This is a genomic window from Paenibacillus sp. FSL P4-0113 (genome assembly GCF_038009305.1).
GTDB lineage: Bacteria > Bacillota > Bacilli > Paenibacillales > Paenibacillaceae > Paenibacillus > Paenibacillus polymyxa_D.
Genome location: NZ_JBBPAZ010000001.1, coordinates 2,693,419 through 2,751,089, shown reverse-complemented (window position 1 = coordinate 2,751,089; position 57,671 = coordinate 2,693,419). Strand labels below are relative to the sequence as shown.

General features: G+C 44.6%; 53 protein-coding genes (2 of these 53 only partly in view). 40 read left to right on the top strand and 13 right to left on the bottom strand.

Annotated features, from left to right (window positions below; genetic code table 11):
* Nucleotides 1-635 carry the 3' portion of a D-isomer specific 2-hydroxyacid dehydrogenase family protein gene (locus tag MKX46_RS11765; RefSeq protein WP_340933259.1) on the top strand. It extends 355 nt beyond the left edge of the window, so only the last 635 of its 990 coding nucleotides appear in the window; its start codon lies off the left edge, out of view; it ends in the stop codon at nucleotides 633-635.
* A gap of 525 nt (nucleotides 636-1,160) precedes the next feature.
* Here the strand turns inward: MKX46_RS11765 and bglS are convergent.
* The gene (bglS, locus tag MKX46_RS11760) at nucleotides 1,161-1,874 is read right to left on the bottom strand and encodes a beta-glucanase (protein ID WP_029519363.1); all 714 of its coding nucleotides are present in this window, start codon (nucleotides 1,872-1,874) and stop codon (nucleotides 1,161-1,163) included.
* Nucleotides 1,875-2,259: 385 nt separating this feature from the next.
* Here bglS and MKX46_RS11755 point away from each other — a divergent pair, with 385 nt between their 5' ends.
* From MKX46_RS11755 to MKX46_RS11730, 6 genes are all read left to right on the top strand, one after another.
* The gene (locus MKX46_RS11755) at nucleotides 2,260-3,606 is read left to right on the top strand and encodes a cellulase family glycosylhydrolase (protein ID WP_069011603.1); all 1,347 of its coding nucleotides are present in this window, start codon (nucleotides 2,260-2,262) and stop codon (nucleotides 3,604-3,606) included.
* Between the two features lie 178 nt (nucleotides 3,607-3,784).
* Nucleotides 3,785-4,762, top strand: coding sequence for a LacI family DNA-binding transcriptional regulator (locus MKX46_RS11750; RefSeq protein ID WP_069011602.1), 978 nt, complete (start codon nucleotides 3,785-3,787; stop codon nucleotides 4,760-4,762).
* A gap of 164 nt (nucleotides 4,763-4,926) precedes the next feature.
* Nucleotides 4,927-6,252 (top strand): ABC transporter substrate-binding protein, encoded by a 1,326-nt coding sequence (locus tag MKX46_RS11745; protein ID WP_029519359.1) that lies wholly within the window; start codon nucleotides 4,927-4,929, stop codon nucleotides 6,250-6,252.
* 59 nt (nucleotides 6,253-6,311) lie between these two features.
* Nucleotides 6,312-7,196 carry a carbohydrate ABC transporter permease gene (locus MKX46_RS11740; protein WP_029519358.1) on the top strand — a complete coding sequence of 295 codons (885 nt, stop codon included), beginning with the start codon at nucleotides 6,312-6,314 and terminating at the stop codon, nucleotides 7,194-7,196.
* Nucleotides 7,196-8,023 (top strand): carbohydrate ABC transporter permease, encoded by an 828-nt coding sequence (locus MKX46_RS11735; protein WP_029519357.1) that lies wholly within the window; start codon nucleotides 7,196-7,198, stop codon nucleotides 8,021-8,023. Before MKX46_RS11740 ends, MKX46_RS11735 begins: the two co-directional genes overlap by 1 nt.
* An 83-nt stretch (nucleotides 8,024-8,106) precedes the next feature.
* On the top strand, nucleotides 8,107-9,522 hold the full coding sequence (locus tag MKX46_RS11730) for a glycoside hydrolase family 32 protein (RefSeq protein ID WP_029519355.1): 1,416 nt from the start codon (nucleotides 8,107-8,109) through the stop codon (nucleotides 9,520-9,522).
* 75 nt (nucleotides 9,523-9,597) lie between these two features.
* Here the strand turns inward: MKX46_RS11730 and MKX46_RS11725 are convergent, their stop codons facing one another.
* Entirely contained in the window at nucleotides 9,598-10,785 is a 1,188-nt protein-coding gene (locus MKX46_RS11725; RefSeq protein ID WP_029519354.1) for a macrolide family glycosyltransferase, read from the bottom strand.
* Nucleotides 10,786-10,984: 199 nt separating this feature from the next.
* Here MKX46_RS11725 and MKX46_RS11720 point away from each other — a divergent pair, with 199 nt between their 5' ends.
* From MKX46_RS11720 to MKX46_RS11685, 8 genes are all read left to right on the top strand, one after another.
* Nucleotides 10,985-11,179 (top strand): H-type small acid-soluble spore protein, encoded by a 195-nt coding sequence (locus tag MKX46_RS11720; RefSeq protein ID WP_016820419.1) that lies wholly within the window; start codon nucleotides 10,985-10,987, stop codon nucleotides 11,177-11,179.
* An 18-nt stretch (nucleotides 11,180-11,197) separates the two neighbouring features.
* Complete coding sequence (locus MKX46_RS11715) at nucleotides 11,198-11,368, top strand: hypothetical protein (RefSeq protein WP_013373210.1); 171 nt, start codon at nucleotides 11,198-11,200, stop codon at nucleotides 11,366-11,368.
* 252 nt (nucleotides 11,369-11,620) lie between these two features.
* Nucleotides 11,621-12,859 carry a sensor histidine kinase gene (locus tag MKX46_RS11710; protein WP_029519353.1) on the top strand — a complete coding sequence of 413 codons (1,239 nt, stop codon included), beginning with the start codon at nucleotides 11,621-11,623 and terminating at the stop codon, nucleotides 12,857-12,859.
* Nucleotides 12,856-13,506, top strand: coding sequence for a response regulator (locus MKX46_RS11705; protein WP_069011601.1), 651 nt, complete (start codon nucleotides 12,856-12,858; stop codon nucleotides 13,504-13,506). The genes MKX46_RS11710 and MKX46_RS11705 overlap by 4 nt, the downstream gene beginning before the upstream one ends.
* Before the next feature lie 172 nt (nucleotides 13,507-13,678).
* The gene (locus tag MKX46_RS11700) at nucleotides 13,679-15,100 is read left to right on the top strand and encodes an efflux RND transporter periplasmic adaptor subunit (protein ID WP_069011600.1); all 1,422 of its coding nucleotides are present in this window, start codon (nucleotides 13,679-13,681) and stop codon (nucleotides 15,098-15,100) included.
* Nucleotides 15,097-18,207 carry an efflux RND transporter permease subunit gene (locus tag MKX46_RS11695; RefSeq protein WP_069011599.1) on the top strand — a complete coding sequence of 1,037 codons (3,111 nt, stop codon included), beginning with the start codon at nucleotides 15,097-15,099 and terminating at the stop codon, nucleotides 18,205-18,207. Before MKX46_RS11700 ends, MKX46_RS11695 begins: the two co-directional genes overlap by 4 nt.
* Nucleotides 18,208-18,333: 126 nt before the next feature.
* Nucleotides 18,334-18,795: a MarR family winged helix-turn-helix transcriptional regulator gene (locus tag MKX46_RS11690; RefSeq protein WP_029519349.1), complete on the top strand. Its 462-nt coding sequence runs from the start codon at nucleotides 18,334-18,336 to the stop codon at nucleotides 18,793-18,795.
* Complete coding sequence (locus MKX46_RS11685) at nucleotides 18,782-19,819, top strand: threonine aldolase family protein (RefSeq protein WP_029519348.1); 1,038 nt, start codon at nucleotides 18,782-18,784, stop codon at nucleotides 19,817-19,819. The genes MKX46_RS11690 and MKX46_RS11685 overlap by 14 nt, the downstream gene beginning before the upstream one ends.
* A 222-nt stretch (nucleotides 19,820-20,041) precedes the next feature.
* On the opposite strand, the gene MKX46_RS11680 is transcribed toward MKX46_RS11685, so the two are convergent.
* Entirely contained in the window at nucleotides 20,042-20,881 is an 840-nt protein-coding gene (locus MKX46_RS11680; RefSeq protein WP_029519347.1) for a helix-turn-helix transcriptional regulator, read from the bottom strand.
* 188 nt (nucleotides 20,882-21,069) lie between these two features.
* On the opposite strand from MKX46_RS11680, the gene MKX46_RS11675 reads away from it, so the two are divergent.
* Nucleotides 21,070-24,378, top strand: a complete 3,309-nt coding sequence (locus tag MKX46_RS11675; RefSeq protein WP_341071258.1) for a pectinesterase family protein — start codon at nucleotides 21,070-21,072, stop codon at nucleotides 24,376-24,378.
* A 191-nt stretch (nucleotides 24,379-24,569) separates the two neighbouring features.
* Nucleotides 24,570-25,787 (top strand): macrolide family glycosyltransferase, encoded by a 1,218-nt coding sequence (locus MKX46_RS11670; protein ID WP_341071257.1) that lies wholly within the window; start codon nucleotides 24,570-24,572, stop codon nucleotides 25,785-25,787.
* Between the two features lie 8 nt (nucleotides 25,788-25,795).
* Here MKX46_RS11670 and MKX46_RS11665 read toward each other — a convergent pair whose 3' ends face one another.
* Nucleotides 25,796-27,022 (bottom strand): sugar efflux transporter, encoded by a 1,227-nt coding sequence (locus MKX46_RS11665; RefSeq protein ID WP_340956942.1) that lies wholly within the window; start codon nucleotides 27,020-27,022, stop codon nucleotides 25,796-25,798.
* A 222-nt stretch (nucleotides 27,023-27,244) separates the two neighbouring features.
* On the bottom strand, nucleotides 27,245-28,018 hold the full coding sequence (locus MKX46_RS11660; protein WP_341071256.1) for an alpha/beta fold hydrolase: 774 nt from the start codon (nucleotides 28,016-28,018) through the stop codon (nucleotides 27,245-27,247).
* Between the two features lie 185 nt (nucleotides 28,019-28,203).
* Here MKX46_RS11660 and MKX46_RS11655 point away from each other — a divergent pair, with 185 nt between their 5' ends.
* The 4 genes from MKX46_RS11655 (at nucleotide 28,204) to arsC (ending at nucleotide 32,049) form a co-directional block, all read left to right on the top strand.
* Nucleotides 28,204-29,796 (top strand): alkaline phosphatase family protein, encoded by a 1,593-nt coding sequence (locus MKX46_RS11655; RefSeq protein WP_341071255.1) that lies wholly within the window; start codon nucleotides 28,204-28,206, stop codon nucleotides 29,794-29,796.
* Nucleotides 29,797-29,877: 81 nt separating this feature from the next.
* Nucleotides 29,878-30,228, top strand: a complete 351-nt coding sequence (locus tag MKX46_RS11650) for an ArsR/SmtB family transcription factor (RefSeq protein WP_318628112.1) — start codon at nucleotides 29,878-29,880, stop codon at nucleotides 30,226-30,228.
* A gap of 86 nt (nucleotides 30,229-30,314) precedes the next feature.
* Nucleotides 30,315-31,604, top strand: coding sequence for an arsenical efflux pump membrane protein ArsB (locus tag MKX46_RS11645; protein ID WP_029519340.1), 1,290 nt, complete (start codon nucleotides 30,315-30,317; stop codon nucleotides 31,602-31,604).
* A 25-nt stretch (nucleotides 31,605-31,629) separates the two neighbouring features.
* Complete coding sequence (gene arsC, locus MKX46_RS11640) at nucleotides 31,630-32,049, top strand: arsenate reductase (thioredoxin) (protein WP_029519339.1); 420 nt, start codon at nucleotides 31,630-31,632, stop codon at nucleotides 32,047-32,049.
* A gap of 45 nt (nucleotides 32,050-32,094) precedes the next feature.
* On the opposite strand, the gene MKX46_RS11635 is transcribed toward arsC, so the two are convergent.
* A complete protein-coding gene (locus tag MKX46_RS11635) occupies nucleotides 32,095-32,490 on the bottom strand; it encodes a winged helix-turn-helix transcriptional regulator (protein ID WP_013373192.1) in 396 nt (131 codons plus the stop codon).
* Between the two features lie 162 nt (nucleotides 32,491-32,652).
* Between MKX46_RS11635 and MKX46_RS11630 the strand changes: the two genes are divergently transcribed.
* Nucleotides 32,653-33,213, top strand: a complete 561-nt coding sequence (locus MKX46_RS11630) for an NAD(P)H oxidoreductase (protein WP_341040049.1) — start codon at nucleotides 32,653-32,655, stop codon at nucleotides 33,211-33,213.
* A gap of 122 nt (nucleotides 33,214-33,335) precedes the next feature.
* Here MKX46_RS11630 and MKX46_RS11625 read toward each other — a convergent pair whose 3' ends face one another.
* The 3 genes from MKX46_RS11625 to MKX46_RS11615 form a co-directional block, all read right to left on the bottom strand.
* Nucleotides 33,336-34,586 carry an ABC transporter permease gene (locus MKX46_RS11625; RefSeq protein WP_209949882.1) on the bottom strand — a complete coding sequence of 417 codons (1,251 nt, stop codon included), beginning with the start codon at nucleotides 34,584-34,586 and terminating at the stop codon, nucleotides 33,336-33,338.
* Nucleotides 34,570-35,889: an HlyD family secretion protein gene (locus tag MKX46_RS11620; RefSeq protein ID WP_209949883.1), complete on the bottom strand. Its 1,320-nt coding sequence runs from the start codon at nucleotides 35,887-35,889 to the stop codon at nucleotides 34,570-34,572. Before MKX46_RS11620 ends, MKX46_RS11625 begins: the two co-directional genes overlap by 17 nt.
* A 134-nt stretch (nucleotides 35,890-36,023) precedes the next feature.
* The gene (locus MKX46_RS11615; protein WP_029519335.1) at nucleotides 36,024-36,557 is read right to left on the bottom strand and encodes a MarR family winged helix-turn-helix transcriptional regulator; all 534 of its coding nucleotides are present in this window, start codon (nucleotides 36,555-36,557) and stop codon (nucleotides 36,024-36,026) included.
* A gap of 238 nt (nucleotides 36,558-36,795) precedes the next feature.
* On the opposite strand from MKX46_RS11615, the gene MKX46_RS11610 reads away from it, so the two are divergent.
* A complete protein-coding gene (locus tag MKX46_RS11610; RefSeq protein WP_341071254.1) occupies nucleotides 36,796-37,971 on the top strand; it encodes an alanyl-tRNA editing protein in 1,176 nt (391 codons plus the stop codon).
* Nucleotides 37,972-37,983: 12 nt separating this feature from the next.
* On the opposite strand, the gene MKX46_RS11605 is transcribed toward MKX46_RS11610, so the two are convergent.
* Together MKX46_RS11605 and MKX46_RS11600 are read right to left on the bottom strand one after the other, a co-directional pair.
* Complete coding sequence (locus MKX46_RS11605; RefSeq protein WP_029519333.1) at nucleotides 37,984-38,685, bottom strand: YoaK family protein; 702 nt, start codon at nucleotides 38,683-38,685, stop codon at nucleotides 37,984-37,986.
* A gap of 193 nt (nucleotides 38,686-38,878) precedes the next feature.
* Nucleotides 38,879-39,397 (bottom strand): DJ-1/PfpI family protein, encoded by a 519-nt coding sequence (locus MKX46_RS11600; RefSeq protein ID WP_069011589.1) that lies wholly within the window; start codon nucleotides 39,395-39,397, stop codon nucleotides 38,879-38,881.
* A gap of 148 nt (nucleotides 39,398-39,545) precedes the next feature.
* On the opposite strand from MKX46_RS11600, the gene MKX46_RS11595 reads away from it, so the two are divergent.
* Complete coding sequence (locus MKX46_RS11595; RefSeq protein WP_013312050.1) at nucleotides 39,546-39,938, top strand: winged helix-turn-helix transcriptional regulator; 393 nt, start codon at nucleotides 39,546-39,548, stop codon at nucleotides 39,936-39,938.
* Between the two features lie 148 nt (nucleotides 39,939-40,086).
* On the opposite strand, the gene MKX46_RS11590 is transcribed toward MKX46_RS11595, so the two are convergent.
* A complete protein-coding gene (locus tag MKX46_RS11590; protein WP_013312049.1) occupies nucleotides 40,087-40,422 on the bottom strand; it encodes a winged helix-turn-helix transcriptional regulator in 336 nt (111 codons plus the stop codon).
* Nucleotides 40,423-40,688: 266 nt separating this feature from the next.
* Between MKX46_RS11590 and MKX46_RS11585 the strand changes: the two genes are divergently transcribed.
* The 5 genes from MKX46_RS11585 to MKX46_RS11565 all read left to right on the top strand — a co-directional run bounded on the left by MKX46_RS11585 (nucleotide 40,689) and on the right by MKX46_RS11565 (nucleotide 46,967).
* Nucleotides 40,689-41,786: an FAD-dependent monooxygenase gene (locus MKX46_RS11585; RefSeq protein ID WP_340886471.1), complete on the top strand. Its 1,098-nt coding sequence runs from the start codon at nucleotides 40,689-40,691 to the stop codon at nucleotides 41,784-41,786.
* Nucleotides 41,787-41,869: 83 nt separating this feature from the next.
* Nucleotides 41,870-42,634, top strand: a complete 765-nt coding sequence (locus MKX46_RS11580) for a GTP cyclohydrolase II (protein WP_029519329.1) — start codon at nucleotides 41,870-41,872, stop codon at nucleotides 42,632-42,634.
* Entirely contained in the window at nucleotides 42,631-43,731 is a 1,101-nt protein-coding gene (ribD, locus tag MKX46_RS11575) for a bifunctional diaminohydroxyphosphoribosylaminopyrimidine deaminase/5-amino-6-(5-phosphoribosylamino)uracil reductase RibD (protein ID WP_029519328.1), read from the top strand. Before MKX46_RS11580 ends, ribD begins: the two co-directional genes overlap by 4 nt.
* A gap of 430 nt (nucleotides 43,732-44,161) precedes the next feature.
* Entirely contained in the window at nucleotides 44,162-45,013 is an 852-nt protein-coding gene (locus MKX46_RS11570; RefSeq protein WP_445671741.1) for a fibronectin type III domain-containing protein, read from the top strand.
* A gap of 835 nt (nucleotides 45,014-45,848) precedes the next feature.
* On the top strand, nucleotides 45,849-46,967 hold the full coding sequence (locus MKX46_RS11565; protein WP_341071253.1) for a slipin family protein: 1,119 nt from the start codon (nucleotides 45,849-45,851) through the stop codon (nucleotides 46,965-46,967).
* Between the two features lie 60 nt (nucleotides 46,968-47,027).
* On the opposite strand, the gene MKX46_RS11560 is transcribed toward MKX46_RS11565, so the two are convergent.
* Nucleotides 47,028-47,441, bottom strand: coding sequence for a chemotaxis protein CheW (locus MKX46_RS11560; protein ID WP_029519325.1), 414 nt, complete (start codon nucleotides 47,439-47,441; stop codon nucleotides 47,028-47,030).
* A gap of 275 nt (nucleotides 47,442-47,716) precedes the next feature.
* Between MKX46_RS11560 and MKX46_RS11555 the strand changes: the two genes are divergently transcribed.
* The 11 genes from MKX46_RS11555 to MKX46_RS11505 form a co-directional block, all read left to right on the top strand.
* On the top strand, nucleotides 47,717-48,652 hold the full coding sequence (locus tag MKX46_RS11555; protein WP_029519324.1) for a sugar-binding transcriptional regulator: 936 nt from the start codon (nucleotides 47,717-47,719) through the stop codon (nucleotides 48,650-48,652).
* 208 nt (nucleotides 48,653-48,860) lie between these two features.
* Nucleotides 48,861-49,523 carry a deoxyribose-phosphate aldolase gene (gene deoC / locus MKX46_RS11550; protein ID WP_029519323.1) on the top strand — a complete coding sequence of 221 codons (663 nt, stop codon included), beginning with the start codon at nucleotides 48,861-48,863 and terminating at the stop codon, nucleotides 49,521-49,523.
* A gap of 30 nt (nucleotides 49,524-49,553) precedes the next feature.
* Entirely contained in the window at nucleotides 49,554-49,949 is a 396-nt protein-coding gene (locus MKX46_RS11545) for a cytidine deaminase (protein ID WP_029519322.1), read from the top strand.
* A gap of 75 nt (nucleotides 49,950-50,024) precedes the next feature.
* Nucleotides 50,025-51,203: a NupC/NupG family nucleoside CNT transporter gene (locus MKX46_RS11540; RefSeq protein ID WP_029519321.1), complete on the top strand. Its 1,179-nt coding sequence runs from the start codon at nucleotides 50,025-50,027 to the stop codon at nucleotides 51,201-51,203.
* A 33-nt stretch (nucleotides 51,204-51,236) separates the two neighbouring features.
* Complete coding sequence (gene deoB, locus MKX46_RS11535) at nucleotides 51,237-52,418, top strand: phosphopentomutase (RefSeq protein ID WP_029519320.1); 1,182 nt, start codon at nucleotides 51,237-51,239, stop codon at nucleotides 52,416-52,418.
* Between the two features lie 96 nt (nucleotides 52,419-52,514).
* Entirely contained in the window at nucleotides 52,515-53,222 is a 708-nt protein-coding gene (deoD, locus tag MKX46_RS11530) for a purine-nucleoside phosphorylase (RefSeq protein WP_013312036.1), read from the top strand.
* A gap of 32 nt (nucleotides 53,223-53,254) precedes the next feature.
* Nucleotides 53,255-54,556: a pyrimidine-nucleoside phosphorylase gene (locus tag MKX46_RS11525; RefSeq protein WP_029519318.1), complete on the top strand. Its 1,302-nt coding sequence runs from the start codon at nucleotides 53,255-53,257 to the stop codon at nucleotides 54,554-54,556.
* A 205-nt stretch (nucleotides 54,557-54,761) separates the two neighbouring features.
* Nucleotides 54,762-55,334 (top strand): TetR/AcrR family transcriptional regulator, encoded by a 573-nt coding sequence (locus MKX46_RS11520; protein WP_029519317.1) that lies wholly within the window; start codon nucleotides 54,762-54,764, stop codon nucleotides 55,332-55,334.
* Nucleotides 55,335-55,382: 48 nt separating this feature from the next.
* Nucleotides 55,383-56,573, top strand: a complete 1,191-nt coding sequence (locus MKX46_RS11515) for an MFS transporter (RefSeq protein ID WP_029519316.1) — start codon at nucleotides 55,383-55,385, stop codon at nucleotides 56,571-56,573.
* A gap of 131 nt (nucleotides 56,574-56,704) precedes the next feature.
* The gene (locus tag MKX46_RS11510) at nucleotides 56,705-57,199 is read left to right on the top strand and encodes a hypothetical protein (protein ID WP_029519310.1); all 495 of its coding nucleotides are present in this window, start codon (nucleotides 56,705-56,707) and stop codon (nucleotides 57,197-57,199) included.
* A gap of 116 nt (nucleotides 57,200-57,315) precedes the next feature.
* Nucleotides 57,316-57,671, top strand: the 5' portion of a protein-coding gene (locus tag MKX46_RS11505) for a hypothetical protein (RefSeq protein ID WP_029519308.1). It continues 328 nt past the right edge of the window; only the first 356 of its 684 coding nucleotides appear in the window; the start codon lies at nucleotides 57,316-57,318; the stop codon falls past the right edge of the window.

Below are 57,671 nucleotides of genomic sequence, written 5' to 3'. Positions count from 1 at the left end.
AAGCACAACAGATTTTAGCACGAGGCACCGTACAGGATTACACTTTGGCAGGTATTCAAGGAAGAGAAATCAGAAACTTAACTGTGGGGATTATAGGTACCGGTCAAATTGGAGCTACTGTTGCCAGAAATCTTTCCGGATTCGGATGTAACCTTATAGGTTACGATATTTACGAAAATGATAATCTAAGAAATTTGATAGAGTATGTTTCGCTGGAAAAGCTATTCTCCACTAGTGATGTGATTACCCTGCATGCACCATTATTCGATAGCAACACCCATATGATCAATCGGGAAAGCATCGCTAAAATGAAGGATGGCGTCTGCATCGTGAATTGTGGGCGGGGACCATTAATCGATACCGAAGCGCTGATTTATGGGATTGAGACGGGAAAAGTAGGGGCTGCAGGACTAGATGTGATTGAAGATGAACTGGGCATCTTTCATGAGGATCACCGTTTGAATGTCCTGAATAATCACCAACTGGCCATCTTAAAGGCATTGCCCAATGTCATTATAACGCCACATACCGCATTTTATACGGATCAAGCAGTGAGTGATATGGTAGAAATTGCGCTAAAATCGCTCATATCTTTTATGAATAATGGAACTAGTCGGTGGGAAATACAATCATAGATCAAAAAATATCCTTTGTGATAATTGAATCGCAAGGAGAATGTATAGATAGAACAACAGTTCAACGGCAACAACATCATTAATGTTCCTGTTTTATTTGAGATTTTCCTTAGTTACTAACTATAATGTAACTGAAAAATGACTGTAAATCCCTTTGAAACATTGTTATTACTGGATTTTGCAGGAACCAACTTAACATTAAAGTTGGTTCCTGAGTTATAAACCGATTGGTGTTTGTGTTCAAAGACATTAATGATGGTAACACACTAAATATTATAGTTAGCAACCGTAATTATTTTCTAGTAAGTATTTAACAAAGGCCCGATGAGCAAGTATCATCGGGCTTTTTTATTAAATTCAAGAGGCGACAGCTTTGGCTCAATCAGAGTGAGTATAGTTACATGAACCCTTTCCTGTATTGGTATCTTTAAAGTAATTGAAGCAGGAAAATGCTAACCACCCGTAAACATATGGGTTAAACTGGGGATTTATTAAATACCTGAAGGGCTGCTTTTGTACTACGGCCTAATTGCTCGTGTATTTTACCCAATCATATTCAGCGTATAGCGGATTCGCTCCATTATACGAACCTAGCCAGTCGTCAACACCAGTGCCATTCCATAAATTCATCATAATCTTGCCTGGCGTGCTTGGTATGTTCGTAGTTGCCGTATGCTTTAGAACCCCGTCAACATACCACTTAATGTATCCTGGTTGCCAATCGAATGCATAGGTGTGAAAGCCTCTTGATGCATCAAAGCCCAGATCAACAACCTTCTCGTGACCACCGACACCGTTTGTATAATAGTTGAATTGCACTTTTGTCGTGTCTTTGCCTAAAAATTCAATATCTATTTCATCCCATTGCGTGCCATCAGTAGGCCCCGTATACGTAAAAAAGGAAGATACGATCCCTGTATTTTTAGCAGGCTTCATACTGACCTCGTATAAGCCGTATCTGTAAGTGTTCGTCGATCGATACTCTCCGCAGTCAAACTTATTGTACGCAGAACTCGTTAAGCCAAGCTTCATTTTGCCATCGTTCGTAAAATTAACATTATTGGCACGCCAAGTGCAATTAAACATGTTCCCATTGGAATATCCGTCTGCCTTTTGCCATGCCCCCGAATTGAAACCATTAAGTGGTTCCCAAAAAACATTCCCCGCATAAACGCTTACCGAAAAAAACAGAGAGACAATGCCCGTGACCATTAAAGTGAACCAAGATTTCTTCTTCATTTTACACCTCCATAAAAGATTGACCAAACATGAAAGAAATGGATGACGATGATACATTATTTCAAGTATTGACCATCTTACCGAAAAAATAAAGCGCTTTCAAATTTGGTATCTTCATTGTAGTTTGAAATGGAGTCGTCCACAATAGCAAACTTAACACTTGAGGCATAATTTAAAAAAAACTAAATTTTATCAAGTTGTGGTTTAAAAATGTAAGTACTACAATTATATACAAGAAATGAAAATCAGGATTAAAATATTCTATTAAGGGGGGAAATGACGATTTTGAAATGGGATAGACTCAGGAAGCGGAGCCACTACATGTTTATACCATTTTATTCTCTTGGTATAATAGTCAATTAATTTTTGAAGAGGAGGCCTTTCTTTGAAAAAATTAGGTATGGTATGTAAAATAGCTCTGATACTTGTATTCTTATTGCCTTTAACACCGGTCTTTGGCCAACATATAGATGCATGGTCAGGTATGCCTATGGGAAAGCTCCATGTCAGGGGCAATCAATTGGTGAACAGCAGCGGAAAACCTGTTGTTTTAAGTGGCTGGCATCAGCCGTCGGGGGCATACTGGACCTATCAAAATAGTAATTATTATCTCAATTTAAATGGTAACAATCGTCATGCAGCAATTTTGGCTTATTTGAAGGATATCACTGACACCTTTGCAGACACCAGACCGAAGTATGGAAGCAACCACGGCTGGTATATGAATCAGGTCCGATTGTTTATTGACCGCCAGGATATGGGAGATGTGGCCGCAGGGTCATACAATTTCTCAGGTTTACAAGCAGCTACACAAAATGTGATTATTCCATACATCAATTATGCGAAAACAAAGGGCATTTATGTTACCCTTGGTCTTGATTTCACTTTGGCTAACGACCAGGCTACAACACAATCCAATCTGGACAAATTCAATCAAATATGGGGGTATCTTGCCTCGCAGCCGGCTATTAATAGCGCGGATAACGTCATGTTTGAACTGATCAACGAGCCTATTAAGTCATATGCGAATGGGCATTGGGGAGGCTATCCTGGCGAAAATGATTTTGTTGACCATTGGAATGATCTGAGAAGATTCCAAAACTCTATCATTTCCACGATTCGAAGTAAAGGAGCGGATAATGTCATCTGGGCTGCAGGACTTGGATACAACCAATTTTACAGCCCGGCGGCAAAACACCCGCTGATAGATCCATTGAACAACTACGGCTATGCTGTCCACTGGTATCCGGGCTACGGAGCGCATGATAACAAGGACAAGCTAAAATCACAATGGGATTCCAACATTAAGGCGGCAGCTCAAGCCTATCCAATAAATATCACAGAATTTACCTGGTTCAAAACACAGCCCGGCGATTCGGAGTACTGGAATTTGTTTAACGGCTCTAATAATGGATTTGGGCAAAACACGAAGTCCATTTTTACAGCAGCCGGTAATGTCAGCATGACCGCACACATGAATGGCTTTCTGCTGGAAGCTGGAGCAAGGAGTTCATTTGCGGACCCAACAGCCGGGTTAAAGTGGGATGGCGATAACCGACGTCAGGCGATGGCCCGCTTCTTGTTTGACTGGTACTATGAGCGTGCACGGACCTATCCGAGAGCACTACTCCAGAACAGTGAATCAGCAACGGATAATCTGCCTGCGGATGCACCGACTGATGTGCTTACAGATACATACATTAATGCACCGACGGACGCACAATCAGAATGATGTTAATACTTTCAGCTACCGACAGCCTTTCCAATTGGATAGGCTGTCGTATTATCTTATAGAAATGACTAGTGTAAGATTGACGGCCATTATGAGGCCTTCCGTTATGTAAAGTTGTTGAAATGATGGGGAGAGAGTATAGTTTGTATGTATTTATTTTGTACGGGAAGAGGTTCATATGGCGACAATTCATGATGTAGCATTAAAAGCGGGCGTGTCGGTCACTACCGTATCCCGTGTAATGAATAACCGGGGATATATCAGCGAAACTACACGCAAAAAAGTGTTCGACGCAATGGAGGAACTTAATTATCAACCAAATGAAATAGCACGATCTCTGCTACGTAAGCAGTCCAATATTATTGGCCTTATTATTCCCAATGTCTCGCATCCTTTCTTCAGTGAGCTTGCCAATCAGGTTGAGTATTACGCCTATCAGCATGGCTGCAAGGTCCTGCTGTGCAATTCACATATGGATCCCGTGAAAGAGAAAGTGTATATTGATATGTTGAAGCGGAACCGGGTGGATGGCATCATTATGGGTAGCCATACATTAGAAGTAGAAGAGTACCGACATTTGAATTCACCGATCGTGACGTTTGATAGGCAGATTGACCCGTATATTCCTTACATATCCTCGGATAATTATCGCGGAGGCGAGCTGGCTACGGAGCTGCTCATTCGCAAAGGCTGCCGGAAAATTGCCCATATCTGCGGAAATCTGGAGCTGAACATGCTGTCCAATGAGCGGACCAAAGCATTCCGGGATGTGGTGGGTAAGCATAATGTCCAGCATGTGATTGTTCAAACGGACTTGAATGTGTTCGACCAGAAGGAGTACGAGCGGATCATTTCAAAACTCGTTTATGAACATCCAGATGTGGATGGGGTGTTCGCAACAAGTGATATTATTGCTGCTTTTGCGCTGAAAGAATATATTCGCGCTGGAAGGCATGTGCCAGAGAATGTGCGTATTGTAGGCTTCGATGATGTAAGCGTTGCTTCCTGGCTGACGCCAGAACTTACATCGGTAAGACAGCCGATTGCAGAGATCGGCAGGCTGGCGGTCGAGCTGATCCGCAGGCAGGCGGAGGGGGAGCAGGTACAACCTGTCAATCTGTTGCCTGTTGAACTAATTGAGCGTGCAACGACCTGAATGAAAATCTGTTCCTCTAACAAGGGGAACAGATTTTTTTTAGTACAAGTTAAAAATTCAACATGTCAAACGATTGACACAAGTTAAACCTTTGACATATAATCCGTTTGTAAGCGTTTTATTTAAGTGTTCAGAGCCATTATATAAATAAGGGGATGACAACAGTGAGTAAATTCAAAAGAGTTCAATGGATGGTAATGCTGCTTCTTTTAGTTATGGTGGTGTCTGCATGTGGTGGCTCCGGTGGAGAAGGTAATTCGGCTTCTGGAGGGGGATCAGGGGATTCGAAAAATGTGAAGATTACGCTTTTGAACTCCAAAGGCGAAATCCTTCCACAGCTGGAGGAAGCCGCTAAGGCCTTCCAGAAAGACAATCCGGGTATTACTGTTGAAATCCAGCCGGTTCCGACTGGTGGGTCGCCTTTTGAGCGTGCCTCCGCTTTGTACGCATCCGGAAACCCGCCGACCATGATCATGCTAGATACAGGTGATGTGGAGAAGTTCAAGGACCGTATCCTCGATCTGAGCGGAGAAAAGTGGAATAAGGACACAGTTGAAAACGCTACCACAGCTACGACGGTTGACGGCAAAAATTATGCGTTTCCGCTGGCTGTTGAAGGCTACGGATTCATTTACAACAAAGCCGTTGTAGATAAAGCGGTAGGCGGAAGCTTTGATCCTACCACAATTAAAACCCGAAATGACCTTGAAAAACTGTTTCAGCAAATTGAGGCATCTGGTAAGAAAGCATTGGTGATTTCACCAATGGACTGGTCTCTGGGCGCTCATTATTTGCCTCTTGCTTATGCAGGCCAGAACAAAGACATGGCTGAAGTGGACAAATTCATGGCGTCACTAAAAACGGGCCAGGCTAGCTTGGCTAATAATCCTGTATTTAACGGACTTATGGATACATTCGACCTCATGATGAAATACAACATCGATCAGGCTTCTCCGCTAGCAGGAGCTTATGAACGCGGACCGGAGCTGCTCGGCAAAGGTGAAGTTGGCATTTGGTTCATGGGCAACTGGGCATGGCCGCAAATCAACAGTTTTGATACGGCTAACAAAGAATATGGTTTCTTGCCTGTACCCATCAGTAACAATGCCGATGACTACGGCAATCAGGAGATTTCGTCCGCTGTATCCAAGCGCATTGTTATTGACAAGGAGAAGACTACTCCGGAACAGCAAGATGCGGCGAAGAAGTTCCTGAACTGGATCGTATATGATGAGAAAGGCCAGGATTTCCTCGTGAACCAAGCGAACATTATCCCGGCGTTCAAAAATATTACACTGCCTGCGGCCGACCCGCTTGGCAAGTCCATCCAGGATTATATTGCAAAAGGCAAGTCAGAGCAGTCGATGAGCATGCTGCCTGCGGACCACTGGTCTAAGACAGGATCTTCCATGCAAAAGTATCTGGCGAAACAGGGAGATCGTGCAACACTGGTTAAAGAAATCGAAAACTACTGGAAAACCGTTAAATAAGGTTGTTTTCAAATTACCTGGAATAGAGAGAGAAACCCGAAACAAAGGAAGGGATCATCATGATTACGGAAAAAGGAGTATGGAACCGGCTGCGGACGCGGCTACTGTTTACGGGCCCAACCTTGTTTGCCTTCATAACGGTAATGATTATTCCATTTTTGTATGGCATCTATCTGACGTTCACAAACTGGGATGGTATTTCCACCACACTATCGCTGGTAGGCATCCAAAACTATCTGGCTGTTTTTAGAGATATCGAGTTTTGGAAGTCATTCGGCTTGACGCTCAAGTATGTGTTTTATACCGTTGTTCTTATCAATGTGATCGCTTTTATGCTGGCTTATGTGCTGACTAAAGGGTTAAAAGGGCAGAGTATTTTCCGGGCAGGATTTTTCCTGCCCAACCTTGTCGGGGGCATTGTACTCGGTTTTATCTGGCAGTTTATATTCAACAACGTGCTTGTCTATTTGGGACAACATGCCAGTATACAGTCGCTCAGCACGACTTGGCTGGCTGATCCCGACAAAGCGTTCTGGGCACTCGTGATTGTAACGGTGTGGCAGAACGCGGGTTACATGATGGTCATTTACATCGCGGGATTGACGGGTGTGCCGAATGATATTATGGAGGCCGCAAGCATTGATGGGGCAAACAGCTGGACCAGACTGCGGAAAATGGTATTGCCCTTGATGGTTCCTTCTTTCATCGTATGTATATTTTTGTCCCTGCAACGCGGATTTATGGTCTATGACGTGAACCTTGCGCTCACGAAAGGTGGGCCGTTCAGCAGTACTCAAATGGTGTCGATGCATGTGTATGAAAAGGCATTCCTTTCCCGTGATTATGGTGTGGGGCAAGCAGAAGCATTCGTGTTGTTCCTGATGGTTGCTCTCATCACTCTGCTTCAGGTTTATTTTAGTAAGAAGTTGGAGGTGGAGGCGTAATGACAAGAAAAAGAGTTGCTTCCTCCGTAATCAAATTCATTGTGCTGACAGTCATACTCATATTGTTCATCGTACCGTTCGTCTTTCTGCTGATCAATTCGTTCAAAGAAAACATGGCCATCACCTCAAATCCGTTATCGCTTCCAGAGAGCTTCAGTATGGTCAATTATATGAATGCATTTGATAAAATGAATTACATCGCTGCCTTCACCAACTCATTGGTCATAACGGTGTTAAGCGTTCTGTTTATATCGCTGTTTGCGGCGATGACGGCTCATTATTTTGTCAGAAACAACACCAAGTTCAACCAATATACATTTATGCTGATGGTTGCATCCATGATCATTCCATTCCAGGCTATCATGATTCCATTGGTGAAAATCTACGGGTCACTTGATCTGCTGAACAGTAAGTGGTCGCTGATTTATATGTATATCGGTTTTGGTAGCTCGCTGGCCGTCTTCATTTATCATGGTTTCGTAAAGAGTATTCCAAAAGAACTGGAGGAAGCGGCGCTAATTGACGGCTGCACGCGGGTTCAAACATTCTTCCGGATCGTGTTTCCGGTACTGATGCCCACGACTGCCACCATTTCCATTCTCAATGTGCTGTGGATCTGGAATGATTTTCTGCTGCCTTCCCTCATTCTGGTCGATCCGGAGCAAAGGACACTTCCGTTGTCCACGTATAACTTTTATGGAACCTATACAGTGGATTATGGTCCATTGATGGCAAGTTTGGTACTGACGATATTTCCGATCATTATCATCTATCTGTTCGCCCAGAAGTATATTATTCAGGGTGTTATGCAAGGTTCGATTAAATAATTGTAGGAGTAGGATGCCTTATCAAACAGACTAGAACGTATACGAGAGAGCGTGCAGATCAATTTATTTCCCAATCGAAGCATATGCTTCGGCCGGATTATCGGCTGAACTACCATTTAATGGCTGAATTCGGCTGGATGAATGATCCGAACGGCTTCATTCAATATAACGGGCAGTATCACTTGTTCTATCAACATTACCCGTATAAATCAGTATGGGGACCGATGCACTGGGGACATGCAGTCAGCCGCGATCTTATGAAGTGGGATTATCTACCGGTCGCTTTGGCACCGGACGGCGAGTTCGACCAGGATGGCTGCTTCTCTGGCAGTGCGATAGAGCAGGACGGGAAGCTTGTCCTGATGTATACCGGACATGTTGTAACCGGGCCTGACAAGGATCAGGATTACAAGCAGTCACAAGGGATTGCAGTATCGGAGGACGGGGTGACATTCGAAAAGTGGGAGGGCAATCCGGTCATCGGTTATGACGCCGTACCGGACACGATCAGCCGTAAAGACTTCCGTGACCCTAAGGTGTTCAGGCACGAAGATCAATATTACGCCGTTCTTGGTTCTAATGATGCCCAAGGGAACGGACTTGTACTGCTTTATCGTTCTGAAGACCTGAAAAGCTGGACGTATGTCAATGTACTAGCCGTGAGTGACGGACGTTTCGGCGATAATTGGGAGTGTCCGGATTTGTTCCCGCTTGGCGGTCGGCACGTATTTATGCTGTCTCCACAGCGCATGCCCCCTCAGGGAGAAGCATACCGCAATCTGCATTCCACCATGTACGGTATAGGTGATTTCAATGCGGAGGCTGGAACATTTACGGCAGAGCGGTATGCTCAGGTAGATCACGGATTCGATTTCTATGCCCCGCAGTCAACCTTGGATGATAAAGGGCGGCGAATCGTCATCGGATGGATGGATATGTGGGAGTCGGAGATGCCGACCCAGCAAGGGCACCATTGGGCGGGTGCAATGAGTCTTCCGCGGGAAGCGGTTATCGACCACGACAGATTGCTGTTCCGTCCGCTTGAAGAGGTGGAAAATTACCGATCCAATCTGTTCGAACAGCGGGATATCTTGCTGACAGGCGAGCAGATCATGGAAACGTTCGGAGATAGCTACGAACTGAAGGCGGTATTTGAGTTCGAAGCCAGTAACACCAATGAATTCGGCTTGAAGCTGCGAGTGGGCGACGAAGAGGAGACTGTACTCTCGTATCGTCCCGATGACGGTCTGTTCCGTTTTAACCGTGAGCGTGCAGGTATAGGCCCGGGCGGAGAGAGAAGAGTGCCTTTAAACTTAAACGAGGGCCGTCTGGAGCTTCGGATTTTTGTCGATAAAAGCTCGGTGGAAATATTCATCGGCGACGGTGAATACGTCCTCACAGGAAGAGTGTATCCGGGAGCAGAATCTACAGGCATTCGAGCGTTCACGAGCGGAAAGTGTACGATGGCTTCGTTTCAGAAGTGGGATATCTCCACATAGAAATGCATGATAAACAGGAACCCGACCCTTGATGGTCAGGGCTCCTGTTTTTTTGTAGAATTGTAATCGTGTGATTTACACAAGCTTATTTTGAAGATAGGCATCAATTTTTGCGAGGGCTTCTTCTGTACCGCCAGATTGCTGGAAGCTATCATTTATTTTTTGTACGCCCTCTTTATACGTTGCGTTCGACAGTACCTCATGTACGGCATCTCTTAACGATTGTACATTGATGTGGTCTTTGGTTATGCGATAGCCAGCTTGAAGTTCTGTTAACCGCTGCGCGACCATGGGCTGATCCTTGTCCTGCGGCAGTACAACCAAGGGTACGTTAAAGTGAATTCCTTCATTTACACTATTCATTCCACCATGAGTAATAAACACATCTGAATGACGTAATACCTCCAATTGGGGAACATAGGGCGAGATGATAAAGTGCTCTGGCGCCGGATTGATTTTCGTAAAGTCAGCTTTCTCGCCAGCTGCAATCACGACGATACCTTCAAAATCGGAAAAAGCTTCAATACAGGTGTTAAAAAAGTCTTCAGTATGGTCCAGAACAGTTCCCATCGAAATATACAAAACCTTTTTATCCTCTAGTCTGTCCAGTGGAAATGAATTTTCCCCTTTACGTTCTGGAAAGCTGGGACCAATAAAGAGATTCTCGTCACCATACTGTTCACCGTCTGGTTGGAAATATCGACTGGTATATACAACATTCAAAGCCCCTGTATTGCTCATAAATTGAACCATATTTTCGGGAGCAACACCGAACCTTTCTTTCATGAGCTGCAGTGAGGTCGTGGCATGTTCATCAAGTTGAAACGGCTCTTTTTCATTAAAGCGAAAGAGATTGGTAGCCATCCGATTCTGTGAAATCAGAAAAGATGGGGAGGAAGCAATACCAGGGATTTTCAAATAGTCTCTAACTAACTCGCCAGCTCCGAATCTATCATAGAATACAAAGTCAAAATCAATGCTTTTAGACAGTTGCTGAGTAATTGCTAATATGTCCAGCGAAGTCTGAATATGAATTTTCATAAATGCACTCAACCCATCCGGAGTATTGGAATCAATAGAAGCGGTCCTGACCAGATCAGAATGCAGGTGAACCTTCGCTCCAACTGCTTCGAGTCTGTCCTTGTATTTCTCAGTTGTAATGTAATGTACTTGGTCCCCTCGTGCTGCAAAGGCTTGCGTCATCCCAATCGTAGGGTTCACATGTCCTTCTGCCGGAAAGTTAACCATTAATATGTTTAACATTCATCATTACTCCTTTTCTCTACAATTAAGATTGCAGTTTTCACTGAATCTCTCAATCCATAATAACAATAATATTTATTTTTTCAAATGATATCCTTTCAAGATCGTGAAACACATGTTGGCATGAAATATGTATAACAAATATTTACCTCGTGCATAGTAAGGGGGAACTCTACTTAGCAAGGGAGGTTTTTTCTAAGTGAATGTTCAAAGAGCGCAAGAAATAGCGTCTTCTTCCATAATGGCGAATGTGTTGTGTGATGGGCTACCCATTTATATTCAGCATGTGAATGAACAGCGTGAGACGGCACGGATCTATGCGCTGAACAACCCGGAAGAAGAACGGGAAGTACCTTTGTACGCGTTAACAGAACGAGATCAGACCCTTGAATAGAAAGGAGCGACGTGAAAAATGAAACCGAACCAACAGAAAGAGATTGAGGCAGATCGTTTGAACTTTCGTGATCAGACGGATGATGTGGTCAGAGAAGTACCGGCCACAACGGATGCCAGCGAAGCTGTTGCAGCAATGACTTCACATATCAATAAATACGATGTACCAGATGAGTTGGAAGAAGAATAGTAAGTGGTCAAGCGCGCACAGGATAACCTGCTGCGTGCTTTTTATATGACGCATAACTTGGATGGTATCAAACAAAAAGTATTCAATGCCCAAACGTACAAGTGAAGCTGCCCATGTGTACGTTTTTTTCTTTTCGTTTTTTTGTAAAATAATATATAAATGATTTCTGTTCAAACTAAATGGACTAGGCCGTCATAGTGCCATTATCTCTATTAAGTCGAAAAGCCGAATTTAGAATTGTAGGAGGGAATTATGAACGATGAATTCAATGTACAGGTCCAGAATGTAGATCCGGAAATAAGTGAAAGTGAAGGTGAATTTGAGAAGAAAGATATTTCAAAAGTATTAACTATAATATGGATTTTTATAATTTATAGTGAGTCTGTCATTCTTCAACATTTGTCTAGTGGTCTAAATCTGCTGCAAAGTGTCTTATTTACTGTAATCGTCATATTACACATCCTCTTGTACTTGCATGCTCAAAGAGTTGCAAAATATTTTTCATGGGCTTATTTTGTTGTGCAAGGGGGATTGATCTTTTCAAGTGCATTTCTTCTACCTGACAGTTTCTCCATTGTGCTGGTTGGGTTAATGCCAATTTTGGTGGGTCAGAGTATAGGTATTTATTACAAGCCGCTTAAGGTCATTCTTGTATTTTTGATCTCTTATGTACTTTTTTGTGTGGCTGTGGTCTGGCATAATGATGGCAGGCAATTTGTATTGTTCATCCCGCTATTTTTTCTAATTGCAGTTGTTATAGTAGCTTATGCCATTCTTTTTCTCAAACAAGTTCAAGCACGAATCCGAACGCAAAACGTTCTTAAAGAACTTGAAATCGCACATCAAAAGGTCGAAGAACTTACAATTGCTAACGAAAGACAACGTATGGCCCGTGATCTTCATGACACGCTGGCGCAGGGGCTTGCTGGGCTAATCATGCAACTTGAAGCCATTGATGCCCATCTGACAAAGGGAAGTACGCAAAGAGCTCAGGAGATCGTCCAACAATCGATGTCACAAGTGCGAAGAACATTGTCTGATTCAAGGCGAGCTATAGACAATCTGCGTTCGAAAACCATCTCGGAAGTTGATTTTGCAGAAGCCGTTGAGGAAGAAATACAGCGATTTACAATGGCTACGAGCATTCGTGTAATCCGCAACATCAAAATTAAAGCTTCGGTTCCCAGACTGGTGTTCGAACATGGATTGTTTATTATAAGCGAGTGTTTAACCAACGTAGCGAAGCATTCACATGCGAATACTGTATGGATAAGTATTTTGGATAACGAAGGCAAGATTGAAATCGAGATTCGTGATGATGGAAAAGGATTTGATACGGATATTATTGCCAAGCAAACAGGGCATTACGGAATAATAGGTATACATGAACGTGTACGGATGCTGGGTGGAAAAATCAATATCAGCAGTATATTTCAAGAAGGTACGGCTATAAAAATAGAGGCGCCTCTTACTAAAGGAGACCTATTATGAAATACAAGATTTTAATCGTCGATGATCATTGGGTAGTTAGAGAAGGATTAAAGCTGGTGCTGGAGACCCATGACAGCTATGAAGTGATTGGTGAGGCTGGAGAAGGTGTAACGGCTCTTAAATTGATCGAAGAACTTCAGCCGGATGTCATCCTGTTGGATTTATATATGCCACAAATGAGTGGTTTGGAAACCATGAAGGCCCTCAGAGAAAAACAAAATGAAACGCCAGTCATTATCCTGACGACCTATAACGAAGATGATTTAATGATTAAAGGACTCTCTTTGGGAGCAAAAGGATATTTGTTGAAAGATACCAGTCGGGAAAACCTATTTCGCACGATTGAGTCTGCGCTAAGGGGTGAAACGCTGCTTCAGCCAGAAATAACAGCAAGGGTATTTGCTGCCACGAATAAGAGAGAAGCTGAGGCAAAGTCACATGAAAGAAACTTAGTTCTGACTGATAAGGAAAGACATATATTAAAGTCTGTTGCACATGGTTTTAAAAGTAAGGAAATTGCGTTTGATATGGGAATTTCCGAGCGTACCGTAAAGGCACATTTAACGAATATTTATAACAAGCTTGGTGTTGATTCCAGATCTGAAGCCGTTGCTGTTTCGTTGGAACGTGGTATTTTACAGCTTTAGAAATAATAACTGAAAATATGTTATTTATTTGCCCAGTCGTACATAAGGTGCTTGCCCCTTTGTACGATTTTTTTGTTTGTTCATTGTTATAACATGAAAAAAGGATGAAAAAGTTTACTTGACCCACGGGTTGCTGATAGCACCTTTAGAAGAGAGAATCAGGGAGGATGACATGAAGTTGAAGAAAAAAGGAATTAGGATAATGATTGCAGGGATTGCATTAGCTATCGTAGCTTCCGGTTGCTCCAGTGCAACGGAGAACTCTGTAACAGAAGCCAGTCACCCGGTAAAAGTGGAGAAACTTGCAATGAAACCTTTGGCCAATGATTTTAATTTGGCGGGTACATTGCAGGCAAGTAATGAGGCCAATGTTTCCTTTGAAGCGGATGGACGTATATTGAGCACTATGGTTGAGGTTGGGGATTCAGTAGAAAAAGGGAGTGTCCTTGCGAAGCTAGATACATCCAATTACCAGTTGCAGCTGGATCGGGCAAAGGCAACCATGGAAAAGGCAAAGGCTGGTGTTAGCCAAGCGGAGGCTTCTGTCCAATCGGCACAAGCGGGCATCCATAGTTCGCAATCCCAGGTCAATGCGGCCCAATCGAAATTGCAGGAATTGAACAATGGCGCCAAAAAGCAGGAGATAGCACAGTCTCAAAATGCGGTTACTGTAGCAACTAATAATTATAACAAGAAGAAAGCGGATGCCGCACGCTCCCAAAGTCTATTCCAGGCAGGTGCGGTATCTTTAACGGAAAATGAGAATGCGCAGCTGGAATTAGCAAACGCACAAAAAAGCTTAAGTGATGCGCAAGAGAAATTGTCTCTTTTGCTTGCAGGGGCATCCCAGGAACAGCGTGCACAAGCTTCGGCCGGCGTAGATCAGGCCAGAGCAGGGCTGGAATCGGCTAGGGCTACTATACAACAAGGGCTAGCCAGTAAAGCTCAGGCACAGGCTACCTATGAGGATGCATTGGCTGCTTATGAACAGTCATCCTTGTCACTGAAAAAAGCGACTTTAACCTCCCCGATCACTGGTGTTGTGATTGAAAAAAAGATATCTGATGGTCAACTGGGCTCCAGTGGAAGTGAGGCATTTGTTGTCGGAAATATCAAGACTTTAAAAGTACTCCTCCCCGTACCAGACAGTGAAATCTTATCGTGGAAGAAAAACCAAAAAGTTAATATCTCTCTCTACGATGAAATGAGAACAGGAACCGTCACCCAGATCTATCCATCGACGAACTCCAAAACGGGAAGCATCAATGTGGAAGTTAGCATTCCCAATCCCGAACTGAATTGGAAACCTGGTCAAGTCATCAGCGCATCTAAAAGCATAAATCAAAACGAAGCGCTTTTAGTGCCCGTAGAGGCCGTAATTAGTACGGGAAATGATCCTTATGTCTTTAAAGCTGTAAATGGAAAAGCTGTCAAAACACCGATTAAACTGGGGAAAGTGACTAATAATCAGCTCGAAGTGGTCTCTGGGCTACAGGCAGGCGATCAAATCGTTACGCAAGGAGCAGGAACCTTATTTAATGGTGATTTACTTGGGAATGGTGTACCTGGGAAATCGGAGGAGTCGTCCGAATGATTAAATATATCGTTAAAAAGCAAAAAATTACACTCATTTTCTTCGCCATGTGCATTGTGCTAGGGCTCTACAATTTTACATCGTTACCTAAACAGGAGCAGCCTGATGTTATTCCCTTGTCAGCCAGTGTTACAACCATCTATCCAGGCGCTTCACCCGAAAGAATCGAGCAAACCATTACTAAGGTCATGGAACAGAAAATTAAAGCCGTACAAGGTGTCAAAACGATTTCTTCCACTTCATCTAAAGGACAATCTAGTATAATGATAGATGCTTTTGAAGATGCGGACCCGACAAAGGTGTGGGCTGATCTTCGTACAAAGGTACAGGATGCACAGTCTGAGCTTCCAGCAGATGCGATGCAGCCCATTATTAATGATAGCATGACAAGCTCTTTCATTGGTTCATACGCGATTACTTCTGATAAAAGTGAGAATTTATACGCGTTAAATGAATTGATGAACAAATGGAAAGATCAATTAAAAACGGTCTCGGGTGTTTCGCAAGTTAATATTCAAGGAATACCAGATCAAGAAGTACGAATTAGTTTAGACACACAAAAGATGCAACAATATAACATCTCCTGGGAGCAGGTTGTTCAAGCAATCAAAAATGAGAATGAAAGAGTTCCTACAGGAAGTATGGATTTCAATGAGCGTACTTATCAGCTGACGGTAAATGCCTCTACCGATCCATCCATTCTAAATAACGTCCAGATTTCAAGCAATGACGATGGATTCCCGATATCTCTGAAGGATGTAGGGACAGCCTCACTTGTTTTTAAAAAAGCGACTAGTTATACGTATGTGAATAACAAGCCTGCTATTTCGATCAGTGTGAGCGGAGATACAGGCACAGACGTGCCAACGGTATCTAAGGCGACTACAGCCAAAATCAATGAACTTGTGAGCGGTTTGCCGAAGAATGTACATTTTGAGCTACTTTTTGCGCAAAATGATCGAGTCGATGAAATGTTTGGAAACCTGACCAAAGAGATGATCATCGCTATTATATCGGTCATTGTTATATGTACATTAGGTTTAAATTTGCTGACTTCTGCATTTGTGGCCTTGGCCATTCCTGTTTCCATCGCCATCGGCTTTATTTTCTTACCCACAACAGGAATCACGCTGAATCAAATTTCAGTCATCGGATTAATTATCGTATTAGGGATATTGGTTGATGATGCCGTCGTGGTCAATGACAACATTGAACGCCGACGCTCTGAATTTGGGGAAGATGCTACGGAGGCGGCCATTAAAGGGACGAAAGAGGTATCCTTATCGATCATTACAGCTACGCTAGCTACGGTTGCGGCATTTGCCCCGCTTTTATTCCTGCCGGGCACTATTGGTGACTTTATTAAACCGATACCTACCGTTATTTCGTTAACGATGCTGGCTTCCATGATTATGTCGTTAACAATTATTCCTATTTTCCGTCAATGGTACGATCAACGTCGTAAAGGAAAAGAGAGTAGTAAAACAGTTAAGCCACCTGGACTTCTGGGGAATCAAATACAATCTCTATCCAATGTGTATTCTAAAAACTGGATGCCTAGAATACTGCGACGTCCACTGTTAACAGCGCTTATTGGTCTTATGATGGGTACAGCAGCTTATGGACTACTTGCTGTTGTTCCCATTGAATTATTTCCGGATTCCGATCAAGCGGATGCCACGATTAGCGTAACGATGCCAGAAGGAACGTCGTTGCAGGCAACCAATCAAGTTGTAAACGAGATTGGGAGCTGGGTCAAAAAACAGCCAGAAACAGAGCGGCTGGCGGCAACGGCAGGTGGAGGAGCGCCTCAGCTGTATAGTGATGTTGCAGGCGGTCATGGTTCTGGGGGAGCGGTCAACGGCCAAATTGCTGTCGTTGGAAAAGAGGGGCTATTTGATCTCAAAAAAACAGTAGATAACTGGACCCATACGCTACAAGCTAAATATCCATCTGCATTAATCAGCATTCGTGTTCCCCAATTAGGTATTCCGGTCGGCAGTGCGGTGTCTATCCGTATTAAAGGAGAAGACATTGATAAGCTGCAAAACATGACAACTAAAGTCAAAGAAATGGTTGCGGGGACACCCGGAGCTGTAGATGTGACCGATAATATGGGTATGCAAAGCTATAATCTGAATTTCCAAATCAATCAGCAAGCCTTGGATAAATATCAGGTTAGCTATTCCGATTTAACGCGTACTTTGCTATTAATGGGTGACGGGGTGAATGTAACGGATTTTGATACGGGTAAGGAATTGCTTGATGTCAATATATACATGAACAAACCAAACCAAGATCCTGAGGTATTATTCCAACAATTAAGTGTGAACAATGCGGCACGGGAGCAAATACCTTTATCCCAATTAGCCACGATGAAACCGGACTTTTCCATCCAACAAATCCACCGTTATGATCTGGAACGGACGGTAACGATCTCAGCCAATGGAAATGGGCGTACGGCTACAGAACTCACTAATGATATCCGTAGCAAACTTACAAATACCCAGTTTGAACCAGGCTACACCTGGGAGATGGGAGGGGAAACATCTGCGCAGTCTGATATGTTTAAGGACTTGGGCAAATTAGCTGTTATTGTTATTTTCCTTATTCTCCTCTTGATCACCATGCAGTTTTACTCGGTGTCCACACCGCTCATTATTATGACTACTGTTTATCTGGCAGCGGCAGGGGGAATCCTTGGAAGTTTTATTTCAGGGATGCCCATTGGATTCATGAGTATTATGGGGATCATTTCACTTGCTGGTATCGTCGTGCGTAACGGTATCGTGCTGATAGAGTTTATTGAAGATGCGCGGCGTGAAGGCGCTGATTTAACAGACGCCATTCTAATGGCATGCTCTGCCCGTTTCCGTCCGATCTTGCTTACTTCGCTAACTGCCATTGTGGGTATGATTCCTATTGCCACAATCGGGGAGATCTTGTTCAAACCGTTGGCAACAACCATTATTTTCGGACTGATTTTTTCAACTATTTTAACATTGTTTGTAGTTCCGACGCTGTATATGGTCGTAGCTCATCTGAAGCTGAAACGGAAGCATAAGAAGCAAAAGGCTATAAATAGCGATAGTTCATTGACCTTGTAGGTAAATATATAATACAGGATCGTACATTAGGCGAGAGTCTTAATGTACGTTTTTTTTATTTCATTGACATAGTCCACAAAAATCTTTACTATAATTGTTGCAAAAGTCCACTAAATAGGGGGAGTTATGGTCAATATAGATGCTAATATCATAGCGGATATGAGGCGTTTTAATCGGTTCTATACGAATATACTGGGTGTTTTGGATAGACATGTGCTGGATAGCGGATATTCCTTTACCGAGGCCCGTGTCATTATAGAGATCGGGTTGATCGAGCCATGTATAGCGAATACTTTAGTCGAATCTCTTAAAATTGATCGCAGCTATATGAGTAGGATCATTGCTAAATTTTGCAAAGAGGGCTTTCTTGTTAAGGAAAATTCAACGTTGGATAATAGAACAAATCTGATTCGTTTGACTCCTAAAGGAAAGGCGTTCTTTAACCAACTGAATGAAAGGTCTGATGAACAAATTCTAAAATTAGTTCAAGGACTCTCAGAAGAAGAGATAAAAGAATTACATGCTTCTATGTTGTTAATTCAGAAGAAATTGGATAATTTGGAGAGGATACAGAATGATACGATTTGAATGCGACTATACCGAAGGTGCCCATGAGCGCATATTAAAGCGACTACTGGAGACGAATGATGAACAAACTCCAGGTTATGGTGTGGATGATCATTGTGAAAAAGCTAGAGCATATATTAAAGAAGCATGTGACTCCCCAAATGCGGATGTACACTTTTTGGTTGGAGGTACACAGACCAATACCACTGTTATTTCTTCTATTCTGCGTCCGCATCAAGGCGTCGTTGCGGCAGTGTCGGGACATGTTGCGGTTCATGAAACCGGAGCGATTGAAGCTGTTGGACATAAAATACTTACTTTGCCAAGCGGAGATGGGAAGATCCGGGCCGAGCAGGTACAAGATTTGTATGACGCTCACTGGAATGATGCCGCTCCTGAGCATAGTGTACAGCCCGGGATGGTTTATATTTCCCAACCTACTGAGAATGGAACGATCTATAGCAAAGCAGAGCTGGAAGCATTAAGTAGAGTCTGTCAAGAATGTGGTTTACCACTGTTCATAGATGGAGCCCGATTGGGCTATGGCTTGGTGGCCGAAGATAGCGATGCATCTTTAGCGGATATAGCACAGCTTTGCGATGTGTTTTATATTGGCGGGACAAAAATTGGAGCATTGATGGGAGAAGCCGTAGTCATTCTAAATGATACATTGAAAAAAGATTTCCGATATATGATCAAGCAAAAAGGGGGGCTGCTGGCTAAGGGAAGAATGTTGGGCATTCAATTTGAAACTTTGTTTGAAGACGGTTTATACGTTGAAATCTCCAAACATGCGATAGACATGGCCATGCTGCTTCAAAACGGATTATCTGAGCAAGGTTTTTCTTTTCAATACCGTTCTACAACCAATCAGCAGTTTCCGATTTTACCAGATCGTATACTAAAAGCATTGAGTGAAAAATATACTTACTCCTTTTGGGAAAAGGTTGATGATACACATAGTGCAGTTCGATTCTGTACCAGTTGGGCTACGAAGAAAGAAAATGTTGAATTGCTGATTCAGGATATTAAAGCGTTGCAATAATGGTCATAGAAAGAGTAATTTATAATTTTAAAGATGTAAAATGACTATGTAATAGCCATACTTCGGTGCACGCATTGCAGCGAAGTATGGTTTTTTTGTGCATTTTACTTATTCCAATGCGGCTTGTATTTAGTTCCATGAAAGAGCAAGTGGATATAAAAATGGAAAAACAAGACAAGAGCGGAGGTATAAAATTGGCGTCTAATTCTTTACACTGAATATCTACCGAACCTGCTTGCGGTACTGAAGAGGAGAGAGCCCAGTTATTTTTTTAAAGATTTTATTAAAGTGGGAAGCATGACCGAACCCGACATCCTCTGCAATATGCTGGATTTTGTCTTTGGTGGTTCGAAGTCTGGTTTGGGCCGCCCTGACCCGCACTACGCGGATGTATTCGCTGAAATGAAAACCAGTCAACTTTAGAAAGATACGGCTTAGGTAAGCTGGACTAATGAAAAAGCAGGCAGCCACTTGTTCGAGAGTTAACGGTTCATTGTAATGATCCTGAATAAAAGAAGAAATTTCCGTGATTTTCTGATGCATGGGATGGGAGGAGACAGGTTCACTACGCTCGATCGCTTCCGATCGGTGCACCAGGATCAGCATTTCCAGCAGTAAATGCTGTACGCAACGGTCATGCAGAGGCTGCTTATTCCTGCATTCGGTATTCATCTGTAGGAATAAACGTTCAACTTCCACTTGCTCTCTCGCAGGTAAGCGAAGTAACGCGGATTGCTGGTATGGCGGCAGGTCAAGAATGTCATGATCCTGCTGTGGGAGAAACGTCGGAGAAAAATGAATCAAAATGCGCTCTGTTTCCTGCAATTGCGTACTGGCGGTAGAGTGCAAGTCGTGAGGAAGGATGAATATCAGATCCCCCTTGCGAGCGGTGTATACCTTGCCATTCATAAAATAGATGCGTTCGCCTCGCAGTAAAAGATACAGCTCATAGTTCTCGTGGACATGAGGCCGGGGCATAACTGTGAAACCGGTACGATAGATGTGATGAATGGAGAATTGTTGTTCGCCAATGACATATTTATCTTCTTTCACTTCATTCATGTGCTTCTTCCTTTACAAATTAAGATAAGTAAGCGCATTCATACATCAACAGTATATATGACAACCTGCCAATGATAAAAGCAGAAAAGATTGATGAAAGGAGGTGAAGGCGCTTCTGAACGTCTCGGATCGTGTTTTTATAAAAATATGCGCTGATGTGGAAGAAAATCTTAGGGAGGAAACAGAATATGAGCAAGCAGCGTACGTGGAAAAAGGTGCTATGTAACGTGGTTGTGGGTTCATTGTTGTTGACCTTGTGCCCGCCACTAATCCAAGCGGAGACTGCGGTAGGAACAGAGAACGCAAAGGGGGCAAAAGTGGCGACGGATATTCCGGCGTTTCCGGGGGCTGAGGGTGGCGGTAAATATGTTACCGGTGGACGCGGAGGTGAAGTGTATGAGGTTACCACGCTGGCAGACTACGGCAAAGGGGAGCAGATAATCCCCGGATCTCTTCGCGCAGCGGTCAGCTCCGATAATCGGACGGTCGTATTCCGGGTGGGTGGAACGATTCATCTCAAGGAGCCACTTAAAATCTTGGGAAACAACCTGACGGTTGCGGGTCAGACAGCTCCTGGCGACGGTATAACTGTAAGCGATTACACAACAGGGATTGAAGCAGATAACGTCATTCTCCGTTACCTGCGTTTCCGATTGACCGACCGTTACCCCAGTGAGGATGACGCGTTAGGAGCCAGATACCATAAAAATATAATGATTGATCACTGTTCCTTTAGCTGGTCGGTGGATGAGGTACTGAGCCTGTATGACAACGTCAATACAACGGTACAATGGTCCATTGCGTCCGAAAGTATGCTAATGACTACGCACCAGAAAGGTCGCCACGGCTATGGCGGCATATGGGGTGGACGAAATTCCACCTATCATCATAACTTGTTGGCTCACAATGCAAGCCGTAATCCGCGTTTTCCAACCGATAAAAAACAAATCGACGCTGTGGAAATGACCAATAATGTCATTTATAACTGGGGATTTTTCTCCTCATACGGCGGTGGTGAAGGATCGTATAATGTGCTAAATAACTATTATAAGTATGGCCCTAACACATATGAGGGCGTTCGCGGTCAAATTTTTGTAGACGTGGGTAGTAAAAAATATAAAACACGCATCTTTATTGGTGGTAACTATATGTACGGCAATGACTCGGTTACGAAAGACAACTGGCAGCTTGGCACATCCATTGGGTCCATTATTGATCCGTCCACCCGTTTGGCGGAGCCGATTGAAGTCAGAGGGGAATACGACAACGGAATCTCACCCGATGCGTACGGTCCATATCAAGCGACAGATGCACAAACCGCATATACGGAGGTGCTTGCCGGCTCAGGAGCCACGCTGCCAAGAAGAGATGCGGTGGACGCCCGAATTATGAATGATGTGAAGAATGGAACGGGTGCATTTATTAACTCTCCGCGTGAAGCAGGGTGGATTTATGACGATTCTAACGTAACGACGACGGAGCTTTCTGACAGTGACCATGATGGAATGCCGGATGAATGGGAACGTGCCCATGGGCTGGACCCCAATAATGCAGATGATCGTAACGGTCAGGGGCTTGCCGGCACAGGGGCGTATGCTCATTTTGCCAAGGGTTATACGAATCTGGAGGTCTATTTAAATGATCTTATTGAGAAGCTGTCGAATGGAAATGAGGTGAATAATCCAGAGGCTGTCGTTCAGGTGTCGGATGCAAACGGACGTTCACTAAAGCATAACGATATTTTGGAAGCAGGCCGGGATGCGACCATAACAGCAACAGCCAAGGACAAAGATGGTATTGCTCATGTTGAATTTATCATTGACGGCAAACTCGCTGGAAAAGTAGAGACCGCACCTTATCATCTCGATTGGAATCATGTAACAGACGGTACCCATTATATTATTGTACGGGTGACCGACCGCAAGGGGAATGCTGCATTTTCCAATCCTGTTACCATTCACGTCAATACGACTGCGCCGTCGGGAAGTTGGCTCAGCGAAGAGATTGGCTCTGAGGGCAATGATGGTTATATAAAAGGGCATACTCAGGTCTTAAAAGAAGATGCAAGCGGCAGCAGTATAAGACTGAAGTCAGCGGGAGACGTTGACGGTAAGGCAGATATTTTCCATTATGCTTATCAAAAATGGGAAGGTGACACTGAAATTACAGCCCGTGTGGAACATATTACCCCAGTGGATGATAATGCCGAAGCGGGTGTAATGATTCGTGAATCGCTGAAGCCTGGATCCAAAATGGCTTTTATGTCTTTAGCATTTGTTAAATATGGCAAACAGGGTATTCTTATCAGTCGTGATCAAACGGAGGGTAAGACGAAACGTGCGTCAATGGAGACGTTTATTACAACGCCATATTCGGTTCGTCTGGTACGACAAGGACCAAAGGTTACCGGCTGGGTGTCCGCAGATGGTGTGACGAACTGGGAGAAGGTTGGTGAAACGGTTATAGATGTGCCGGATCATCAACCGCTATTGTTCGGGTTGGCTACTGATGCATCCAAACCACAAAACGATGTATGGAATTACAATACGTCGGAATTCAGCCATGTCACCATCCGCAACCTGACAGACTCAGGAGGAACTCGTCCTACTAGTGTGGTGGTAGCGACCTATGGTCCTGCTGACTTTACATCTCTCCAGGCAGCTATTGACGCAGTCCCTGACGACAGCAATACAAGGACAGTTATCCATCTCAAAAACGGTACGTATCGTGAGAAAATAAAGGTGAATTCCTCTAAGAAAAACCTGAGTATTATCGGAGAAGATCGGGATAAAACGATCATTGCTTTTGATGATACGGCCAAAACCGTGGTGGATGGAAAAGAATTAGGAACAAGCAACAGCTATACCATGCGTGTGCAAAGTCCTGATTTTGTGTTGGAGAATGTCACGGTTGCCAATACAGAAGGAACCGGGCAGGTGCAGGCTGTAGCGTTATATGCCGAAGGCGATCGTGGTAAGTATCACAATGTCAAAATTACCGGCCTACAGGATACGTTGCTTGTGAACCGTGGCAGACAGTATTTCAAGGACAGCTACATCAGTGGCAGTGTAGATTTTATATTTGGCAATGCACCCGCTGTGTTTGATAATTCGATCATACACAGCCTGCGTGCCGGATATGTGACAGCAGCTTCAACAGAAGAGAACAAGCCGGGCTTTGTATTTATTCAATGTCGTCTGACAACAGAAAATGGCTTGACAGGCAAGGTGGATCTCGGACGGCCATGGCGCCCTTACGCTCATGTTACTTTTTTGAAGACCTATATGGATGACCATATCAAGCCGGGCGGCTGGAATAATTGGGGCAAGGAATCCAATGAGCAGACCGCAAGATTTGGAGAGTTTGATAACTTTGGACCAGGTGCAGGAAGTAGCGAACGTGTACCTTGGGCCAAACAGCTTACTGCCGATGAAGCAAGTCAGTACACCGTTGAAGCTGTTCTGGGTGGACCAGATCATTGGGATTGGCGTCTTTAAATTTAATGTTCAGTGGTTAAGCGGGGCAAGCGCTTCTAGCGTTCAGCCTCGCTTATTTCTATCGTTTGAGTAGAGGATACATATTTAATTTTTAGGTATTGAAAATACTTGTTTATATGGTAAATGTTTGCTATGTTTAAAGTGTATTTATTTCAAATTGTAATTTATTTTTGATTTTGGAGGTGTAACGTATGGCACGTGTGTTAGTAGTGATCACGCCTGCTGAAGGCCATGTTAATCCGACACTAGGATTAGTGAAAAGGTTGGTAGACAGTGGGGAGGATGTTGACTATGTGTGTACGGAAGAATATCGTACGAGAATTCAACAGACAGGAGCACAGATGATCACCTACCCTTTTGTGGATGATGCTTTTTCCAAAGACTCTGATTTAAAGCCAGCAGAATACAAACATCATTATCAATTTGTATACATGATGGTAAAAGGTATGATTCTTCCGATTATTCCAGAGGTTTTGAGAGTTATTGAAAACAGAACCTATGATTATTTAATCTATGATTCTTTGATGGGTTGGGGAGGCACGATTATTGCTGAGAAGCTAGGAATCCCTGCTGTGTGCTCTATCGCTTCTTTTGCTTTCGTAGAGCCATTGGGATCGGGGCAAGGCATGAATGACAATGATCCGGAGGTGAAAAAGTTGTACACGGCTACGATGCAAATAACGCATCAACTGGCTAATGAGCTTCAGGTTGACGCTCCGGCTATAGAAGAGATTGCTCCTCATGGCGGACACTTAAGAATCGTTTATACAAGCCGCTATTTTCAACCGCAAGCCGAAAAACTGGATCACAGTTTTATTTTTACAGGTCCTTCTATTGTACCGCGTAAAGATGCTCCTTCCTTCCCGTTCGAACAACTTCGTGTTCTGCATCCACAGGCGGTGTACATTTCAATGGGTACTATTTTGAATAAAGACTTGGAATTTTATAAGCTTTGTTTTGCAGCATTTCGCGATTTGCCTGTGCAGTTTGTGCTGTCTTCAGGCAATTATACAGACATGGAGCCATTGGCCTCGTGTATCCCTGACAATTTTATAATCAAGCCTTATATTCCGCAATTGGAAATGCTTCAGTATGTGGACGCTTTTGTTACACATGCGGGGATGAACAGTACAAGTGAAGCTCTGTATTACAATGTGCCGCAGGTCATGATTCCTTTAACATCGGATCAGCCCATTGTAGCGAGTCGGGTGCGGGAACTGGGAGCGGGTGTTGTTGTGGATAAAAATGAGCTTACACCCGCTAGTTTGAGAGCTGCCTTATTAGAGGTATTGAGTCATCCAACCTATAAAGAACAGGCTCATGTGATCGGCGAATCATTACGCCAGGCTGGTGGGTACAGTCATGCGGCAGATACAATCATGAGCCATTTCTCTACCATAGAAAAATAAGCGGCAGTCTATATACTGTGATTCCTTTCTTTTAAAGTAGCAGATTTTTCAAACTCTAGTTTCTTTGAAATCGCCAGAAGACCAAGGGAGCAGATGATCAGGGCCAAACATACCCAATAGCTGTTTCGGTAACCAATCCATTGAGCGGTTAATCCGCCCATCAAGCTCCCCACCAGTCTTCCGATGGTTGTCGCATTGGAATATAGCGTCGATGCGTACCCTGGAAGAGAGGGCAACAAATCCTGCATGTAACTAATGCCAATGGCAGAAATCACTGCAACAAAGAAGGCTAGAAGAAGCTGCCCCACGAATAGCTGCCACATCTCCGTAGACATAAGGACAAGGAGATAATAGACAACTCCAGTTAATGCTCCTAAAAATATAAGCAAACGGTTGGAGTATTTAGCTGCTAGTACGCCTAACATGAGCATCAAGGGGATTTCTACAATTGCGCAAATACTGGATACTAGAGCAACGTCACTCGTGTCGCCTTGTAAATTGTGAATGATGAACAAGGAAATATTCAAATTATTCATCCAGTGAGACGTATAGAGCAGAGTAAGAACGGAAAAGGGAATCAGAATCTCAATATTTTTATGTAATGTAATGTGATGAAGTGAAAGTTGATTGTTATGTTTAAGTTGAGCGGGAGGCTGCTTGATAAAAAGGAATAGAAGCACAGCAATGAGAACAAAAATAGAGGTCGTTCCCATAAAGATACCCTTAAAGCCCGTATGTGCAATCAAAAAGGAACCAAAAAGCGGCCCGGTAATAAAGCCAAGAGAAAACATAGACCGAAGCGTTGAATTAGCAAAGGCGTGATCCGCAGATTTACTGCGATTTACTGCTTCACGTGCACTGGCAAATAACTGCGGCATCCCAGGAGCACCAATGGCCGTAAAGATCGTCATATAAACAAAAAGCACATAAAAATTTTGGATTACAAGATATCCTGCAAAGGCTACGGCATTAAATAACGTACAAATCACCAAAATTTGTTTGCGATCTAATCCGGTATCAGAACGTTTGGCAATCAGAGAGCTTATCCATATGCCACAAATCAAACTCACCGCTGTAAACACACCAAAGGTTCCTACAGATACGCCAAGTGTACTTGTAAAATATACAGCTAAAAAAGGTGCGCTGATGGATATAGCCATGCCTTGCAATAACATGCAGATCATGAACAATGGGTAGTTAGGTATAACAAAAAGATTTTGAATACGCTTTAGCATTTCATTTTTACACCCCTTCAGATTTAGAAGCAGAATAATACATACCTATCCCATCTAAACTATATATGAACTTAGCATAATTTGTATATTTACATGGTATAAAATATTATATAATTTTTTTCACTTTGATGAGCAGCTCATATGCAAGGTCATACACAGACTAAGATACAATATCGGTAGTGGGAAGTAGATGTGTATACGATTTTCCCCGTAGGATGTGCCTTAAAGGCTAAAGCGGTTTACAAACTGCTTAATCAGTTCATTCAATGATCCGGCGGCCTTCGTAGGAAGGCGATGATCAGCTTTCTTAAGGAAAACCAGCTCACTATTTGGTAATTGTTGATGCAATATTTTGGCATAGGGATGAAAGTGCTTATCTTCTTCACCATAAACAAGCAGGACGGGAAGCTGGATTTCCCCGAGCTGTGAGGTGCAATTGTACTTCAAGCTGTATCGATAATATTGCTCGACATTCCTGGGATTTCCCTGCTTCGCATCGCTGAATAACTTACGGAACAAAGATAGCTGTTTCGTTTGTGACCAAGCAATAGAAAGGGCAAGTGTACCGACTGCGCCGATTTTGGAAAGAGCAATACCCAAAGAAATTTTGTTTCTTAGTCGCCCTTCGTTTACTTCTGACATTCCACTGATAACAATGCCTCCCCATGCCCGATCTGGATAAGTCAAGAGGAATTCAAGTACTATCGAGCCTCCGGTAGAATATCCACACAGAAATACTTTATCAAGGCTCATCCGGTCCATCAAATGTTTAATATCCTTGACAATGAGAGGGTAAGTAACCGTTTGCTCGGAAGGCTGACTATTACCGTGTCCTCTGATATCAAAAGCTATAGTTCGAAAATGGGGCGAGAGTCCTTGGATTTGGTATGTGTAATTTAAGCTTGTGAGTACTGGAGGGTGAATGAATAGGATGGCCATTCCTTCACCGGAATCCATATAATGCATGGAGTATTCGTTTATGTTTGTAGTCGTCATGGTTATGTTCCCTCCCTGAATGGTTTGATCTTAAATTTGGCCTATTAGATCCAAAAAATTCATGGAGGTGTATCTTTAATTGCTTGTATGAGATACCTTTGTCCCGATGATCCAATGCAGGAATAATTTTTTTAGTACAAGAAAAAAATAAGTGGATCAAGTTTTTCTAAGAAAGGGACACATACATGGGCATGAAGAATAAAGTTACCATAGCACTAGTGCTAGGTTTATTGTTGTTGGTCTTGGGGTGTAGAGCGGACTCCAGTCAACAGCTAAAACAACAAAGTGTGAAGCCACCTATCACAGTAAATCAAATGGGCAAAAAACCTGTCATTGTGATCTTGATTGATTCTTTAATGGATAAGCCTTTGCAAGAAGCAATTCAAGAAGGCCGTGCACCCGCAATGCAATATCTCTTAAATCAAGGGCAATATTTTCCGCATGTAGTGAGTTCATTTCCCACGATGTCTGTGACAATCGACAGCACATTATTAACGGGAACGTATGCAGACCAACATCATGTGCCCGGACTCGTTTGGTACAGCAACCAAAAGAAACGCATGATTCTCTACGGCAATGGTGCCAAAGAAGCCTTAAAGATAGACCAACTACAAGTATTCTTAGACGCAATTTACCAATTAAACCAAGTCCATTTGAACAAAAAAACGAAAACCATACATGAGGAATTGGCTGACAAAGGAAAAGAATCCGCGTCCATCAATGCTATTGTCTTTAGAGAGAAAACGAAACATGCCTTAAAAGTGCCTGACTTCATAGCGAATAGCAACAGGGTGCCAGAAAAAATGATAGTAACAGGGCCTAAATGGTTATCTTATGCAGCTCTGGCACAATTGAATCCGAAAAATAACTGGAATACTCCTTTGTGGAAAAAATTTGGGATGAACGATGAATTTTCCGCAAAAGATGCCGCTTTTCTAATCAGCCAGAAGAAACTTCCAGACGTAACCATCACATACTTTCCTGAGAATGATAATTTGGCGCATAGAAAGGGCCCGACTCAACTGAAGGGAATCGAAAAAGCAGATCAAGCACTGCAAACTGTGTTGAACGCATATGGTTCTTGGGAACAGGCTGTAAACAATGCGATATGGATTGTCATGGGTGACAGTGGACAAAGTGCGGTTTATGATGATCGACAGGCAGCAACGGTTGATATAAGGCCTCTTTTGAATCATTACCGCATTGCAAAATTAAATCAACCCGTAAGAACTGAAGACCAAATCGTGATTGCCGCTAATGAACGAATGGCGTATATCTATGCGATTAACGATAACGTGGAGTTGTCTGACGTGGTGAAGTTTTTACAAAATGAGGACAAGCTCGACATTATCGCTATGAAAGATGGTAAAAACAATATTCATGTTACAAAGGGGAAAACGGGTAAGCTATTTTCTTATCATCCCGGTGGAAAATTCATTGATGAATATGGACAATCGTGGACCTTGTCGGGCGAAGAGGACCTTGTGGATATTAAGGTGAATAACAACCGGATCAAGTATGGAAAATATCCAGACGTTTTGGCGAGGTTACACGGGGCAATGAATTCACATGAAGGAAGATATGTTGTCGTCACGGTCCAACCCGGATATGAACTCGTCGGTGAAAGTTCTCCCACCCACATCGGTGGAGGTGCTCATGGATCGCTGCATGAAAAGGATTCCCTTGTCCCATTAATTATTTCCGGAACGAATACACGCCCCAAAACACTGCGAATCGTTGATATAAAAGACTGGATTCTGCAATTGGTAAACGAATAAGTATTATTCGGTTCTTGATATTAAGATTGAACTCCATTAGCATATAAGCATGTAGTTATATAAGCGGAAGGAGGTCACACATTGGAGCAACTTGGTTATGTAGCCGATCATTTAAAGCTACTGGGGGATAAAACCCGGTTGGCCATGCTTTCCCTGCTAAGAGAAAGAGAATGGTGTGTTTGCGAATTTGTAGATATCTTTGATATGTCGCAGCCAGCAATTAGCCAACATTTGAGAAAACTAAAGTCGCAAGGGATTGTAAAAGAAGAACGACGAAGTCAGTGGGTATACTATTCCCTAAATGTAGACGATAAGCCGCATATTCAAGCTGTTCTTGAGCGTATGCCAGACTCCAAGCAAATTTTAAAATGGCTGAATAAAGAGGAGCCGATCACATTTTGTGAACCGGATTCCTCAGCTTGTTCATCCTAAAGACTGTTCCGTGTATCTCCTTGAGGGATAACGGTGCTATTATATAAGTATATGTTTATAAGGTAATATATTGGAGGTTTAGAACATTGATTTTGTTGGCATGCATTATATTTTTAGCCACTTTAGTATTGGTGATCTGGCAGCCTAAAAATCTGTCCATCGGATGGTCTGCCTGTGGCGGTGCCATACTCGCCTTGCTGGTGGGTGTCGTCGATTTGCATGATGTTTGGGAAGTTACTCATATTGTCTGGAATGCGACACTGGCTTTTGTAGCCATTATTCTGATTTCGTTGGTGCTTGATAAAATCGGCTTCTTCGAATGGGCGGCGCTTCACATGGCACGAGCTGCGCGAGGAAGCGGAACCCGGATGTTTGTTTATGTGACCATTCTTGGCGCCGTTGTTGCTGCTTTTTTTGCGAATGACGGTGCGGCCTTAATACTGACACCGATTGTACTGGCGATGGTTCGGGCACTTAAATTGGATGAGAAAATGATTTTTCCTTTTATTATAGCGAGCGGTTTTATTTCAGACACGACGTCGCTTCCGCTTGTGGTCAGCAACTTGGTCAACATTGTGTCAGCCGATTTCTTTGGGATCACCTTTATGGAATATGCGAGTCGCATGATTGTACCTAATTTATTTTCTTTAGCAGCCAGTATAGGAGTACTGTATCTTTTTTTCCGTAAAAGAATTCCGAAAACGTTTGATGCGACACAATTAATCAGGCCTGCGGAAGCGATTAAAGATCCAAAGATGTTCCGTATGTCCTGGATCGTTCTCGCGGTTTTGTTCGTTGGCTACTTTGCATGCGAATTTTTTAATATTCCCGTTTCGGTGGTGGCTGGTATTATTGCTATCTTTTTCTTATTGATGGCGCGTAGAAGCCCTGCAGTGCCGATGAAAGAAGTCATCAAGGGTGCTCCATGGGCTATCGTATTTTTCTCCATCGGAATGTATGTTGTGGTGTATGGTCTACGTAATGCCGGTTTGACGGATCTGCTGGCCCATGTGATTCAAGCGGCTGCCGGTCAAGGTATGTTTGTGGCCACCATGGGCATGGGTTTTATTGCGGCGATTATCTCGTCGGTCATGAATAACATGCCTACGGTCATGATTAATGCGCTTGCCATTGATGCCACCCATACAACTGGTATGGTCAAAGAGGCGTTGATTTATGCTAACGTCATTGGTTCTGATCTGGGACCGAAAATAACTCCGATCGGTTCATTAGCCACGTTGTTGTGGCTGCATGTGCTCCGTTCGAAAAACGTAAAAATTTCTTGGGGGACTTATTTTAAGACAGGCATTGTCTTAACCATTCCTACACTTTTTATGACCCTACTGGGCTTATATCTATGGTTAATCATTTCATAATGGAACATTGAAGGAGACGGTAATGATGGAAAAAAAGACAATTTACTTTTTATGCACTGGTAACTCTTGCCGCAGTCAAATGGCAGAAGGCTGGGCCAAAAAATACTTGGGAGACCGTTGGAATGTATACAGTGCGGGTATTGAAGCACACGGCCTTAACCCTAAAGCGGTGCAAGCGATGAATGAAGTAGGGTTGGATATTTCCGGTCAAACTTCAGATATTATAGATCCTGCTTTGCTGAACAGCGCGGATTTGGTTGTGACCTTGTGCGGAGATGCTGCTGATAAATGTCCTATCACACCTCCGCACGTTCGTCGTGAACATTGGGGATTTGATGATCCGGCTAAAGCACAAGGAACAGAAGAAGAGAAATGGAGCGTATTCCAGCGTGTACGGGATGAAGTAGGGGCTCGTATTCGGAAATTTTCGGAGACTGGTGAATAAACAAGGTACACAGCTTAGGTATAGTATTACAGCAAGCACGCCTCCTTAAAGGGGTGGTGCTTGTTTGGCGTTTTTCTCCTTCACAGAATACTCTTCCAACACCTTTGTTTTATCTCCATAGATCCTATCCAAATGATCTTCTCCCCATAAGCAAAAACGATCAAGCAGATCTTTAAAATCCCATCCATATTCACTAAGCTCATATTCCACTTTGGGGGGAACTTGGTTATAAATGATGCGGTGGATGATTCCATCCTTTTCAAGCTCTCTAAGCTGTTGGGTGAGCACTTTTTGGGTGATTTTCGGAATGAGTTGACGAAGTTCGTATGTACGTTTTCTGCCGCTGGTTAAATGGTGTAGGATAATGCCTTTCCACTTTCCACTGATGACCTCCAAAGTTGCCTCGATCCCGAGCATATAGGTTTTGGCTTTGTCTTCCATAGACTTTTCCCCCTCTCCGATCTGTAGTACAAAAAGCACTAAGGAACCTTAAAGTACCTACAGTACATTGAAGTGCGTACTTCACACTTTAATGTATAACATCCATAATAGCATCTGTAGACAGGGTTCACTAATTATGAGGAGAAAGAAGGTTACGGATACATGAAAGTTTTATTGGTCGTCACGCATCCTAGAGAAGATTCACTAACCCTTGCGGTCATGAATCGTTTTGTAGAGGGATTGAAAGAGAATAAGCACGAGGTAGATATTTTGGACTTGGATCGGGATGGATACAATCCGGTGTACAGCGCTGCAGATGAGTTGGATTGGAATACGACCCATAAACAATATGCTCCTGAAACACGGAAAGAGATGGATAGAATAGTGGCTGCGGATGCTCTGGTCTTTGTGTTTCCATTATGGTGGTATAGTGTCCCGTCCATGCTAAAAGGGTACCTGGATAAAGTGTGGAACATAGGTTTACTTCAGGAGTTCACGTCAAAGCAGGTTCTGTGGATATGCTTGGCGGGGGGGACGAAAGAACATCTGATCAAGTATGAATATCACGATTTGGTTACTAATTATTTGAATAAAGCCATTGCTGGTTACGCAAGAGTAAGAGAGTCCAAGGTGGAGTTCTTCTATGATACTTTATCCGAATCGAAAGAATACATTGAAGGTTTACTGGAGCACGCTTATCAATTAGGTCGGGCATATAAGTGAATTTTATTCTGATAACAATGATAATTTAATATTATTGAGGATTTTACAAAATCCTGATTATTGAAAAAGGGTTAAGGATCGTTAGACGGCACTTAACCCTTTTTTATTTTGTAGACGAGACTCTATCCTTTTATAGGCTCGTGCATAGGTGCTGATGGTGCCCCTTGCATAGATAACCCGCTGCCAGTTGTGCTTGCTGGAACAACGGGATGTGGTAATCCCTTTTCAGAAGCAGTGCCCGCAGTCTGCTTGGCCAGCTTCTGTTTCTCCCATAGGGCTCTGGCGATCACCAGCAAGGAGAGTACACCCACATATAGTAACAGAGAACCGAGTTCGGGAAGCATCTCCTGCAAAGGTGCACCACGCAGACCCATAGTGCGCAGGAATTTATACATCCATACAAAGGGGAAGAAATCACCGATTTGAATCGCTAAAGGTGGAAACAGTGATCTGGAAAGAACAGCCCCTGATAGAACAAAAGCAGGCATGAGTATCATCACCATTCTGCCAATGGCTATTCCCGGATGTGCAGCGCCCCATGCAACCAGGACATTGATACAAACGGTACCGAATACATACAGGACAACTGGAATTATAAAGAGAATTGGATTGGCCTCGAAACGGCCTCCCCCAAACACTTTAAGCATCCCTAGAGAGAAGATTAAGCCAGCCGTCGAAAACAGCGTATAAGGAAGCATACGCAGCAGGATGTTGAACGGATTTTGCAGCTCAGCAGCCAGCCTCTTGGAAACCCGGAGTCTGGCGACCAGAGGTAAGCTATTTATATTCAGTATCATAAAAGAGAACATACAAGTGAATGCAAGTATCGTCGTATTCTGATAGTCATTCGTTGGATTAAACATGGAACGCACTTCCAAGGCGATACCATTGAGGGCCCCTTGAGCCTGTTCTGCGTTCATCCCGGTTTTCAACATAGCTGGAACAGACAGTTCCATATTCTCGGAAACGCTAATTTCCTGCATAGCTGTACGAATCGAAGTAATAGATTGTACATTGGTATTATCGAGAATGAGACCCACGCGGCTGGAGAGGGAACGATTGTGATTGTCCTCTAAACCATGCGGCAATGAAATAACAGCCAAATATTGCTCATGATAAAAATACTGTTCAGGGTTGTCCGTATACGAAACAATCTCAGCTACGTTCATATACGGGGAAGCATCTATTTTCTGAATGAACTCACGGCTGTAAGCTGTGTTATCTTGATCCACCACTACCACGTTAGCGTCGTTAATTTGGCTGCTTGGGAGCAACAGTGAATACCCCAGTACGGCAATCAATGGGAAGATAATAGCTATAATCGGATACTTGGAGTGAACCAGATACGACCATTCATCACGAAGAGATTTCATTTGTATTCACCTCAACTGTCATGCCTGGTAGCAAAGCTGCTTCTCTTGTTACATATACACGTACCTGGAATGTAGCGGTATCTGCTTCTCCTTTTTCACGGGACATCTTCACATTAGCGAATTGTGGTGCAGCAGTTACATAGCGTACCGTACCTTTCAAGTCCTTATTGAGACCAGAGATATGAGTTTTAATTTCTTGATTGGCCTTGAATTTCCCCGCTTGTTCTTCATTCACATAGAGATCGTAATATAAATCGTTGGTTTCCAGGGTAATCACAGGAGCACCTTGCGCCACATTTTCGCCGACTTTGGTACTAATCGAAGTCACCTTGCCATCCTGTGGTGCTTTTAACACCAGGCGTTCTTTTTTGAGCAGCAACGTTTTAAGCTGAACTTCCTGTGTGTCTTTTTGTTGCTTTAAAAGGTCAATAGCCAGCTTCTGATCTGCCAACTGTTGACGACTCTGCTGAATGGTTTCCAGCTGGGTCTTGGAACGATCGACGGACAATTGGGCACCGCGAATTTCTTCCTCGGCTTGTTTTACCGAAACGGCTGCTTGTGTCGTCTGTTCACTGGCCTGCATACGTTCTTCAGAAGTGGCACCATGAAGTAGCTTTTGTAGAGCCTCTTTTTGCTGACTCAACTGATTTGTCGCTAAAGTCAAAGAGGATTCGGCATCATCCAACGCTGCTTTGGATGCACTTCCTGCATCATAGAGTGCTTTATTACGCTTATAGTTGGTCTGCGCAGTCTGAACGTTTTTGGTTGCTGAGGCTACAGCAATTCGTTGCTGCTGAACATCTTCATCCCGAACCCCGTTATTGACCTGTTGTTCCGCAGCAGTGGCTTGACGCTCAGCCGCTTGTGCCCGCTGCAATGCTGCCTGACTTTTACTCTCAGTCACTTGAGCTTGCGCGATATCTAGCTGTGCCTGTTTTTCCTGAGTTGCTGCCCGTGTATAGCCTAAATTGATGGATTGTTGTTGTTGGCTGATTTGCGTATTGAACTGGGCAATTTGTGTCCGCAGCTGCTCAATTTGCAGATCCACATCTGTGGAATCCAAAGTCATAAGGACAGTTCCTTTTTTCACCTTCGTTTCTTCTGTTACCGGGATGTTCAGGACTTTGCCTCCTACTTGTTCAAAAGATACATGAATGCTATCCGCATTTAGTGTTGTGCCTTTAACGGATCGCGAAGCATTGACTTGATCTTGTCCGTTGGTCTGGAGCAGGAAACCCCCGCCGATCAGACAGGCGATAGAAATGAGAGGGATGATGAGGCTAGTGGCTTGTGTGCGATTCATGGGTAATACGCTCCTTAGATTCATAAAATGGGTTAAACATAGACTCGAATAAATATCCTGATATGTACATTTTATTTATTCTTTTATTTAATAATTTAAAAGTTAGTCGGCTAACTAAAACGCAAAATTAAAACTTATTCTGGTTTTGCTGCTTTATATATCTCTTTTGCTTGAGGGATGCCACTTTCTATTTTTTGCAGTAACGTCAGGAGCAATTCCTTTTCATCGGTGGACAGGTGGCTCATCAGTGTGGAAGTGCTTGTAAAATGTATAGGCAGCAGTCTTTCCATCATTTCTGTTCCTTGTTCGGTCAGTTTAACAATGCTCATACGGCGGTCGGAAGGATGAACAGATCGAATAATAAGCCCATCGCGTTCCAGGCGGTCAAGCAGACCGGTAACAGTAGGCTTGCTAACCCCTACTTTCTCCGCAAGCTCTGTAGCCAGCAATCCTGTATGGATGTTGCGGTACAGAAGAATTAATATTGAAAATTTCCCATGAGATATACCGAACTTCTCAAAGCCCTCAAAGCTGACTTTAAAGACGCTGGAAGATACCCGCATAAAAAATAGCATAGCTTCTGTTGCTCTTACATCAATCTCGGGGATACGCATAGAAAATTCTTGTAGCGCCTCACGAGTGGGCAAGTCCCGTAAATCAAAATCCATAAGGTTCTCCTTTCTTCTTACAGTATGCTCCAATCAATAAATTAGTTAGCCGACTAATCTTAATCTATTCAAAAATGAATTTCAAGCTAAACTTTGTTAATCGTCATGCGATTGTTCACCATATGGAGGTTGTTCGTGCAATGGTTTAAGCTTTTCCCTACATTGATATTTACAATGGAGTGCTTGATAATAAGTGGATATCGCACGAGACCAAAAACCCAAAAGTGAGGAACCTGGAATGACGACAAAATTATACTACACTGCTCCAAATCTTACGGAGTGGGACACTCATATTACACAGAGCATGGAAAGAGACGGAAAATATTTGGTTACGCTGGAGGAAACGGCCTTTTATCCGCATGGTGGAGGCCAGCCTTGTGATACAGGAACAATTCAGGGCGTCCGTGTATTAGATGTTGTTCTCGAAGAAGGGGATATTTGGCATCAGGTAGAGCGTTTGCCGGAGGATCGGAAAGTAGCCTGCCGATTGGATTGGGAACGCAGATTTGATCATATGCAGCAGCATAGCGGGCAGCACTTGCTGTCAGCGGTTTGTCTAGAGTTGTTGGGTGCCCGTACGGAAAGCTTTCATCTGGGACAAGAATATGACACGATTGATGTGAACTGTTCGGATATAACGCCTGCGCAGCTATCGGCAATCGAGCAGGAAGTAAATCAGCAAATCTATAGTAATCGCAGCATAAAAAGTTATTTTGTAACCCGTGAGCAATTGAAGGACATTCCGCTTGTGAAAACGCCCAAAGTGACAGAAAATATTCGGATTGTCGAGATCGAGGGCATTGAATATAATGCTTGCGGTGGCACACATGTAGCTCAGACCGGGGAAATTGGAATCATTAAATGCTTAAAATGGGAGAAGCAGAAGGGGATGGCAAGAATCCATTTCAAATGTGGCGCTCGCGCACTCCAGGATTTTAACGATAGTGTTCAGATATTGGACGTGTTATCTATGAAGTTCAATACCGGGCGAAAAGATATTTTGACCCGATTCGAAAAGTGGGAGCAGGAGCATAAACAGCTTAAGGCGCAAGTGGAGCTCCTACAAGAGGAAAATGCTTCGTACCAGGCGACAGAGTTGCTATCTGCTGTGCGGGGGCATGTTCTTGCTCATGTATTCGAACAAAAATCCCAGCAGGACATGCAGCAATTGGCTACCAAGCTGACAGCTGAGCATGATTTGCTTGTTCTATTTGCCACAACAGCAGAAAACAAAATCCTTCTGGCACATAACGGCACCCAGTCTGTTAGCTGCGGAGCATTTTTGAAAGAGAATCTGGGGGCATTTCACGGTAAGGGGGGCGGTAGCAACCAATCAGCTCAGGCTGCATTCCCGTCCCGTGAAGACCTTTTGAATTTCTTTGAAACGGCCCAGCGCCAGTTCGTTCAGGGCTGATGTAATGGAGGATTAGTGGCGTAGGGGAAGCTTCCACTTTTCCTTTTCTGTAAATAAAATAAAAGAAAAAATAAGTGCAACAACAGCGCCCCAAACGGCTTTATCCCCAATTGTCAAAGTTAGAAATCCCCCCAGCAAGGCTCCTACCAAGAAGGCTGCCAGGATGACACCATAACGCATCGCTCGAATGGCAGCGTTCGTGTCCTTGGTCGTTACGGCGACATACACAGCCTCGATAGCTGATCGGAGGTTACCGGTGCTGACCGTGGAGGTGTACGGCACATCAATGAGCTTGCGGAAGGAAGTCATTTGCACGGAAGCGACGAACGAGACGATCACCACCACTACCGTATTGGGAACTCCTTGCGGAATCAATCCCACGATGAAGAAAATCGCAATTTCCAGTAAAAGAATTGCGCGGGTCCAGTCCGGAGTTAAACGGTGGGTTGATTTTCGTTTAATCCCTTCAGCAACAAAAACCCCCAGTGAAAAGGCGATCAGGGGCGGGATATAGGATAACGCCTGAATCCAGTGCCCCTGAATGACTTTGACAGCCAGCAGCACGATATTGCCTGTCTGTGCGTTGGCGAAAACACCGCCTCTTCCAACAAAGGTATATGTGTCCAAAAAGCCCCCTACTAATGATAGTAAGGCGCCCAGTCGCAACGATTCGGACGTTACCTGATGTAAATGTATTTTGCCTTTCATAAACACGGCATATAAGCCTCCTATGCTAAACGTCGATTGTTTAAAGCTAACACGAAAATCCAGGACCATACAATTAAATTAATCACTTAAGCATGAAAATGACACAAAAAAGCCACATCAGGTCCCATACAATAGAAAGGACGTGATGCGGCTTGTTGGAGTGCTGTTTAAAGTGTCATCTGGAACTTCGAGAATGTGCTTATTGCAGAGCTTGAACGAGGGCTGCGCCGAATTCCTGTGCACCATCTGGGCCATCGGCTGTAATAATGTCGCTATGCGCAACGACATGCTGAGCGAGATATTCGGCTTGATGCACTTGAAGCTGATCCTTTTGTATATCCACTGGATAGCATGTAGCCGTTCTACCAGAGAGTAGTCCGGTTTGAGCCACGGCTACAGAGCCTGCGCAGATGCCAGCCAATAAAGTCTTTTGCTCATGAGTTTGTTTTAGCAGAGTTTGGAGATCCGCGTTATTCCACAGATGGTCATTCGTACCTGATCCGCCGATCACAGATACTACATCATAATCAGCCAGCACAGCGTTTGTAAAAACAAGATCAGCTGTCGCTTTACCGTTGTAGTCACCCGTGATTTCGCCTGTTTTTGTACTAGCTAGGGTCACGGTAACGCCTGCTTGCTCCAGCGCTTCCTTCGGTTTAAACAATTCATCCTCATTAAAGCGCTCTGGGGGTATAATAAAAAGAGCTTTTTTACTCATACTTTATTCCTCCTTGAATGTGTAACGTTATCTACTATTGTAGGATGGCTTCGTCAGGCTGTGAAGAATGCACTTTCAAGTACGGAGGTTACCTGCAGGTTACTATTAGAGTGCAAGACCATGATGATTTAGAAGGAGTTAATTATATATGTCTGATACGCTAAGAGAAGAAATACGGGAGAAGATCGTTAACGGAGACTATAACTGCGAAAAGGAACTAACCTTGTCAGTGTTAAGCGGAAAATGGAAGGTCGTCATTTTATGGCATCTGGGTGTGGAAGGAGCGCATCGTTTCAGTGACCTGCAAAGGCTGTTTCCGAAGCTGTCGCATAAAGTGCTGACCAATCAGTTGCGGGAGTTGATGGAGGACGGTATTGTGCACCGGGAAGTGTATCCCGAGGTACCTCCAAAGGTGGAGTATTCGATGACCGAGCTGGGGATGACGATTTTACCCATTGTGGAGATGATGTATGACTGGGGGAAAAAACGGGTGCAATCCATACGTGAGGAAATGCAACGCAGCGGTGAGGGAAACGTTTAAAGTTCCTTCATATGAAAAATAGAACGCCTTGCACTATGAGTACAATTGTACTTAGAGCAAAGGCGTTCTTTGGCATGTTAGCAGTCTGTGTTTTTATCATATTAGTCTAGGAACAATAGCGGTAGACGTGAAGCTGCTTCAATAAGAATCATTGCTGTTCAAGTGCTGGTAGAACCTCAATCCAGCGTGTAGCCCAAGTACCGATATGGTCAAACAAAGGAGCTAAATCGCGTCCTTTATCCGTAAGAGAGTATTCAATCCGTACGGGCTTCTCAGGATAAACCATACGTTGTATGATTCCTTCTTCCTCCAGCTCTTTCAAACGGTCCGAAAGGACCTTTCCACTTAAATTAGGAATTGAATTCTCAATAGCGACGAAACGTTGCGGACCATTCGTTAGTTGAAATACGATCAATACCGTCCAACGCTTACTCAGTAGTTCCATAGCCTTTTCAAACCGTGGACACATCTGCGGAATGTTCATGTGATCACCTCATGCTTATTATTAACGATTCACTGTTAAAAGTAAATGATTTTACTTTACATAAATTTATTACTTGACGAAATGATATGATATAAATATACTTTGTTACATAAAGTAACTTGTTAGCTTTGAGACGGAGCTTAAGATATGAATACTTAAAATTTAAACTTAATTTGATGTTATTTTTGATATTATTAATGATGTAATTAAATGAACAGGTACGAACTAATCGTTGAGGTTATGGTTTGGGTGTAGGGGGAAGTCGGATGAAGCTGGAATGTGAAGTGTGCGTAGTTGGAGGGGGACCCGCAGGGACTTTGTTGTCCTGTCTACTGGCGGCGCAGGGTGTATCCACGATATTGATTGAGCGACAGAGCATAGCGGGAAAGGCCTTTCGCGGTGAAATCTTGAATGATGAGGGTCAGGAAGTGATCCAAAGGCATAAGCTGCTCGAACAAATTCATGAGAACTATGTTCTCGCCTCCACAAGGATCGAATATTGGGGGCATCAGCGGCAAGTGAAGACGGTCAAGCCAGTATCAGTTGATGGTAATGTGGGGGTTCATATTCCACAGCCTCGATTTTTGGAGGCTTTGCTCAAACAGGCGTCAACCTACGAGTCCTTCCGTTACCTGGCGGGTACAACTGTGACTGCGTTGGAAGGTAACAGCGAGCAGGGCTACACGGGCTTGATCGCCCGCGATAAGAACGGTCATGAGATCACGATTGACAGTTCGTTGATTGTAGGGGCAGACGGTCGCTATTCGACTGTGCGCAAGCTGGCGCAGATGCCTGTGACGAACATTCGACACGGCTATGATCTGCTATGGGCGAAAATTACGGCACCTGCTGGGTGGGAGCCCGTCACTCGTCTGGCACTGGTCAATGGAGGTCAGTTGGCTTTATTCTCTCAGGCTGAGGGATATATTCAAATTGGCTGGAATGTGGAGGAGAGTAGCTTTCCAACCCTGTTTAAACAATCCTTTGAACCATTTATACAACGGTTTACAGAGGCTTTTCCAGATTTGAAGCATAGTGTGCATGATCATATTCGTTCATGGAAGGACTTCGTACCGTTGGATATTTTCAGCAGTCGTAGTGACACCTGGACGCAGAACGGACTGGTCCTTATTGGAGATGCGGCGCATACCATGACACCTACCGGAGCTTTTGGCTTGAATGCAGCTTTGAAGGATGCCGATGTGCTAGCCAGTGAGCTTCTTCGTTTACGACAGAAGAGCTATACCGCAGAAGACCTAAAGGCGTTCGAAGACGGACGACGGCAGGCTGTCACCGAGCTTCAGGAACGGCAACTGACGATGGAATCCACGTTTCATGAACATTTCTTACACAGAGTTCAATGATTTATGACCCTAACAATAACGATTAGCCTTTAAAGAATTAGGCATTTTCTATATAGAGCTTATATAAAGGATGGTGCAAAGAGATGAACCAAAAAGATGTAGCTACGCTACTTAACGATAAAATTCAAACCGTTCGTGGAGAACAATCTTCGACGATTTTGGTTGGACCGATCAAGCTGCCAGTTAATTTGGAAGGGGAAACGGTTGTTTTTCAGTGGTACTGCTGGTTGCCTGTACGGGATGAGGAAGATCGTCAGGACTTACTGAATGCCACCGCTGAGACGATTGTGAAGCGATTGTCCACACTGGATTTGGCAGAGGGACAACAGTCAAGCGTTTTGGTGTACGGCGATCTCGAGCAGTCGGAAAATGCATTAGTTCGCATGCATAGTATTTGCCATACTGGAGATATTTTTGGTAGCAAGCGTTGTGATTGCGGATTTCAACTCCACCAGTCCATGAAAATGATCGTGGAACATGGAACGGGTGCATTGTTCTATCTGGCTAACCATGAAGGCCGCGGAATTGGTTTGTTTAGTAAAGCCATGGCTTATATTCTGCAGGAAGAAGGCATGGATACCGTGGAAGCCAATCATCAATTGGGTTTTGAAGATGATACACGCAACTATGCGGATGCCATTAGTGTGCTCCGTCACCTGAGACAAAAGCCGGTAACCCTGATTACAAATAATCCTAAAAAACTGGATGCCTTGAAAAAATCGGGTATGAATGTGGCGGGTCGTATGCCGCTCTGGGGCGATGTGTCGCAATATAATGAACGGTATTTGAATACAAAAGTGGAACGATCCGGCCATTTGCGGGATTCCGATCTCAGGGAGGTTCTATGACCACTCACGAAAAATATATGCGCCTGGCACTGGAAAATGCCAGAAGTGCTAAAGGGCAAACAGAACCGAATCCGCTCGTCGGATCAGTCATTGTCAACAACGGCCGTATCGTTGGGATCGGCGCTCATCTGAAGCCCGGCGAGCCACATGCCGAGATTCATGCGTTGCGTATGGCGGGTGAACACGCTCAGGGAGCGACGATTTACGTAACGCTGGAGCCGTGTTCCCATCACGGCCGGACAGGCCCGTGCGCGGAAGCGATTGTGAAGGCTGGTATTCGTCGAGTGGTGATTGCAGCGCTGGACCCGAACCCGCTGGTTTCCGGCAGAGGGGTGCAGATTTTGAAAGATGCAGGCATTGAGGTCATTGTCGGCGTATGTGAGCAGGAATCCATCCGCATGAATGAAGTGTTCAATCAATATATCGTGAGCAAGCGTCCTTTTATTACGATCAAATCAGCAGTAACGCTGGACGGTAAAATTGCAACTCGAACCTCTGAAAGCAAGTGGATCACATCTGAGGCTGCACGGGAGGATGTGCATCGTCTTCGTCACGAGCATGTAGGAATCCTGGTCGGTGTACAGACCGTGATTCATGATAATCCTCAGCTTACGACTCGTCTACCAGAAGGACGGAATCCGATTCGTATCATTCTGGATAGTAAGCTTCGAATTCCATTGGATGCTCGTGTCATTACAGATGGGGAGGCTCCGACCTGGATATTCACAGGACGGGCCTACGATGAAGGCAAGCGAAGCCAGCTGGAACAGCTGGGTGTAAAAGTATATCCGACACAGGATGAAAACAGCGATCGGGTTAACCTGCCGCAAATGTTGGATATTCTGGGGGCAGCGGAGGTGTCATCGGTGTTCGTGGAAGGCGGAGCCGAAGTGAACGCTTCGTTCGTGCAGCAAGGGCTGGCAGACAAGCTGGTGCTGTATATGGCGCCGAAGCTGGTTGGAGGACGTGCAGCCCCGGGATTTCTCGGGGGAGAAGGCGTGTCTGCGATGAGCGATGCGGTGGCATTGCATGATTTGAGCGTGACACAGGTTGGTGTAGATTGGAAAATAGAAGGGTATTTTGAGCGGGGAAAATGAGTGAGTTGTTTTCGGGTGGAGGAGGCGCTTCGCGGAGAGGTTGATCTTCCGATCGCTGTTGCAGTGGGATTCTTCGGATTGTATGAGAGATTTAAAGGTAAGAATCCCACTGCAAAGGCGAACGCTTCCGCTTCTCCAGATTCAACCCCTTCGCTCCGCTGCTGCCCACCGCAAAGTCACTCTTTTTCCGAAATGTTGTGGAGCATGGGAAGGGCATAAGAAACTAAATACTCAAAAACTCAAAGGCTCAAAAACTTATAAATTCAAAACAGAGGATCTGAAGGGCTAAAAGGCCTGGAGGATTCTTTTTTTATATACTAAACGTTTATTAGGGTGAATGGTTAATGGGATGAATAACTTATAGGGTGAATGTCTTATGGGGTGAGTTTGAAAACATAATTACGCGAATGTCTACCACTGGATCTATAATTTGGATGCTGTAGGCAACATCGACCGCAGCATCACCGCTAATTCACCTATTTATGCCGTATTTCATAAGAACGGTGTAAAAACCTATGTGGCCTACAACTTTACAGACCAGGTCAAAACAGTAACCTTCTCAGATGGGCACAGTATTACCGTGCAGCCGAATAGCTTTAATGCCGGAAATGGAAGCGGCGGTGGCAATCCGCAGCCTGATACGGAGGCTCCGTCCATCCCGACGAATGTACGAGTTACGACCAAAACGGCTTCGACAGTCACTCTGGAGTGGGATGCAGCTACAGACAATGTTGGCGTTACGGGGTATATCGTTTATAAGGACGGGGCTCAGGCGGCAGAGATAAGCGGTATTTCCGCATCAATTACAGGGCTGCATGCAGCTTCCACTTACAGCTTTACCGTTAAGGCTCGCGATGCAGCTGGTAACCTATCTGCAGCAAGCCATGCTATATCGGTAACTACGGAGGCAGCATCTGGCGGTAATGAGGGTGGCGGAGAAACGGAGGATTATAAAGCAGGAGCTCGTTTTGTCAGCGATCGTGAAGCATTGCTTCAATTTACACCTAAAACAGCCTCGGCCTATGTTGACGTGCATTATACTTTAACGGATGGACAACAGCTCAATTACCGAATGACCAACAACGGCGGTGTCTGGGAGCAGCGGGTAACAGACCTCGATATCGGGAAGGGTGTCAGCTATTGGTTTACCTATGAAAAGGCGGGATTGCAATACGAGACCCCTCCATTCAGCTATACACACCAGCAGATTGCCTCAACAACGACAGACGTTCCAGAACTTCCAACACCAGGCGCTGATCCCGTTTTCGAAAAAACATCCTAGTGGATCAGGCCTAAGATACGAACGCGACTAGTTAACTATAGAAAGAAAGACACGAGGGAAGCACATATGCTTCTCCTGTGTCTTTTTCGTTTTTTATAGGGTCGTAATACTTTCGCCATGTTCGCGAGTTCTAGATTACGCGATAATGATAAAGGCTGATACAGGAAGATATTACCGAGGCGCGGATTTCCAAAGGTCCCGCAGTGCCTGCCCTGATGGGGTCAGGTATCCTGTAAACTTGCGTATCCACCAACAATTAGGGTTCGATTCCCAATCGCCTTCCACGCGACTTCTGGTAGAGTATTCGAATGATCGAATAAAAACAATGAAAAGACCCGGATAAGAGCTTCCCATGTCTGGTCTTGATGACAGATACCGGGGCGATGGCTATGCGGCCAGCGGATACCGGAGAGAGCAAGCGCCGACAGGGCTCGAGGCTTCGGAGATACGGATTCACAGTCGATGTTGGGCTGATGAATCCCATCCCCGGAACACGGGAACAGGCGGCCCCTTTCTTTTTCCTCAAGCTTGACCCCGCCGTTCACACCGGAGGGATGCTCTGCAAGGGTCCTAACCCTACTACAACAAATAAAAATAAAAAATCCTCATTTTAAAAGTGTGTTAATTTTAAGGCGGGCAGCTACGGAGCGGTCCATTTGAATCTGAAGAAGCGAAGCGTTCGCCTTTTGCCCTTGAAGTTTAACCCTATAAGGGGTTCATCAAATCCAAAAATTCAGGGGCAACAGCGATCGGAAGATCAAATGGATCGCGGAGCGCCACACGTAGAAAAAAGCACTCTTTTAAGTTGAGGATTCTAAATACTAGGAGTGATACGATGTTTAAGAAGATAACAATTAAATCCGATGAGCGCGGATTGCTGTTCAAAAAAGGAAGCTACCACAAATTGTTGCAACCAGGAACTTACCTATTGAAGACATTTCAGCAGGAAGCGGTTGAAATTTTGAATGTAGCCGAACCATTTTTTGTACCGGACCATGATATTCGTTTGTTTTTGACAGATCCCCTATTGCTTGAGCAATTGAATGTCATTGATGTAGAGGACCATGAATATGTGCTGCATTATGAGGATAATCGGTTTGTGGAGCTGATGACGGCTGGGAAATATGCTTATTGGAACGTGCTCAAGGAACATCGTTTTGTTCGTGCAGATACTCGGCAGCCTGCAATTGATAAGGCATTGGGGCAAGCATTCTTGTCCAAGACACCGGGCTTCTGGAAGGCGCTTCAGGTGGGCAGCTATGAATTAGGATTTTTGTATTACGATAATGTGTTGCAGGGTGAGCTGAAACCGGGTAAATATTATTTCTGGATGTCCACGGTGAATACAGAGATCAAAACGATAGATATGCGACAACAGCAAATGGACTTGATGGGACAGGAAATCATGACAGAGGACAAAATTACGCTGCGCCTCAACTTCGTCTGTCAGTACCGTATCATCGACCCATTGCGGGCATTAGAATTCCGGGCATACGAGGAGCAAATGTACATTATGCTTCAACTGTTGTTACGCGAATACGTTGGCACGATGAAGCTGGATGATTTGCTGAAAATGAAGCAGGAGATTGCGGTATATGTTTTGACTCGACTGAATGAGCAGAGCGACGAATATGGAGTGACTTTTACGTCAGCAGGGGTGAAGGATATTATTTTGCCGGGGGATATCAAGGATATTCTGAATACGGTGCTGTTGGCAGAGAAGAAGGCACAGGCCAACCTCATCACACGACGTGAAGAGACGGCATCCACTCGTAGTCTGCTCAATACGGCCAAGCTGATGGACGAGAGCGCCACTCTCTATCGTCTCAAAGAGCTAGAATTCATGGAAAAAATCTGCGAGAAGATTGGCACGATTTCGCTAACTGGCGGGAATACGTTGCTGGAGCAGCTGAACACGCTGGTTCACATGAAAGAGGGGCAGGGACTCCAATAACTGAAAATACTCCCGAACGATGAGTGCAAGCCGCCTCAAGGTTCGGGAGTATTTTGCGTTTTAGTTCGTCTTGGTGGATGCGAGAAAAGCGTCCATATCGATCACCGGAATGAGGGTACCCTGATGCTCCATCACGGTAGGGAACAACTCGCGCTGCCACTCTTCCTCATTGCTTTGTAGCTGACTGTCCTCGGCAGAAGCCGTGTCCTCCACCTGATCGACAAGCAGAGCAATCTTCGCACGGCTGAGCAAAATCATTTTGTCCTCGGAGGAATCGCTGGATGCAGGAAGAAGCAGTTTTTTGCGTAAATTAAGGATCGTAAATACATTGCCGCGAATAGTCACCATTCCTTCATGCCATGCTTCGGAAAAGGGAAGCGGAGTTCCCTTCTTAGCATTCATGACTTCTTCTACTTCCACAAAGTTTAAAGCGAACTTTTTGTCCGCTAGACTGCACACAATAAATTCAGACATAACAATTCTCCTTATCTATTCAGATGAGCCATCACAGGTTGTGATTGAGCGGTAAAATGGGTTAACTATTGCGTTTTGACAGATGGAACGATAAAGTTGAGGATGCGGTAAAATGGTTGTAGTTACTCACAGAATATCACAAACGAGCAGTTAAATCTTCCAAAATAACAACCATACGGCCAAGGCGTGGCTTCAAGTTTCCCTTCATATATAATGTTTGGGACTAAAGCTGTGTCCGATGGCACTACATTTTAAGATAAGCGGGTTGAGGTAGAGTGGATCATGAAAAGCAGCGATTAAGTATCGAAGCAGCCAGATTATACTATCTAAACGACTACAGCCAGCAAGATATCGCGGTCAGACTCGGGGTTTCGCGTCCTACGGTATCGCGGTTACTTCAGGCTGCCAAGGAACAAGGATACGTGCGGATTAGTATTGTGGACCCGATGGAGGATATGGACGCGCTCGGAGAGCAGGTGAAGAAGAAATACGGACTGGATACTGTGTTAGTCTGTTATTCGCCGTTAAATGAATATCAGGAGATCAAGAAGCATATTAGCAAAAAAGCAGCCGATTATTTGCATGAAACGGTACAGGATGCTGATATTATTGGAGTGACATGGGGAACAACCATGCATGCCGTGGCGCTTCATCTCCAACAAAAGCAGGTCAAGGGAGTTGAGGTGGTTCAGCTCAAGGGAGGCGTGAGCCATTCACATGTCAACACATATGCTGTGGAAACCGTGAATTTGTTCGCAGAAGCCTTTCATACCATAGCAAGGTATTTGCCGCTGCCTGTAATTTTCGACAGTCACGCCGTTAAGAAAATGGTCGAGGAGGATCGGCATATCCAGCGTATCATCGAACTTGGCAAGCAGGCGAACATCGCGGTGTTTACGGTGGGGACGGTCAAGGAGGATGCGTTGCTGTTCCGATTGGGTTATTTTAACGGGGAAGAGCAGAAGCTACTGCAAAGAGTTGGCAAGGGCGATATTTGCTCACGCTTTTTTGACGCTGAGGGCAACATATGCAGTCAGGAAATTAACAGCCGTACCGTTGGGATTGATTTGCCTGATTTGCGAAAGAAGGAGAAGTCCATTCTCGTCGCTGGAGGCCAGCGCAAAGTGGAGGCCATTCGGGCATCGCTGCGTGGCAAGTATGCGAATATCTTGGTGACGGATCAGTTTACGGCACAAGCACTTTTACAATAGAGCAAGTCGCCTCCATCCAGCAAAATACACGGTTATGGCGTGTGCCTACAGGGTAATATGAATGGTAGGTGAACGCCTTATGTACAAGCGTGAACATAATTTCAAAATGTGTTTTACATATGTTCAAAGCCGTGCTATGATGATCTCATCACAGAGAAATAAAGGACTTTTGTCTTCAACTATTTATCTAATGAAGGAGCTTTTAGATATGAACATTGCAGCATTAATCGACCATACATTGTTGCGTGCAGATGCGACGAAGGATGAAATTACGAAATTGACTGCCGAGGCAAAAAAATATCAGTTTGCTTCTGTATGTGTGAACCCGGCGTGGGTAGCTTATGCAGCAGAACAGCTCGCAGGCACAGGCGTAGCCATTTGTACAGTTATCGGTTTCCCGCTGGGAGCGAGCACGTCCGCAACGAAAGCATTTGAAACGAAAGATGCTATTGCTAACGGAGCGACTGAAATTGATATGGTTATTAACATAGGCGCTTTGAAGGAACGTGATGTACAGCTCGTCGAGCAGGACATCCGTGCGGTCGTGGAAGCAGCTGCTGGTACACTGGTAAAAGTGATTATCGAGACCTGCCTGCTGACTGACGAAGAGAAGGTACTGGCATGTGAGCTGTCCGTCAAAGCGGGGGCGAATTTTGTGAAAACCTCGACAGGCTTCTCAACAGGTGGAGCTACTGCGGAAGATGTGGCTTTGATGCGCAAAACGGTAGGACCTGAGATTGGTGTCAAGGCTTCAGGCGGTGTACGCAGTCTGGAAGACGTGCAAAAATTAGTAGAAGCTGGCGCAAGCCGGATCGGTGCAAGTTCCGGTGTGAAAATCATCGAGGGCGAGCAGTCTACATCTTCCTACTAAGTTTATTTTAAAGTCATGGAGGGATTCGCAATGAAGGATCAATTGATTCAGAAAGCGCTTGAGGCGCGTAAACAGGCGTATGTTCCGTATTCGAATTTTCAGGTGGGTGCTGCGGTTCTCGGAAGCGATGGCACGATTTATCACGGATGTAATGTGGAAAATGCCTCCTACGGCTTATGCAATTGTGCAGAGCGGACAGCGATTTTTAAAATGGTATCCGAAGGCTGCCGGAAAATTGATTCGATTGCGGTTGTAGCTGATACGGAAGGGCCTGTGTCTCCATGTGGGGCCTGTCGTCAGGTCATTTCCGAATTTGCTCATCAAGATACCAAAATTTATCTGACAAACCTTCATGGCAACACGGAAGAGTGGACGGTGGATCAATTACTGCCGGGTGCCTTTCGACCTGCGGATCTGGGGAAATAAAAAAAAGAATGCCTCTTTGGGGCGCGTTCTTTTTATGGGGAATGTAAGCGCTTAATGTAATAAGGGGGAAATTAAATGAAATATGTAATCGCTCTGGTGGGACTGCTCGTTGTTTTTGCACTTACTTACGTTGCCAGTAGTGACAAACGTAAAATCAGGTATCGTCCGCTGGTGGTTATGGTTGTGTTGCAGGCGGCGCTAGCTTTTGTATTGCTCCACACAGGTATTGGCGAAATTCTAGTCAAAGGTTTTGCAAAAGGGTTTAAAAGTCTGATTGATTATGCTATGGAAGGGATTAACTTTGTATTTGGCGGAATTGCGAATGAAGGAGCAGCACCGTTCTTTATCGGTGTACTGCTGCCAATCGTGTTCATATCCGCGCTGATTGGTATATTGCAATATGTAAAAGTGTTGCCTTTTATTATTAAATATATCGGGCTTGTCTTGAGCAAAGTAAACGGAATGGGTAAACTGGAATCCTACAACGCTGTAGCTTCGGCTATCTTGGGTCAATCCGAGGTGTTTATTTCCGTTAAGAAGCAAATTGGTCTGCTGCCAAAACATCGGTTGTATACGCTGTGTGCGTCTGCGATGTCTACGGTGTCCATGTCGATTGTGGGAGCTTACATGCAAATGTTAAACCCCAAATATGTGGTCACAGCTTTGGTATTGAACCTGTTCGGCGGCTTCATTATCGCTTCTATTATTAATCCGTACAAGATTGAGAAGGAAGACGATTTACTGGAGGTTCAGGAGGAAGAGAAGCAGTCCTTCTTCGAAATGCTCGGGGAGTATATTATGGACGGTTTCAAGGTTGCGATTACGGTAGCTGCGATGCTGATCGGTTTTGTGGCGCTGATTGCCATGGTTAACGGGATTTTCTCCTGGTTGTTTGGAATCAGCTTTCAGGCGTTGCTTGGATATGTGTTTGCGCCTTTCGCTTTTGTCATGGGTATTCCGTGGAACGAAGCCGTTCAGGCGGGCAGCATTATGGCTACCAAACTCGTATCCAACGAATTTGTGGCTATGCTGGATCTGACCAAGCAAACAGGCTTGTCGGAGCGCACGGTCGGGATCGTATCGGTATTCCTCGTATCCTTTGCTAACTTCTCATCCATCGGTATCATTTCCGGGGCTGTGAAGGGTCTGCATGAAAAACAGGGAAATGTGGTGGCCCGCTTTGGTCTGAAGCTGTTGTACGGGGCAACGCTGGTTAGCGTGCTGTCGGCAACGATTGCAGGGTTGTTTTTGTAGAAAAAAACAGCGAGTCAGGAAAGGATTTTTATAATGTCTAAATTCAAACGGATTCACTTGGTGGTTATGGACTCGGTTGGTATCGGCGAAGCGCCGGATGCTGCCCAGTTTGATGATTACGATGTAGATACACTCGGTCATATTGCGCGCGAACGTGGCGGCCTGAAGATGCCGAATATGGGCAAGCTCGGTCTGTCCAACATTCGTTCCATAGAAGGGATACCAGTGGCCGATAAGCCACTCGCGTATTACACCAAAATGCAGGAAGCGTCCAATGGCAAGGATACGATGACGGGTCATTGGGAAATCATGGGTTTGAATATTGCAGTTCCTTTCCGTGTATTTCCTGATGGGTTCCCGGATGAGCTGATTCAACGCATTGAGGAGCACACAGGTCGCAAAGTGATTGGCAATAAGCCTGCTAGCGGCACGGAAATCATTGATGAGCTGGGCGAAGAACACGTGAAAACTGGAGCGCTCATCATCTATACCTCGGCGGACTCTGTGCTGCAAATTGCGGCGCATGAGGAAGTTGTACCTTTGAAGGAGCTCTATGAGATTTGCGAGTTCTGCCGTAAAATCACGCTGGAAGATCCGTACATGCTGGGTCGCATTATTGCCCGTCCGTTCGTAGGTGAGGCAGGGAATTTCTCTCGTACCTCTAATCGACATGATTACGCGCTCAAACCATTTGGTCGCACTACAATGAACGAGCTGAAGGATGCAGGCCTGGATGTGATCGCCTTGGGTAAAATCTCTGACATTTATGACGGCGAGGGTGTAACGAAGGCGGTGCGTACGGTGTCCAATATGGACGGCATGGATAAGCTGGTGGCCACGCTCGACGAGGATTTCACCGGATTAAGCTTTCTGAATTTGGTGGACTTTGACGCTGTGTACGGTCACCGTCGTGATCCACAGGGATATGGTCAAGCTTTGGACGATTACGATGCGCGTTTGCCAGAGGTTTTTGCTAAAATGACCGATGACGATCTGCTGATCATCACTGCAGACCATGGGAATGATCCGACGTATCGGGGAACGGATCACACCCGCGAATATGTACCTTTGCTGGCATATTCCCCGCGTTTTACAGCTGGGGGCAAGGAACTTGCGGTTCGTATAACCTTTGCTGATATTGGAGCGACTGTAGCGGATAACTTTGGTGTGAAACTGCCTAAACACGGAACGAGCTTTTTGGCAGAGCTTCAGTAATCCAGGGCCCGCAAGAGTCAAGCAAGATTACAAAGATTAATGTAACGGTATAAATAACGATACAAGCACGGACAAATGGGACGGAGGAATAAAAACATGAGTGTACACATTGGAGCCAAACCTGGAGAGATTGCAGAAACGATTTTGCTGCCAGGAGACCCGCTACGGGCAAAATTTATTGCTGAAACATATCTGGAGGACGTGACCTGCTACAACGAGGTGCGCGGAATGCTCGGATTCACGGGTACGTACCAAGGCAAACGCCTATCTGTACAGGGAACTGGGATGGGGCTGCCGTCTATCAGTATTTATGTCAACGAACTGATTAGCGAATACGGTGTGAAAAACCTGTTCCGCGTGGGTACATGCGGCGGAATGAAGGAGCATGTGCACGTTCGTGACGTCATTTTGGCACAAGCATCCTGTACGGATTCCGGTATGAATCGCCATATTTTTGGTGGCTACGACTACTCGCCGATTGCCAGCTTCGATCTATTGAAGGGCGCTTATGATCGTGGTGTTGCCAAAGGCTTGAACATGCATGTCGGCAATGTATTCAGCTCAGACAGCTTCTACCGTGATGATAAATCAGTGGTACAAAAGCTGATGGAATACGGCGTGCTGGGTGTAGAGATGGAAACTTCAGCTTTATACACGCTCGCAGCCAAGTTTGGCGTAAACGCACTGACGATTCTGACGGTAAGCGATCATTTGCTGACGGGGGAAGAAACGACCGCAGAAGAACGGCAAACGACCTTTAAAGAAATGATGGAAGTTGCACTGGATACAGCAGTATCTCTGTAAACGATCATACGCACAGTGAGGAGAAATGACATATGAGAATGGTAGACTTGATTGAGAAAAAACGTGACGGAAAAGAACTGAGTACGGAGGAAATTAATTTTATTATCCAAGGCTACACTCAGGGTGAAATTCCCGATTATCAAGTCAGTGCATTGGCGATGTCCATTTTCTTCAAAGATATGACTGAACGCGAACGCGCTGATCTGACGATGGCGATGGTTCATTCGGGTGATACCATTGATCTGTCCGCGATTGAAGGTGTAAAGGTCGATAAGCATTCTACTGGCGGCGTGGGTGATACGACAACGCTGGTACTGGCTCCGCTCGTAGCGGCCTTGGACATTCCGGTAGCCAAAATGTCAGGACGCGGCCTCGGACATACCGGAGGAACGATCGACAAATTGGAAGCTATTGCAGGCTTCCACGTCGAAATCAGCAAGGACGAATTTGTGGATTTGGTGAATCGCAGCAAAATTGCGGTCATCGGACAAAGCGGTAACCTGACACCTGCGGATAAAAAATTGTATGCCTTGCGTGACGTTACGGCGACGGTCAACTCGATTCCACTGATTGCCAGTTCGATTATGAGTAAGAAAATCGCTGCTGGCTCCGATGCCATCGTGCTCGATGTAAAAACAGGTGCAGGCGCATTTATGAAAACTGTAGATGATGCCAAAGCACTGGCACATGCCATGGTGAGCATCGGTAACAATGTGGGTCGCAAAACGATGGCAGTCATTTCCGATATGAGTCAGCCGCTGGGTCTGGCCATCGGGAACTCACTGGAAGTGAAAGAAGCAATTGATACGCTGCGCGGCGAAGGACCCAAAGATCTGGAAGAACTGTGCATGGCTTTGGGCAGTCAGATGGTATTTTTGGCAGGGAAGGCAGATTCCCTCGATAACGCCGAAGAGAAGCTCAAAGAAGTCATTCGTAATGGCAAAGCACTGGAAAAATTCAAAGAGTTTATTGCGAATCAGGGCGGTGACGCTTCTGTAGTGGATCATCCTGAACGCTTGCCGCAAGCACAGTATCTTATTGAGGTGCCTGCGAAGCAGGACGGTGTGGTAGCTGAAATCGTGGCTGACGAAATCGGTACCGCAGCGATGTTGCTTGGAGCAGGACGTGCGACCAAAGAATCCGAGATTGATCTGGCTGTCGGCTTGATGCTGAACAAAAAGGTCGGGGATGCTGTTCAAAAAGGCGATTCACTGGTTACCATCCATGCGAACCGTGAAGATGTAGCTCAAGTACTGGAGAAAATCTACGCGAACATCCGTATTGCGGATCATGCGGAAGCGCCAGTGCTAATCTACGGAACAGTGACAGAGTAAGCGATAAGCCCTATTCATAAAGTCGTATTAGTAGCATGCATATGAAGCCGGAGGCCCTAAGTTTAGGGTGCTTCCGGCTTTTCTGTTGTCCTCGTTCTCAGACAATTGAACGGCAGAATTTAAAAATGGGGTTGTCAATTTCAAGTGAGGGTAATATACTGAACCCATAAACTGACGACCGTTCGTAAGGTATTGGAGGAAAAGCATGACACTACAGAAAATTAAAACAGTTAGCTTGCAGCAATTTGCGAAAAAGGGATACGATGCGTCCTCTCTGCAACTGATAGCTGATGAGGTAGGGATTAAAAAGCAGTCCATTTATGCTCATTTTAAAAGCAAAGATGATTTGTTTTTAGACATATTTAAGGATGCGGTGGATCAAGAGATTTTGGAACTGGATCGTTATTTTCAAGATCAATCCGAACAATCACTTGAAGTTGTCCTGCGCGGACTAATCGTTGAATTTAAGGAACGCTATGAGAGTGCTATGAATTTGCGTCTGATTCTGTATATCGGCTTTCTGATTCCATCTGCACTGGAAAGCCAGGTTCAGGCTTTGGTCACACGCTACGTACAGCATAAAACCAGCTTGGTACACGGGCGACTGGCAACTGAAACATCGGTTAAACTTCGTGTTCCAGCTCAATCTGCCGCGACAGCCTATATGAATTTGATTGAAGGCATGCTGGTAGAACTGGTGTACAACGGCACCGACGGTTTTGATCTGCGTCTGGAAAGCTCTTGGGATATTTACTGGCATGGCTTGATTCGGGCCTGAACAACTGAGCAGTCGAAGTAAACATGATTGTATTGGGGGAAGAGAACAGTGTCTGTGAAAGAAAGCTTTTGGTCCAGAAACTTTATTTTTTTGATGATATCCAACGCTTTATTGTTCATGGCATTCGAAATGCTTATGCCTACGCTGCCGCTGTTTGTGGAAAGTCTTGGCGGCAGCCCATCCCAGATTGGATTGGTGACTGGCGTGTTTATGTGTTCTGCTATATTGATTCGTCCATTTTCAGGTACGCTGATCCAGCTCTTGGACAAGAAGTATGTTCTGATTATCGGAGTTGTGATTTGTATGCTGGCAACGGGAAGCTACATGCTTTCCAGTAGTTTGGTACTGCTGTTAGTATTTCGGCTGGTACATGGCTTTGGATTCGGCATTGCGAGCACGTTGTATGCTACCTCAGCCTCAGATGATTTGCCGCCTCATCGTATGGGGGAAGGAATGGGCTACTTTGGCGTAGGTGAAACCGTAGCGATTTCAGTGGGGCCACTGATTGGTATATGGATGCTTCACGCATCAGGTTTTAACGGACTGTTTTCCACGGGAGCTATAATTCTACTGTTGTCGCTCGTGATGAGCGTATTGGTTCGTCGCCGTGCTCCGAAACCTATGTCGGCGGATACAGTGCAGGGCAAAAAGAAGGTTCCTTTTAAATTATTTGAAAAAAGAGTGCTGCTGCAATCCTGTCTTGCGTTGCTGGTTGGCGTGGTGGCAGGTGGAGTGATGTCTTTCGTGGCTTTATTTGCCAAGGAGCAGGGCTTTACCAATGCAGCATGGTTCTTCTTTACTGTGGCTATGGCAAGCTTCCTCGTCCGACTGGTGTCAGGTAGAATTTTCGATACCAAAGGCCCAGCTTATATCCTGATTCCTGCAGGGATTGTGCTTATCGCCGCCATCGTTATGGTGGCCTCATCGCGGACCGAGTTACAATTTTTGATTGCTGCTGTGATGTATGGTTTGAGCTTTGGAGCCATTTTCCCAGCTTTGCAGGCTTGGGCAATCAGTGTGGTCGGAGAAGATGAGCGAGAGGACGCTGTAGGCTCCTTTTATAATTTCTTCGATTTGGGCATTGGAGGAGGCTCTTTGGTTCTGGGGATGGTTGCTGGATTAACCTCTTATAAAACAATGTATTTGTTCTCCACTTTGCTGATTGCGGCTTATCTAATTATATTTGTGACGTATATTGTATTGGATAAGAAAAAGTCCCATAACACGTTGAACGTATAAGCTATGATTACGGAATACGAAATATATGATGGAGCGCTTGCGTTTGGGTGCCTTTGATCAAGTTTGAAAAAAATGACAGCCGGACTCATAATAGATATGAGTTCGGCTTTTTTTACGAAGGAGGAAATCAAATGGTGGAGAAGTGGGTTTGGGTTGGGGTTGCCGGGGCAATCGTGGGTTATGTCACTCTTGCCAATATATCGACTACCATGCATAGTACATCATCGGTGAGTCAGGCGCACTCGGCTGCTCCGTTAAGTGCACAGAGTGAGAATGGGAGCGCAGCGAAGCGTATCGTACATGATCAAAGAATGCATTTTGAAGGACAAGGCGGAACGAACTTTAAATTTGAAGAGGGGCGCAAGCTGTACATCAGTATCAAGAATGTTGGAAAGCAGCCCATACAATACAAGCTCAACAGTTCGAATGGATCGGACTTGCAAGGTACAACGAGCGGATTTTCCAGTCGAACGTTGCAGCCAGGAGAACGCCATGATCTGCTGTTTGTAAAGCCAGAAGGGCAGGATGAAGCAGCAAATGACTCCTTAAAAGAGCTGATTTTGAAAGTAAGTACGGACGATGGATCGCAAGGAAGCGTTAAAACCTTCGCCTATATCACACTGTAAGCTCCTTCCAGAAAGGGCACGACATGCGGTCATTAGTCTACTTATGTTACAATAGAACGGTTGAAGACTTAATGAACAGAATAGGTCAGAGCAGAAAGCAGAAAGGATGACCCGTTGTGCCCATAAACCATGAATTCGGTAATCAAAAGATGTCACGGAGGCTGTCACTCACAGCTATTTTACTTACACTTACTTTTGTAGCACTTACTGGCTGTGGTCAGGATAAGAATGCTGAAACCATTGATACTGGAAGCAGTACAAGCGTGATCGAGAATGGAGCCGGTGGTAATCGTAGCGGTTCAGCCCAAAATGACAAAGCAGCGAAAGAGAGCGAGAGTGCAGAAAACAGCGATACTGATGCACAAAAGTTAGCTCCTTCGGCTCCAGCTGCTTCATCGGATACTTCTTCTTCTCCGGCAGCCTCCAATCCATCGCAAAATCCATTTGAGGTAGCAGGTATTCAAGATCCTAA

Bases quoted from the DNA above. Each gene is read 5' to 3' on its own strand.
- MKX46_RS11560 (WP_029519325.1), bottom strand. From the start codon at position 47,441: ATGTCTGAATTTATTGTGTGCAGTCTAGCGGACAAAAAGTTCGCTTTA.
- MKX46_RS11545 (WP_029519322.1), top strand. From the start codon at position 49,554: ATGAAGGATCAATTGATTCAGAAAGCGCTTGAGGCGCGTAAACAGGCG.
- deoC (WP_029519323.1), top strand. From the start codon at position 48,861: ATGAACATTGCAGCATTAATCGACCATACATTGTTGCGTGCAGATGCG.
- MKX46_RS11700 (WP_069011600.1), top strand. From the start codon at position 13,679: ATGAAGTTGAAGAAAAAAGGAATTAGGATAATGATTGCAGGGATTGCA.
- MKX46_RS11625 (WP_209949882.1), bottom strand. From the start codon at position 34,586: ATGAAATCTCTTCGTGATGAATGGTCGTATCTGGTTCACTCCAAGTAT.
- MKX46_RS11660 (WP_341071256.1), bottom strand. From the start codon at position 28,018: ATGACGACTACAAACATAAACGAATACTCCATGCATTATATGGATTCC.
- MKX46_RS11750 (WP_069011602.1), top strand. From the start codon at position 3,785: ATGGCGACAATTCATGATGTAGCATTAAAAGCGGGCGTGTCGGTCACT.
- MKX46_RS11580 (WP_029519329.1), top strand. From the start codon at position 41,870: ATGAACCAAAAAGATGTAGCTACGCTACTTAACGATAAAATTCAAACC.
- MKX46_RS11705 (WP_069011601.1), top strand. From the start codon at position 12,856: ATGAAATACAAGATTTTAATCGTCGATGATCATTGGGTAGTTAGAGAA.
- deoD (WP_013312036.1), top strand. From the start codon at position 52,515: ATGAGTGTACACATTGGAGCCAAACCTGGAGAGATTGCAGAAACGATT.
- MKX46_RS11730 (WP_029519355.1), top strand. From the start codon at position 8,107: ATGCTTCGGCCGGATTATCGGCTGAACTACCATTTAATGGCTGAATTC.
- deoB (WP_029519320.1), top strand. From the start codon at position 51,237: ATGTCTAAATTCAAACGGATTCACTTGGTGGTTATGGACTCGGTTGGT.
- MKX46_RS11565 (WP_341071253.1), top strand. From the start codon at position 45,849: ATGTTTAAGAAGATAACAATTAAATCCGATGAGCGCGGATTGCTGTTC.
- MKX46_RS11710 (WP_029519353.1), top strand. From the start codon at position 11,621: ATGAACGATGAATTCAATGTACAGGTCCAGAATGTAGATCCGGAAATA.
- MKX46_RS11585 (WP_340886471.1), top strand. From the start codon at position 40,689: ATGAAGCTGGAATGTGAAGTGTGCGTAGTTGGAGGGGGACCCGCAGGG.
- MKX46_RS11690 (WP_029519349.1), top strand. From the start codon at position 18,334: ATGGTCAATATAGATGCTAATATCATAGCGGATATGAGGCGTTTTAAT.
- MKX46_RS11715 (WP_013373210.1), top strand. From the start codon at position 11,198: ATGAAACCGAACCAACAGAAAGAGATTGAGGCAGATCGTTTGAACTTT.
- arsC (WP_029519339.1), top strand. From the start codon at position 31,630: ATGGAAAAAAAGACAATTTACTTTTTATGCACTGGTAACTCTTGCCGC.
- MKX46_RS11635 (WP_013373192.1), bottom strand. From the start codon at position 32,490: ATGGAAGACAAAGCCAAAACCTATATGCTCGGGATCGAGGCAACTTTG.
- MKX46_RS11520 (WP_029519317.1), top strand. From the start codon at position 54,762: ATGACACTACAGAAAATTAAAACAGTTAGCTTGCAGCAATTTGCGAAA.
- MKX46_RS11600 (WP_069011589.1), bottom strand. From the start codon at position 39,397: ATGAGTAAAAAAGCTCTTTTTATTATACCCCCAGAGCGCTTTAATGAG.
- MKX46_RS11620 (WP_209949883.1), bottom strand. From the start codon at position 35,889: ATGAATCGCACACAAGCCACTAGCCTCATCATCCCTCTCATTTCTATC.
- MKX46_RS11695 (WP_069011599.1), top strand. From the start codon at position 15,097: ATGATTAAATATATCGTTAAAAAGCAAAAAATTACACTCATTTTCTTC.
- MKX46_RS11615 (WP_029519335.1), bottom strand. From the start codon at position 36,557: ATGGATTTTGATTTACGGGACTTGCCCACTCGTGAGGCGCTACAAGAA.
- MKX46_RS11510 (WP_029519310.1), top strand. From the start codon at position 56,705: ATGGTGGAGAAGTGGGTTTGGGTTGGGGTTGCCGGGGCAATCGTGGGT.
- MKX46_RS11675 (WP_341071258.1), top strand. From the start codon at position 21,070: ATGAGCAAGCAGCGTACGTGGAAAAAGGTGCTATGTAACGTGGTTGTG.
- MKX46_RS11525 (WP_029519318.1), top strand. From the start codon at position 53,255: ATGAGAATGGTAGACTTGATTGAGAAAAAACGTGACGGAAAAGAACTG.
- MKX46_RS11685 (WP_029519348.1), top strand. From the start codon at position 18,782: ATGATACGATTTGAATGCGACTATACCGAAGGTGCCCATGAGCGCATA.
- MKX46_RS11595 (WP_013312050.1), top strand. From the start codon at position 39,546: ATGTCTGATACGCTAAGAGAAGAAATACGGGAGAAGATCGTTAACGGA.
- MKX46_RS11655 (WP_341071255.1), top strand. From the start codon at position 28,204: ATGGGCATGAAGAATAAAGTTACCATAGCACTAGTGCTAGGTTTATTG.
- MKX46_RS11725 (WP_029519354.1), bottom strand. From the start codon at position 10,785: ATGTTAAACATATTAATGGTTAACTTTCCGGCAGAAGGACATGTGAAC.
- MKX46_RS11665 (WP_340956942.1), bottom strand. From the start codon at position 27,022: ATGCTAAAGCGTATTCAAAATCTTTTTGTTATACCTAACTACCCATTG.
- MKX46_RS11670 (WP_341071257.1), top strand. From the start codon at position 24,570: ATGGCACGTGTGTTAGTAGTGATCACGCCTGCTGAAGGCCATGTTAAT.
- MKX46_RS11630 (WP_341040049.1), top strand. From the start codon at position 32,653: ATGAAAGTTTTATTGGTCGTCACGCATCCTAGAGAAGATTCACTAACC.
- ribD (WP_029519328.1), top strand. From the start codon at position 42,631: ATGACCACTCACGAAAAATATATGCGCCTGGCACTGGAAAATGCCAGA.
- bglS (WP_029519363.1), bottom strand. From the start codon at position 1,874: ATGAAGAAGAAATCTTGGTTCACTTTAATGGTCACGGGCATTGTCTCT.
- MKX46_RS11735 (WP_029519357.1), top strand. From the start codon at position 7,196: ATGACAAGAAAAAGAGTTGCTTCCTCCGTAATCAAATTCATTGTGCTG.
- MKX46_RS11740 (WP_029519358.1), top strand. From the start codon at position 6,312: ATGATTACGGAAAAAGGAGTATGGAACCGGCTGCGGACGCGGCTACTG.
- MKX46_RS11610 (WP_341071254.1), top strand. From the start codon at position 36,796: ATGACGACAAAATTATACTACACTGCTCCAAATCTTACGGAGTGGGAC.
- MKX46_RS11540 (WP_029519321.1), top strand. From the start codon at position 50,025: ATGAAATATGTAATCGCTCTGGTGGGACTGCTCGTTGTTTTTGCACTT.
- MKX46_RS11590 (WP_013312049.1), bottom strand. From the start codon at position 40,422: ATGAACATTCCGCAGATGTGTCCACGGTTTGAAAAGGCTATGGAACTA.
- MKX46_RS11680 (WP_029519347.1), bottom strand. From the start codon at position 20,881: ATGAATGAAGTGAAAGAAGATAAATATGTCATTGGCGAACAACAATTC.